This is a genomic window from Aestuariibaculum marinum (assembly GCF_014596975.1).
Taxonomy (GTDB): Bacteria; Bacteroidota; Bacteroidia; order Flavobacteriales; family Flavobacteriaceae; genus Aestuariibaculum; species Aestuariibaculum marinum.
This window is the reverse complement of sequence record NZ_JACVXD010000011.1, coordinates 1-57,671: the sequence shown is the minus strand read 5'-3', so window position 1 is coordinate 57,671 and position 57,671 is coordinate 1. Positions and strand designations below refer to the sequence as shown.

The window sequence follows — 57,671 nt, the reverse complement described above, 5'->3', positions numbered from 1 at the left end:
GCTGCTTCCCCCCAGGTAATATACCCTAGTTTATCAGCATAGTAATAAAAACGCTCTTCAAATACTTTTTGATGTAAACGAGCCCCATTAAATCCTGCCGCCATTGAAAGCTCAATGTCTTTTTTCAGATCAGCATCTGTTGGAGCAGTCCAAATTCCATCAGGGTAGAAACCCTGATCTAATACTAATCTTTGATAAAAAGGTTTATTATTTAAGTAAATCTTATTCCCCTCAGTATGTACTTTACGCATACCAAGGTATGAATTTACTTTATCAACAACTTTTCCCTCTTTGTTTATTATTTCATAAACAACATCGTACAAGAAAGGGTTAGCAGGACTCCATAATTTCGCCTTCTTAATAGGGATGATTACAATGGAATTATTTGTTGCTTTTACGTTTGATTTCCCAACAACTTTACCATTATCCAGAATACTTACTTTTAAAGTATTACCAGATTCACGATAAAACGCAGGGTGAATAACCACCTGTGACTGGTCTATATCTGTAATTACCTGAGTAGATTTAAGTCCAGTTACAGCAACAGGCTCCATCCATACTGTTTGCCAAATACCTGTTGTTCGTGTGTAATTACATCCATAGGAATTAACACGAAGACTTTGCTTTCCTGCTGCTTGTGTTGCACTTCTTAAATCACTTTTAGCATAAACAACCAAGTTATGAGTTTGACCGCTTTTAACAAATTTTGTAATATCTGCTGAGAAAGATGTAGATCCTCCAAAGTGACGTAACACAAATTTCCCATCAATATATACTTCTGCAGTATAGTATACAGCACCAAAGTTTAAACGGATGTTTTTTCCATCCCATGTTTGAGGAATCTCTATTTTACGATGATACCAAATATTATTAATAAAATCTTTATATCCAACACCAGATAATTTACTTTCCGGACAAAAGGGAACAATGATGTTATCATCAAAACCTTCTGATTTAAACAGTGATCTTTCAAGCCCTGATTGACTAAAGTCAAAAGTATACGACCATTCTCCATTTAAATTAACCCAATCTGTTCTTTCAAATTGTGGACGAGGGTACTCCGGTCTTGGAGTTTCTGCTGCTTTAGCAAAAAAAAAGATATTGCAAAAGAGCAACATCGTTATCAATTTGATACTAGTTTTCATTTTAATATAGTTTAAGTATTTCAATAAAGTCTATTTGGTTTTCAATAAGGTAAAATTTTCAAAACTCGATCAGGGCCATTTGTAACGACATAGATGAATTTATCTTTTCCTAATTTTATATCTCTTATTCTTCCTTTCCCTTTCCATATAATTTCCTGTTTTAATATTTCATCATCTTTAATTACTAATCGTCTCAGTTCCTGAAAAGCCAATGCTCCAACCAGAAGATTATTGTCCCATTTAGTATAGTTATCACTTGAAACAAATAATATGGGACATACAGCTATGGATGGCGTCCATTGAGTCACCGGTTGTACCATTCCTTCCATATGGGTTTTATCACTTATCACACTTCCGTTATAATTTAAACCATATGTTACTAAAGGCCAACCATAATTGTCTCCCTTGTTTATAATATTCAATTCATCACCTCCCCTTGGTCCATGCTCAGATGCCCATATATCCCCTGTTTGAGGATTTCGATCAATTCCTTGAACGTTTCTGTTTCCAATAGAATATATTGCCTTTAGCACTCCTGATCTATCAGCAAAAGGGTTATCTTCAGGAATGCTTCCATCGGCATGTATTCTAAAAATTTTGCCTGTTGCTTTTGATAAATCTTGTGAATCCATTGCTCTACCCATATCACCAATTGAAAAAAACAAATATCCTTCTGGGTCAAAATATAGTCTACACCCCCAGCGATTACCATTTCTAACCATAAGCGAATCTGGAACCTCAAATAATGTTTGTTCACTCGTCCATTGATTATCTATAATTTTTGCCCTTACAATTTTGGTTAGTGCTAAGGCATTTTTGTCATCATAATTCCCATTGGTAAAACTATAGGCTAAGTAAATAAATTTATTTTTTTCATAATCAGGATCTAACGCAATATCCATATATCCTCCTGTACTAGATTTTAAATATGTTTTTGGAAGTCCCTCTATAGAATCAGACTGAATTACATTATTTATCATCCATTTTAAACTCCCTCTTTTCTCAGAAATCAGTGCTGAATCTCTGCTTATAAATTCGATAGCCCATGGTGTTTTCAGCTTTTCTCCAACAATTGACTGAATAACCAACTTATATTGCTCTGAGTTTACTGTATCGGTTTTAATTTTTTTATCACTTTCTAAATCATTATCCTGAAAAGATAAAATGTACTCCGCTACAGACGAAAGCTCATCAGCACTTAAAATATTCTTCCAAGAAACCATTGTTGTATTAGGAATCCCTTGTGAAATTTGCCTTTCAATATATTTCTTCGTAAATCGGTTTTTAAAAAGATCGGTTTTCGAGTCTACACCACGAAGGTTAGGTGCATGACATCCAACACAGTATTTTGAATAGATTTTCAATCCTTCTTGAGAGAAAACATAATTTACAGAAAACAACAATATTATTATCAATCTAAAAATCATAATTTATATGCATTATGTTAAACGTTTTTTAACAATATTGAATTTTTGAAGGACTTGAAATGGTATGATTTATAAAAAACTCTATGCAATTTAAAAATCCGAAAAATACAATTGGATCATTTTCTGTTCATAATTTTTACAAATTGATTCAAATCAACGTGTTTGAATGCTATATAGCTTTATTTAACACGAATAATTTAAGTTTGAACCATTTTGGCTTACTACATTTAAAAACGACAATTAAAATTTCCCATAAAAAAACAATAACTTTATTTCATCCTTTTTTGTAATTAAGAATGTTCAAAATTATCTTTCTATATTTAATCACAACAAATCAAGTAAGGTACAATCGGAGTATTACTTAATAATTTTTAATGGTCTCGGCATTTGGTTTTGGCCCTGTTATTGGATAAACCTTTTTGTAAATCTTCTTTTCATCTCCCTGTTCTTCCATCCAATTAAGTAATTGCTTACATAGCTTATCAATCCTTTTCTTATAAATTGGGTTTTCAATCAAATTTTCTTGTTCATTTGGATCATTGACTATATCATAAAACTCCATTTCAGGTCTTACAAAATAATGCTGTATAATGTTTGCTGCTTTAACATCGTTTTCAGCTTCATCATACCAAGAATCCCAGTATGCTCCTGCCCCATCTTTTCTAAAAATATCGGAATGATTGGTATGATAGGCATTTGGCTCCAAATTAATAATTAGTTTATATCTGTCTGTCCTTATACTTCTCATTGGATAAACATTAAACTTATCATCTCCTGTATGAGTAGAATAAATTACTTTTCTGAACTGATTCTTTTTTCCACTTAAAATTGAAGCGAAAGATTTACCATCTAAATGATTTGAAACTTTAATTCCCGAAATATCTAATAATGTAGGAAGAATATCTATCCAACTTACCATTGCATCAGTTTGACTACCAGCTTGTATTTTTCCTGGCCACTTAACAATTAAAGGGGTTCTAATCCCAGCTTCATAAAGATTCCATTTCCCAAAAGGCCATTGTGCACCATGATCACTTGTAAACAAAGTCATTGTATTTTCACCAAGTTTCCCATTGAGATATTCAAACACTTGCCCCATTTCATTGTCCATCCCTGTTACATCGGTATAATAACGAGATCTATGTTCCCTGGTTTCTTTTGTGTCAATAAAATAAGGGGGTAAATCAACTTTTTCCGGATCATAATCCATTTTTTTTGTCCACGACACATGTGGCCTTCTATCTCCTACAAAAATACATACAGGTGTATTAACATTGTTCGAATCAAAATACTTACTAATATTTTTATAAAGATTGACTTGTTCATCATTATGAAAATCAAAACCACATTTTTCATTACCTCTATAGTGTGCAACTTTCCCAAAAGCAAATACTTTATAGCCTTCTGACTTCAAATTTTCAATCAAATATGGAATACCTTCACTTGGGAAAGCATGATTTACTTCTGCTCCATTACGAGCAGGCATTAAACCTGTTAGTAATGCCGCCCTACTAGGAGCACAAGAAGGCGAGGCTACAAATGCATTGTTAAAAGTCATCCCTTCTTCACTAAGTTTTTGTAAAACTGGAGTCTTGACCACCTTAGCTCCATACACTGATACATCCTTGTAACCTAAATCGTCTGATAAATAAACAATAAAATTAGGCTTTTCTTGAGCGCTTATGGTAGAGGCCAAATGTAGAACCAATAAAAAAATCATCTTATTAAAAAGCTTTCCAATCATGAAATCAATTATTTTTAAATAAAACATAATAATTTTAAACTCATTAAGCTAAAAACTAAGGCTTAGTAAGCTCTTTATTATTTTTTGCCCAATTTTTCCAAATAACAATTATTATTTGTTTCTGTCCTATCTTCATTGTTACGAAAAAGTGGACTTCCTATATTAGAAACAAAAAAAGGTTATGTTTTCCAAAACATTCCATCCGATAAATCATCTATTACAGTTGAATATTTAACTATAAAAATTAGTAAATTCCCTTTTCCATTTTACAATTTCATTATTATACATGGCATCCAAACCCATTTGTACAGCTATCGCTGCTTTGGCTCCTGTTACAAAATCTGATTTTGGTCGCGTATTATTTAATACACTTTCTGAAAAATCCATTAAAGCCTGTTTAGAAGAATGCGTGTGCCCTATCTGTATTGGTATACCTTTTCCCTTTTCCCATTGCACGGTTGCTCCTGAAACGCCGTCTAATTCTCCCAATTCGCGACTATCAAAATTACCTTCAGGATAAAACCAAGCATTTTCATAATCTAAAATAATAGTTCCTTTATCCCCCAAAACCTTAATCTGGTAATCATTTAGTGCATTAGAAGTTAAACAGGTAAACTTCGCTTTTACCCCGTTTGGATAATTGTAGATTAAATGAATATTATCATAAGTTTCACGACCGTCTTTCCAGTAATCAATTCCTCCAGATCCCATAACCTGGTCAGGAACAGCATCAAGTACCCAATTAACAAAATCGATTTGATGAGAACAAAGCTCTGCTACCAAACCACCAGAGTACTCTCTGTACATACGCCAGTTAATAAGTCGTTCTAAATCGGGATTAGGCACTGGGCGACGCCAGTTTCCATGACGATTCCATTGACATTCAAAAGCTGTAATATTACCAACCTTACCCTCTTTAATCAAATCAACTACATGAGTGTATAAGCGAGAACTGTGATATTGGTGACCTGTTTGGAAAATTGTTGAACTTTCCTTTATCTTTTCATTCAAATTCTTAACACCTTTATAACCCTTTGCCGTTGTCTTTTCTCCATAGATATGCTTTCCGGCATCTAACGCATCAATTCCTATGACCGAATGTGTACTAAACGGGGTCGCGATCAAAACAGCATCAATATCTTTATTCTCAAGCATTTTTCGATAATCTGAATATCCTTTTACTTTTCCCGATGCCCGAGACATTCCTTTTTCTAATCGAAAAGGTAAAATATCACAACAGGCCATCAAATTTAAATTAGGTATCTCATCTATTACGGGAATTAATCCGCCTCCACGGTCGCCAGTTCCTATAATCCCGATATTGATGCGGTCATTCTTAGAAGAGGTCAAGGCATTTAAAGTAGGAATAGCTGTCATTGTAGCCATAGCCCCTAAAGCTCCTAAACTGCTATTCTTCACGAAGGTTCTTCTTTTCATTATATTATTCTTTTACTGCTTATTTCTTTTATATTTTTAATTCCCAACCTGGTTCATAAGTTCTGTTCCAAAGTTTCATTGCTTCACGGTCATATATCCTTCCTGATTGCTCATCAATAGCAAAACCCTTATTGATACGATAGGCGATATTAGCGTAATGTACCATAGCCATACTTATACTTGCATCGTCTATAGGAGCATTCAATGTTGCCTTTCCTCGTATACTATTAAAAAAATTAAGCATATGAGCTGTTGTAGTATCACCTCCTCCTCCCAAGGCGGTTCCTGCTTCCTGAGAAGCAGATTCATTTGATTTTATGAGTTTTCCGTTGCGGTCATAAATTTCATATTTATTTCGATCTACAAATACGGTACCTTCACTACCGTAAATAATCGTACCACGCCCTCCTTTATATAAATCATAGCCACTGCGGCTTCTGCCATCCCATTCAATAATCTTATCATCAGAAAAACTAAAACGTGCCTTCATGGTATCGTACATCTCCCAGCCATCATTTTCAAAATGTCTTTTATAAGCTTCTACATGGGCCTCTCTCGGAAAATCAACACCTAACGCCCATCTAGCCACATCCAGTTCGTGGGTTCCATTATTTCCTGCTTCGGCTGTACCATAATCCCAACCATACCAGTGCCAGTTATAGTCCCATGTATTATCTGTATATGCTCTTCGCGGAGCCGGCCCTTGCCATAATTCCCAATCTAATCCTTTTGGAACTTCTGCTGGTTTTTGGTTTGGAACTTCTCCTCTGGAATTTGTATAAAACGCAGTTGCTTTAAAAGCCTTACCTATTTCTCCCTCGTGGATTGCTTTAATGACCTCTACAGTATGCGCAGAAGAGCGCTGCTGATTCCCCATTTGAACGACCTTATCATACTTTGCCGCAGCTGCCACCAGTTTTTCATTCTCGTCCATGGTATGACTACAGGGTTTTTCTACATATACATGCTTGCCTGCCTTCATAGCCATAATGGAGCCTGGGGCATGCCAATGATCTGGTGTAGCATTAATAAGGACATCTATTTTTTTATCATCAATCACCCTACGAATGTCGTTCTCTCCTTTAAGTGTATAACCTAACCTCTTTGAGAATTTCCTTATCGCATTATCTCGTTGATGCTGCATCACATCACAAAGATAGACCAGTTCTACATTAGATTCTTTCAAAGCAATGGGATCTAGGTAGGCACCAACGCGTCTACCTAATCCTGCTATTCCTACATGTAACTTATCATTAGCTCCTATGATTTTTCGATAACTACTGGCAGGCATCGCCGTAGCAGAACTAAATGCTACATTAGATGTCGCTACTGCAGCACTACCTAATATTGATTTAGTGATAAAATCTCTTCTTGTTGTCATTCTTTTATTTTTTTATTTTAATATTCTTAAAGGATACACGGTTACCATGATCCTGTAATAAAATACGGCCTTCTTTTAATTCCCCAAAACGATTCCATTTAGCATATTTACTCTCAGAAACCAATTCTCTGAAAGCTTCACTACCACGTTCATATTCTAGAACTTTAGTGCCATTTAACCAATGTTCTACATGATTATTTTTAGAAACAATTCTAGCGGTGTTCCACTGTCCTACAGGATGTATAGGTTTGTTAAGATCAGCCTTGATAAGATCGTAAAGCGACGCAACAGTACGGCTTCCCTCATGATTGCCTAATTTGGCATCTGGGTGCTTATCATCATCTAAAATTTGATACTCTAGACCAATAGAAGATCCTGCTCCCTTATTAATATCGGTATCTACATAATATTTAATACCACTATTTGCCCCTTCAGTGATTTTAAAATCAACTTTCAGTTCAAAATCTCCATAAACTTTTTCTGTCACAATATCTCCTCCAGCAGCGGATTCGGCACCGTCACTAGCTAATACCGTTAAGATACCATCTTTTATTTCCCAACCTTGAGTCGGGAATTCATCCAAACGGGCACCTCGCCAACCTTTGGTAGTTTTACCATCCCATAATAGTTCCCAACCTTCTTCCTTTTCTGATTTGGTTAAGGCATTTTTAGTACTTACAGGAGTTATATTCATCTTTTTAGAATAAAGTTCTAAACTATCGTTTTGAATACGGATATTTTTCCACATAATTATTTTCCCAGGAGTATCCCCATTACCTATACTATGTACTTGCAGAGCTATAAAACCACGAGGCGTTTTATCGTCTATTAAGAAAGCAGCCGGCACATCATTAATCCAAGTTTTAATGCTATCTCCAATGGCTTCAATACGATAATGATTCCAATCGTTTTGCTTAAAAGCAGCCTGGGCCTTTGGATTACTTTTCAAATCTACCAACCAGCCTCGACGAGCTTCATCATAAATCCCTGCGCTCCAACCACGATCTGATGGATCAATCTCAATCTGATAGCCATGTACTCGACCGTTCATATAATGTGGTAAGCTATTACTACGAACTTGGATTCCCGAATTCATACTAGAATCTACTTTATAATCTAACTCTAAAATAAAATTATCAAAAGTCTTATCTGTTGTTAAAAAAGAATTAGGAGTACCGCTAACGGTCTTTCCCATAATCATACCATCTTCAACAATATACTGTGCTTTTCCGCCTTTTTGTGTCCAACCAGAAAGGTCCTTGCCATTAAACAAGGCTACTCCAAATTTATCCTGAGCGCTTGGACTATGACATGAAATGACCAGCACAAGTGATAATAATTCCAAAATTTTAATTCTGTTTTTTTTCATTGTAATTCAATTTTAATGAATAATTATGTCGTTACGTTTATATTCTATCTTTTTATAATATTCTAATTTGTATTCAGGCACCTCAAACTTCTCAGGAATCGGCATCCCCGAAAATTGCTGAAAATATAAAACACAAGAATCCCGCCAACGCTTAGCATCCCTCAATTGAATCTCTAATAATGCACTGACATGATTAAATCTATTAATATCTATTTCTTTTTTAAGCGAACTGAATTCCCGTTGCATCTTTTTTACGATTTCTACACCCTCATAATATTTAGTCACTAATTCTTCCCATAAATTGTTTCCTGACTTCATTTTGTAATTCCAGGGCAGATGATGAAACCATAGGAGATATTTTTCCGGAGTAGTTTTTGTTTTTTCAAATTTTGAACTTAATGGGAAATTATACTGTTCCACTGCATTCGACCCCGAACTTGTTCGATCAAACCCCAAACCATCCTTACTAGCACAGTGAAAACTTCTTGATCGTTTTGACCATGGTGCTGGTCCATAATGTGAACCTGTACCGATATGAGTTAAACCAAGTGGCTCACGATAATCAACTGCTGCTTTTACCGATTGATTCATGATTTCTTTAAGCGTATTAACCACTTTCTTATTATTAGAAAATGTCATTTTTATCCATTCCTGAGCAATGTCATCTGAAGCCAGATCGTAATCCCAAGCCAAACGACCAAAAGCATACCAACTGGATTGCACAAAAGGATGTCCTGTCCAATTTCTTGTTGTACCAGGATTAATTACAGCTGTCATTCCAGAATGTTTATATTCAAAAACTATCTTCTCTAAAATCTGCGCTACGGTTGAAGCTTTTCTCTTCGCAAACGTATCGGCATCAAGTGTTTCTTTAAACATAGGCGCCTTATAGAGCAAATGATTAGCATTGCCTAAATACTCCTGCGTTACCTGAAACTCAATCATAAGATTTGTTTTTGGCATAGCACCGAAAAGAGGAGAAAACGGTTCTCGAGGCATAAAATCTAAAGGACCATTTTTTATTTGAAGGATTACATTATCCATAAATTTTCCATCTAGCGAAACAAACTCATCATAGGCTTCACGTACCCTGTCATTCTGAGTATGACTATACACAAAAGCTCGCCATAAAACCAAGCCACCATATGGCATTAAAGCTTCAGCCAGCATATTAGCACCCTCTGCATGGTTACGATTATATGCTTTAGGTCCTGGTTGACCTTCTGAATCAGCCTTAACAAGAAACCCTCCGAAGTCTGGAATTTTTCTATAAATAATATCGACTTTGTCTATCCACCATTTTTTAACTGTTGGATTCATCGGATCTGCCGTTTTAAAATTATCTAAAATTACAGGTGAAGCATAATTGACCGATAAGAAAATTTTTATTCCATAATTTCTGAAAATTTCAGCCAAAACAGAAATTTTTTCTAAAAATTCAACCGTTATAAAATTTGCATCAGCATTAACATTATTGATTGCAATCGCATTAATTCCAATTGAAGCACTTGCTCTTGCATAGTCAACATAACGCTTATCTATATGTTGTGGTAATTTACTCCAGTCCCAAAGAGAAAGACCAGCATAACCACGCTCTACAGATCTATCTATATTATCCCAGTGGTTTACCATACGAAGTTCCATTTTAGGAGAACTAATGACATTTAGATTAGAAATAGGCTGTTGAGTCTGTAACTTTCTTAGGAGTGCGAATACTCCATAAAGCACACCTAAATCAGTGTTTGCAGCAATAAAAGTCACTTTATTTCCTTTTATCTTTTGAGTTTTCAAGAAATAACCGTCTCCTGAAATTTTTGAAAGCTCAGTGAATTTTTGTGATGCAACAAGAAAAGAATTTTTAGGTGTTCCTAAAACAACAGCTCCTTCTTTTAATTTATCTCCAAAAATGATTGTTTTAGATAGCAGCCCGTTTAAGCCCATTTCAAGTTCCTTCTTCACAGAGTTCATAATTGGTGAATCATCGCTTAAAATCACATTTGAAAGTTGATCCCTGTATTCTTCTAGTAATTTTTGATTTGAAACCTTTACATATCTAAGCCACATATCATAGCCATCTTCCAAATTCTTATTGGAAATGAAATTATCTCCCAACATAAAAATCGGAAACAAAAAGGCAATAAACAAAAAAAACAACTTACTCATATTAAGACTTTTACTAAAAAACACATTTGTATTTTACTTAACGACCATAATCATTTTTTTTATCAGCTTTACTTGGTCTAGGAAATTTTCTAATGTTCATATAACGTTTATAACTGTCAAAAATCTCCTTATCAGAGCCTACGACACGTGGATCATTTGTTCTTTTAAGCTCATTTTTGAGTGCCGTTTTTAGTTTTTTTTCAGTCTTACCATATTCTGGTAATCCTGCAAGATTATGCAAACAGAATGGGTCTTCATTTATTTCAAAAAGCTCAAATTCTGGTCGTTTACCAACAGCTAGATCATAAAATGGTTTCATATCTTCATCCTCAGAATTCAGCATAAGAAACTCTTTTGAAGGACTTTCATCGATATCTGTATAGGCTATTCCTTCTTTATAAGCCCCCTCATATACACCATTAAATGGTAACACATGGGTAGTATCCTTGTCTGAAAATTTTTGAGGAGCTCCAGCAGGCCATCTTTCTGGTTTCATATTCCAAATTAACAAATAATCTTTACTACGAACCGCGCGTTGCGGATACCCCAAATTTTTATACCGCGATGAGGAATGACGTTCTCTTCCTGAAAAAACATAAGACTCTTTCTTATTCACATTTCCATTTTTATTAGACTTCAATAGTCTTAAAAAACTTTTTCCTGACATTGGCATCATTATATCCTTTGGATTTTGTTTTGTAATTTCTAAAAGTGTTGGAGCTATATCTACAAAGGATATAAGATCCTTAATCACCCTATTTCCAGGGAATTCTTTTGGATACCGAATAGCCATTGGCACATGAATACCATATTCATATGTATTTGCTTTGGCTCGTGGAAAAGGTTTTCCATTATCAGAGGTTACTATGATAATGGTATTCTCCAATGCTCCTATTTTCTCTAAATACTGTAACATGTCTTCCAACTGTTGGTCAAACCATTCAATCTCTACAGCATAATCTAACAAATCACCTCTAACCACATCAACATCTGGAAGAAAACCAGGTACTTTAACACCTTTCATATCTTTTCCTAACCTCTTATAAGAGCTCCTTTCATAAGGTCGATGAGGTTCTTGAGCACCAAACCAAAAAAAGAAAGGTCTATTTGCGGCTTTATTATTCACGAAAAATTTGAAGTTTTTAACATAATCGGTAACCTTAATGCCTTTAGCATAGGTTTTAATTCCGTTTAAACTATCTATATCAAATTTAAAATCTGAATGAAGCTTTCCTGCGGCATTAGTTTCTCTCCATAACGAATCATTATTATTTCTTGCATATTGAAAAGGATCTACTCCTTTTCCTGTTCGTCCTATACAATACCCTGCTTTTTCCAATACATCTATAAACGGAACATATTTTTTTAACCATGCAGATGCATGTTGGCCAGATTGCTCATTTTGCCAAGGATATCTTCCTGTTACCAGAGCACTTCGTGATGGAGCACATCCTGGTGATGCTGCTATACAATTTTCAAAATATATTCCTTCTTTAGCGATTCTATCGAAAGCTGGAGTATTAATAAATGTTGATCCTGCAAAACTTGTATGAGCAAACGATTGATCATCGCTTACTACAAAAAGAATATTTGGCAGATTCTCTTGCTTTTGAGCATTACATACAAAACTTAATATAATTAATAATAAAATGTGTGTTTCTTTTCTATTTATAAAAAAAATTACTAGTCTCAATGAGTTTTGTTTTTATATGATTTTAACGCTAATCAAATTAATTTTAAATGATTTTCATCACATTAATTTTTACCAGGTCCTACAGCTGTTTTTATATTATTAGGGAGCCATTTCTGAAAATCTCTTATAACATCTTTAAACCTTGATTTATTAGCTAGGTTGTGCCATTCATTAGGGTCTTTTTTGTGATTATACAACTCTTCAGATCCATCAAAATACCTTATATAACGCCAATTATCGGTTCTCACACCTATACTTGCTTTTTGGTAATAAGTAATGGATGGTGTTTTCCTCTTATACTGCCTATCTTCAATAATATGTCTGAGTGAAACTCCGTTTAAATCCTGATCTACTTTAGGTAAATTACAATAATCGATTAAAGTTGGATAAATGTCTAATAAGTTTACAGGTTGATCTCGCTTTTCTCCTTTAGGACCATCAGGGATTTTAACCATAAAAAGGGTATGTGTTGTTTTTTCCCATAAAGCAAATTTTGCAAAATGTTTTTTCTCTCCCATATGAAATCCATGGTCAGCCCATAACACGACTATTGTATTATCTTTGTACTTACTATTTTCCAAAGCTTCAAGCACCCTTCCAAGATTATAATCCATAAAAGAAATAGAGGCTAAATAAGAACGCACAATCGGTTTCCATTGTTTAATACTTTTTAAATCATCTAATTTAACAGGATTTTCTGCCCAAGCTTTACCTACAGGCGGAACATCATCTAAATCGTTTTCAAGCACAGTAGGCATTTTTAAATCTTCTAATGGGTACATATCAAAAAACCGTTTTGGTGCTGTCCATGGGTTATGAGGTCTATACAATCCTAATGTCATAAAAAAAGGAGCCTCATATTCGTCCTGAAGCCTTTGAATTGTTAAATCTGTATTTTTTACATCTGAAAAATCACTATCCGGACCATTCCATGATTCGTAATCAAACATCCTTGGACTTTTGATTTTGTTAATAACATTAGGTTGTTTTGGCATCGGTCCATAACCTCCATCATGTCCATCCATGTCGTCCCACATTTTTTGTATTCGTTCTCGATTAGGTCTTGAATGAAATAATTTTCCTGACCACATGGTTATATAACCATTATTTTTAAAATGTTCAGGAATTAAGGTAGCAGCCATAGCCTCTTCGGAATTTTGAAAATTATCTGAATTATCATAAATTCCTGTAACCACAGGACTGAGTCCTGTTAACACTGCCGATCGTGAAGGATTGCAAGCTGGTGCCGCAGTATAAGCTTTTGAAAAGGTTATTGACTCTTTTGAAAATTTATCTAAATTAGGCGTTTTTAAACCTGGATAATCTTCTAACAAAGAAACATAATCATTTAAGTCATCTATAGCTATAAATAATACATTATATTTTTTTTGAGCATATAAAGAAGAACCAAACATTAGCAATAATGTAAATACAATTCCTTTTTGCCTCTTATTGTAGTTGTTCAATATTTTTCTCATAACACAATTCTAAATAGCCATTAATTTTCTGTTTCAATAATTAATTCTCCTCCTTCTTCAAAAATTGAATACGGCGCAAAAAAGTTCTTTAATCTTTCTCCATTAATTTCTACTGATCTTAATTTACGTGATTGTCCTTTTTTTGAAATGGTTAATGTTTTACCATTATTTAATTCCCATATAATATCATCAAAAATTGGAACAGTTGTTATGAATTCATTATCAGCGACAGATAAAGGATATAAACCCAAAGCCGTAAACACATACCATGACGACATTTCTCCTGCATCATCCATGCCTGACAATGCTAATCCATATTCTCCAATACCATAATAATCTTTTAGAAGTATATCTAAAATTGCCTGTGATTTTTCTGGTTTTTCTACAAAATAATAAGCAAATGGCGCCTCATGATTTGGTTGATTTCCGTGACAATATTGTCCTAAAAACCCAGACACGTTTCGCGCTATATAATTAGAATTCCACGGTACTGAAAATAATGAATCTAATTTTTCTTCAAACCGTTGAGTTCCTCCGTATAAATTCACCAAACCATATATATCATGAGGGACATAAAACGATAGCTGCCAAGCATTTGCTTCTCGATACATATATTGATAATATGGATATTGCGGATTAAAAGGTGTTACCCAATGGCCATCATCAAGTCGTCCTCTCATAAAATTAGTTTCCTTATCGAATACATTCTTATAATTTTCAGACCGTTTCATCAAATCTTCTGCATGTTCAGAATCTCCTAATTTCTCGGCTAAAAGGCTTAAGGCGTAATCGTCATGGGCATACTCTAAAGTTTTAGAAACTCCTGCCCGGCCTTTTGTTTCTACGTTGGGATTTTTAACCACTGGAGTAGATATATATCCCTTTTCTATATATTCGGTAATATAAGGCCTTGTCCCTCCTTCTTTATAAGCATTATTTAGTAAAAGTTGATATGCTTTTTGGACATCAAAATTTGTTATCCCCTTGAAATAAGAACTTGCTATAAAAGGTGCTGCATGATCTCCATGGAAGAACGTAGGCATAAATCCTCTAATCTCACCTCTATTAACCATACTTTGAATTACATCTCCAGTAAGTTCTGGTCTCAGCATACCTAATAGAACTAATTTATTTCGATAAGTATCCCATAAAGAAGGTAAGGTATAATAGTTAAACCCTTCTTTCCTTATTATCCCTGACTCATCTATAAATTCTCCGTTTGAATCACTTCTTAAAGCTGGCCATAAGAATGACCTGTATAAAGAGCTATAAAAAATCTCTTTTTCTCTTTTTGAACCGCCTTTAACTTTTATTCGAGACAGTAAAGTATTCCACTCTTTTACACCCTCTGTATGAACCTCATCAAAAGACTTCGTACCTATTTCTGCATTCAAATTTTCTTTTGCGTTTTCAACACTTACAAAGGACAATCCTATTTTTAAAATTAAAGGGCTTGAACCTCCATCTTTAAGATGAACCAACGCAAATTTATCTCCAGCTTTATTCTCTTCTATTTTTAATTGTTCAATTTCTTGACTTAAAGTCACATAAAAATATATCTTATCCCGACCTATATCTTGCACGCCTTCCAACGCATTACTTCCTATTTTCTTAATTTCCCATTTAACAACTTTATTATTTGCCTTACTTAAATCGAAAAGGATCTGTCTATTTTCATTATTTTCAAAAGTATATTCATGAATACCACATCGTAAGGTTGAACTAAGTCTTACATTAACTCTAAAATCTTCTAAATAAACCTGATAATAAGCAGGAGAGGCTGTTTCTTTTGTATGAGAAAACTTAGACTTATAAGGATATGTATTAAATCCTGATACGGGTAAAATGGGTATATTACACAAATTCCAATGCCCTTTATTTGTATGTGTAAACCCTAAAATCTCTTTGTCCTCATATTCATAACCTGCTCCACTTCCATACTCGGTAATGGGACTTAACTGCACCATGGCATTTGGCCAGGATGAGCCTGGAAAGGTTAAACCAGCCCAAACTCGCCAATCCTTAGGAGGTGTATATCCTATAATTGTAGTGTCTAAAAGGGGTGCTGTTCCTAAAAAGGGATTTACAAATACTACTGGTTTTTCAACAAATTTCCCACTATCATTCTTTTGCTCTTCCTGTCCATTATGGTTTTGACAACTTGAAAAACTATAACAAATTGACAATAAAAAAATGAAAATGGTTAACTTCTTATTCATTGTTAAATATATGTAAGACAAAAATTCGGGCAACTCCTTATAGAGTAAAATTTATTCTATTTTCCATTCCTTAGGCGCCTTAAACCCTTTTCTTCCCTCTCCATAAGGACGAACTTCCGTTTTATAATGAATATTCTCAAACTTTTCTATAGCCGTCATCATCTTCTTGTAAACAAGAGGATATTGCTGCCTGACATCAAGCTTTTCTGAAGGATCTGAAATAAGATGAAATAATACATCATTTTCTAGGCGCATACCTCGACTTCCATCGGATTTTATTAATTTCCACTCCGTATTTACAAGAGCTTTACTACCAAGGTAAAATTCTCTATGAATAACAGGTTTTTGCCCCTTTAAAACTGGTAATATACTAATACCATCCAATGGTAATTTTGATTCTTCTTTTACTCCTACAATATCCAGAAGTGTTGGCATAACATCTATATAACCTGTTACCTGATTAGAAATTTCTCCTCCTTTAATTTTGCTTGGCCATTTAATTATCGCCGGCACTCTTACTCCTCCTTCCCATTCCTCAAATTTCGTTCCTCTTAAACCTCCACTACTGCCACCCGATCCAGGATCTGGTCCATTATCACTAAAAAATAATACAATTGTATTTTTTTCAATATTATTTTCCTCAAGAGCAGCAAGAATTTCTCCTATGCCTTTGTCTAATGAACTTACCATAGCATTATAAGTTTGCTTAACAGTATTTCCTCTGCCTTGATAACCATAACCTTTTTCATCACTAAACTTTGGTTTGCTAGCATCATATCCTTGAGCAATCAAGTCTTCTTCTTTTGCTTGCAGTGGGACATGAGGCGCATTATATGCCACGTACATAAAGAACGGATCGCCTTCCGCACTGTATTCCTTTATATTCTGAATAGCCTCCTGAGTAAGCAAATCTGTTGAATAGCCCTCATCATATGAAGAATTAAAATCATCATGCCAATCCAATTCACCCTCACGAAAATGTGTAAAAAAATCTATAGCTCCATTATAGTGCCCGTAGAAATGGGTGAAGCCTCTATGGAGAGGATGATATTGCATACGCGAATGTCCTAAATGCCATTTACCAAGCACAGCCCGATTGGTATATCCTACCTTACTCAACTTTTCAGGAAGAAAAACCTCACTAGTATCCACTCCAAAATCACGCCAAGGAGGAATTACTGTTGAACGAAGACCGTACCGCTCTGGATAGCGTCCTGTAAGCAACCCTGCCCTAGTAGGAGAACATATAGGAGTTACATAAAAACGCTCCATTCGAAGGCCCTCTTTGGCCAACTGATTAATATGAGGTGTGTGAATTTCACTGCCATGATACCCCACATCACCCCATCCTAAATCATCAGCCAATATTACAATGATATTAGGTTTTTCATCATGCTGACTCCATACTACAAAAGGCATGAAAATGAGATATAAAAAAAGTTTTTGCCTTAATTTCATTTTTTAATTAAAGTTTTATAATTATTTATTGAGCTACAAATACTGGATGACATAAATTTAAATTTCCGTTTTCGTATGGTCTTGATAGAAACCCTAACATACTTAAGAAGCTAGATCCTTCACTAAAAACTCTCATAAGTCTTCTATCTAAATACTAATAGAAATGAATTTTTATCGTTTCTCTCTCATCTTTTTTAGTATAACATCCCATGACTCTACATAGTTTACTTCGGCCCAACGCTCCCACAAACCGGATAATTCTTTTACCTTTTCAGGGTACTGGTCGGCTATATTATTAGTTTCGCTTCGATCCTGTTGCATATCGTAAAGTTCCCATTCCTTCTGCTGTTTAGCCCCCCAATCCATCACTAATTTATAATTTCCTAACCGTACAGCTTTATTCCCTTCATGCTCCCAAAAAATTGGTTCTGTATGAATGGGTTTATTTTTTCCTTCTATTAGAGGCATCAAACTTTTTCCTACTATAGAATGAATATTATTACCCTGATATGTTTTTGGATATTTGGCATTAGCCAACTCGACAAAGGTTGCCATAATATCAGGTAGAAAACCATAATGGTTAATAATTTTACCTCGTTGCTTACTTTTTATTCCTTCAGGCCAATGGACAATTAAAGGTGTTGAAATCCCTCCTTCATGTAACCAATGTTTATATTTTCGAAATGGTGTATTTGAGGAGTTAGCCCATGCTTGCCCATAAGTAAGAAAGTACCCTTCTTTACTTTCTAGATTTTCGGCTGGTCCTCCTCCTAACATTCCTCCTTCAGCACATGCTCCATTGTCATTAAGGAATAATATAATAGTATTATCAAATTCGCCAATGTCTTTAAGATAACTTACAAGTTCACCAATGTTCTGATCCATTTTATCAATCTGAGCGGCATAAATAGCACGTCTCAATGCCATTTCTTCTTGCTTTTTCTCTGATAGACCATCCCAGTCTATGGCATCGTCTTGAGAAAGTTCCCATTCATCTTCGATAAGTCCCAAATCAATCATTCTTTGATAACGCTCATCTCTCAATTGAGTCCAACCTTGATGGTAACGATTTCTATATTTATCGATTTCGGCTTTAGGAGCCTGTAAAGGCCAATGCGGAGCTGTATATGCTAAATAAAGAAAAAAGGGCTTATCCTTCTCTTTGGAAGTAGTCTCACCAATGAATTTTTTTGCATAATCAGTAAATGCATCTGTAGTATAAAATTCGTCATCTTGAATTTCAATTTCTTCATTATTCAAGCTTATATGCCTTGGATATTTAGGTTTAAAGAAGTTAGAAGCCCCTGCCAAAATACCATAGAATCTATCGAAACCACGTTGTAATGGCCATTGATTCTTTTGACTCATCCCAAGGTGCCATTTCCCAGTCATCAATGTAGTGTAACCAGCACTTTTAAGTAATTCGGCTAAAGTTATATTAGACCTGTTCAAAAAACCTCTATAACCAGGTAACCCAACATCATGATCTGTTTTATTTTCAGGAGGATTAGTCATATGGCCAATTCCTGTTTGATGAGGATAAAGTCCAGTCATTAATGAAGCTCTGGTTGGACAACATCTTGCCGTATTATAAAACTGTGTAAATCGTACACCGTTAAGAGCAAGCTCATCCAATGCAGGTGTATCTATTTCCCCTCCAAAAGCGCCTATATCAGAATATCCCATATCATCTGACATGATCAAAACAATATTAGGGCGTTTTATTTTGTTATTTGGATGATCAAGCTTCGCCGCTTGATCATCCAAATCATTAACCGCAGTGAATGAAACATTACAATTTTCATTGGAAAATAATGTTACAAGAGATATTAAAAATAAAATAACTATGAGTATTATCTTATTTTGTTTTCTTGTATAAAAGCGTGATATTTTTTTCATTATTATTTAATTTAAAGACAACTTCGGTAGGTCTTATAGTTTTTTATATCTATATCATTCTAAATAAATCTATTTTTATTCCATATCACTTATTTTTGGCATTTTAGAATACCATGCTGTTACCTTCATAACCATTTCTTCTACTATTTTAGGATGTTGCGAAGCTAAATTGATAGTTTCCGCTGCATCCTCCTTAAGATTATAAAGTTCAGGACGACCTCCATCAAAATCACAAAGCAATTTTAAATCTCCTTCTCGCATAGCAAGATCTGGTAATGACTTACCTCCATGTTTTTTTCTGTCTGGTGGACGTCCCCAAAAAATTGGTTCTTGTCTAGAGGTTTGCGTTTTCCCCAATAAGGTTCCTAAAAGATTCTCGCCATCAGTTAAAGTTCCTTCTGCTTTTTCTATACCACTTAACTTAAGTAATGAGGGTTTTAAATCGATAGCTGAAAGATAATTATCACTATTACGAGTACCTCGTGCTTTTTTTGATATAAAATTAGGTCCCCAAACTATTAATGAAGAACGAATCCCTCCTTCATATAAATGTCCTTTAAAACCACGAAGATCTCCAGATGTTCCAGCTCCTTCTTCGGGGCCATTATCTGAACAAAAGACAATTAATGTATTATCTCGCAACGCTTTATCACTTTTTACATAATTGAATAATTTTCCAAATTGTTTATCCATAGCTTCTAGAACTGCTAAATACAAGGCTCGTTTACCATCTGCTTTTGTTAAATCGTAATCCTCGAAAGGAGGCCAAAACGGACTATGTACATCGTCTGGCCAAATATTTACATAAAATGGCTGATTAGCGTTTCGCTTTTCATCTATAAAATTCATAGCAGCATCAATAAAACCAGTTGTAATTTCTGATCGTTGCATCCAAGTATATGAATCGCCAAGTCGCTCAGCTCCCTCCCATATCCTTCCTACATTTCCTTTAGCATCTTTAGTAAGAGGTAATAATTTAGGCCCCATACCTTCAAAATTGGTTAAAGATTTATCAAAACCATATTGGGTGATTGCTGGTGCTTCATCAACATCACGTTGACCTCCCATATGCCATTTTCCAAAGTGTCCTGTAGCATAACCTGCCGCTTGTAAATCTCTGGCTAGTGTTGGAGCCGCTGGATCTAACCAATTTTTTATTCCGCGTTTGGCATTGTGCTTACGATCTGACAAATACGAAGTAATATTCCAACGTTGAGGATACGTTCCCGTAGTAATTGCTATACGTGAAGGTGAGCATATAGGAGCATTTACATAAAACTGATCAAAACTCATACCTTCTGATGCTAATTGATCAATATTAGGTGTCTTAGCCTCTGTATTTCCAAAACTGGAAAGATCAGCCCAACCCATATCGTCAATAAATATCATTATGATATTAGGCTTTTTGGTTGAATTCACTAACCTACCTTCTGCATTAATTACTTCAGCTTTTTGCTTACAGCCAAAAAAAACTGACGCCATAATTAGTATTCCTAGAAATCGTTGTTTCTGAAAAAATTTAAATAATTGCATTATTGAAAAAATTGTTTTTTTATATATTATATTACTTTTTTGCTTCTGGATACTGCTCTAAAATCTTTACCATATGAGTAACAACTTCTGGACGCTCTTTAGCAATATTTTTAGTTTCCTTATAATCATTCTTGTAGTCGTATAATTCGTAAAGTACCTCTTTATTTTTATTGTTTCTTGGTGTCCAACGAATCATTCTATACTGCTCTGTACGTATGGCCTCTCCTAAATAGCCTCCCATTGGAAACGCATGATAGGCATGGTCTTTAATTATCTTAGAAGCATTTTTTAAAACAGGGCTTAAGTTAGTTCCATCTAAAGGTTGAGGCCCTTTTGGTTTTTTTAGCCCAGCCAAACTAGCAAGTGTAGGATAAACATCTACAGTCTCTGCAAATTGATTGGTAACACTTCCTGGCTTTATTAGCCCAGGAGCTTTAAAAATTAAAGGAATATGATTTGCCTGCTCAAAATTAGTATGCTTAGTCCAAATGGCATGGTCGCCTAAATGCCAACCGTGATCACCCCAAAGTACAATAATGGTGTTTTCATCCATATTCAACCGTTTTAACTCATCCATTACTCTACCTAATTGGGCATCCATATACGAGATACTCGCATAATAACCATGTATCAGCTTTCGTTTTAAATCATTATCGTATACGTCTTGATGTTGTGGTATTGGAAAAAACTGAGCCATTTCATGTCCTCTCTTTTTTGTAAAATCAGGAGAACCTTCGGGCGCTTTTTCATATTCTGGCATAGGCATATCTTTAGCATCATATAAGTCCCAATATTTCTTAGGTACACTAAATGGTAAATGTGGTCGGGCAAACCCTACCGCTATAAAAAATGGTTTATCAGGATTCTCTTTTAGTTTGCGTAAACGTTCTATGGCGTGATTGGCTACACGAGCATCTGCATAAGCATCATCAAGAACATCGGGAGATTCCCAAGCTGCTCCTCGAGGTAATTCGTGATTGGGAGGCATGTTTTTAATATGCATTCTAGTGTTCTCGAAATAAGCTTCCTCTCGAGTAAGTTTTCTTCCTGTACTGTTAGGATCTACATATTCAATAACTTTTTCCTTGAAATGTGGAATACTCCAAGAAGCTTCATCATTTGTGTTGCCATGGCCGATATGAAAAACCTTACCCATAGATTCGGTATGATAACCTGCATTCATAAAATACTGAGGCATAGTAACCGCATTAGGATAAACATCTCTGAATTGTCTTCCAAAATTATAGAATCCTGTACTAGTCGATCGTGATCCTAAAAGTAGATTATAACGAGAAGGGCCACAAACAGCTTGATTGCTGTAGGCATTATTAAAACGTATCCCCTCGGAAGCTAACTTATCGATATTTGGACTTACTACCAAAGTATCTCCATACGCTCCTAAATTAGGTTTTAAATCATCAACAAGTATTAATAGAATATTTGGTGGTTGCGTATTTTTTTGTTGTGCAAATACTTTAAAAATAGAAAAAATGCTTAACACAAAGAATACACTTACTTTATAATTCATAGTTAGATTGTCTTTTATTGATATTTATTTTAAAAGTTCTGGGCTCTCTTGATAGACCTTCCATAATAACTCTCCAAAAAGCGTATTTGCCCAAGCAAACCACGGTCTTGAAAAGTTTTTAGGATCATCTTTATGAAAAGACTCATGCATAAATCCTTTTCCGCCATGAGTTGCTTTTAATAGTTCTATGCACTCTTTTATTTCTGACTTTTTGGTGCTTGTTAATCCTTTCATTGTTATTGCCATTGGCCATATCATATCCATTCCTACATGTGGTCCTCCAATACCTTCTGCGGCTTTTCCTTTAAAGAAAAATGGGTTATCTAAAGACCAAACAAAGTTTCTTGTATTTTGATAAATTGGGTCATTAACATCGATAGCATCTAAGTAAGGTAATGATAATAAACTTGGTACATTTGCATCATCCATAAGCAGATGATTTCCAAAACCATCAATTTCAAAAGCAAAAATATCACCATACTTTGGATGATTTACAATAGCATACTTTTTCAATGCATTATCAACCTCTTCACTTAATAATAATAGCTCTTTAGCTAAAATGGCGTCACCCTTGATCTCTTCTACCATAATTGCTGCCTGCTTTAAACTAACCACAGCAAAAAAGTTGGAGGGAATTAAAAATGAAAACACGGTAGCATCATCACTTGGCCTAAAAGCTGAACATATTAAACCAATTGGATTTACAGGATACCCATAACCATGTAGAGAACGTGTGTCTGACGCTTTATTCGTTGTTCTTTGAAAAGTATATGGATTTGTTCCGTCTTTTTGTTGCTGGTCTTTAAAAACCTTTAAAGTACTTTTAATTGAATTTAACCAGTCTGTATCAAAAGGTGTTGTATCTCCAGTTACTTTCCAATAGTTGTAGGCTAACCTTATTGGGTAACAAAGTGAATCTATCTCATATTTTCTTTCATGCACGCCTGGTAACATTTTGGTATGGTCTGTTGTCCATTCTCCTTTATGATTCGGATCGTTATAAAAAGCATTAGCATATGGATCTTTTAATATATAAGCTACCTGCCTGTTTATTACACCTGCAATTAGATTCTTCAAAGCTTTATCTTTATTAGCAAATTGCATATATGGCCATACTTGTGCAGAGCTATCTCTAAGCCACATAGCATCAATATCTCCCGTTATTACATAAGTATCTGGTTTACCATTAATCTCTGAATATGTAACCGTAGTATCTAAGGTATTTGGAAAACAATTATTAAATAACCAAGCTAATTCTTCATCTTTGACATTTTTACTGAATTCATTTATGGCTTTTTCAATAAACTTACTCTCAAAATTTCTTTTTCCTTTTGGAACTCTAACCTCTGGAAAATTATTTAAAAGTATTCTTTCAGTAGCAAAAACTTCAAATGGATTTAATACAGTAAACCCTCCCACTATTGCTGTATTTTGGATAAATTTTCTTCTATTCATTTTATAATTCTATTTTGTCTTAATTCAAAAACTTTAAATCGAAATACTTTCAAGTTATTTTCTTTCTTCACCTTGAAATGAGTCTAACTTGACAGGAATAATGTATCCTTTCTCATCAAATTTCATTTCATCTATACAAACTACTCTTGAGTTTCGATCTGTTTCGGTTAATGGTCGTCTGTGATACACAATATAATACTCATCCTTCTTAGGATTTTTTATTACCGAATGATGTCCTGCACCTGTGGCCACATTTAAATCTTGTTGAAGAATTTTACCTATTCTTTTAAAAGGTCCTAACGGTGAATCTGAAATTGAATAAGCTACACTGTAATTAGGACCTCCCCAACCTCCTTCAGACCACATAAAATAATACTTTCCTTTTCGTTTAAACATAAAAGGACCTTCTACATAATTTTCTGGAGTAACCTCTTTAAATGTTGTCCCATCTTCAAATGGGATAAAACCTGTAAAATCTTTATTCAACTGTACTACATTACAATGTCCCCAACCTCCATAAAACATATAGTATTTATCACCTTCATTAAATACAAATTGATCTATGGGCTGTGCACCATTATAAAATTTATCAACAAGTGGTTTACCTAGTAAGTCCTTAAAAGGTCCTGAAGGTTTATCTGATTCCGCAACACCAATTCCTCCTAATTCATTATTATTTTGAATATCATTTGCTGCAAAAAACAAATAATATTTTTTATCTTTTGAAATAACCGCTGGAGCCCACATGGCTCGTTTTGCCCATTTTACCTCAACAGTATCAATAATTCTATGATGAAATTTCCAATGTTTTAAATCTTTTGAAGAAAAAGCATCTAAAAACACTTGCTTTTCGTAGGGCGCGGAATACGTAGGGTATATCCAGTATTGTTTTTCAAACACAGCACCTTCAGGATCGGCATACCAACCAGGAAAAACAGGATTGTTTTGGGCTGATAAACCAAAAGATATTATTAAAAAAAACAGGAAGCTAATAATATTTCTTTTCATCTTTTCTAAGTTAATTTTATGGTATTTGGAACAGATTTATTTCTATAGGCATAATAAAATATAAAGCCGTAACTAATTATTACTAATAAAAAGGCTAATCTAAATCCAAATGAATCAGTTATGAAGCCAAAAGCTGGTGGTATAATTGCCCCTCCAACAATCATAGTACATAATACCCCTGATCCTTGAGGCTTATCATTTCCAAGTCCATCAAGAGCTAAACTAAATATGGTTGGAAACATTATCGAATTGAATAAACCAACAGCTACAAGCGTCCACATAGCTATAAGTCCGCTTGAAAACGCAGAAATAATTATCATTGATATGGCCCCTATAGCGAAAAATATAAGTACTCTTGCCGGATTAATCAGTTTTGTTAGATAAGATCCAATAAATCTTCCAACCATAGCTCCCGACCAATAGAAAGTAACAAATACACCAACCACGGCCATATCACTAGAATTGGCAACTCCTGAGGTTAACACCCATTCGGCTATGGTTCTCATAAAATTCGTGTTACGTACTGTCTCTGCAAGATTTAAACTTAAAAAATAATTAACCATATAACTTCCAAGAGCTACTTCTGCTCCTACATAGAAAAATAACCCCAAAGCACCTAAAACAAGATTTTTATTTTTTAAAACGCCTTTATAATCATTAGATACCGATGTATCTCCAACTTTTGGAAGCTTAACAAAAACAAATATTACAGCAATAATCGTGATGAATGCCGCAATACTTAAAAAAGGTAATTGAACAGCAGCTGCTTCATTTAAATAATAGCTATCCCGAGCTGCATTGTCCAAAGCTTCGATTTCTTCAGTTTTCATGACTTTATCACTAAGTATAAAAAGGGCGCCAATTGCCGGAGCTATAGCAGTTCCTAGAGAATTAAAAGCCTGAGATAAATTCAGCCTACTAGATGCTGTTTCTTCTGGACCTAGTACTGTCACATAAGGATTGGCTGCGACTTGCAATACTGTCATTCCTGCAGCAAGCATAAAATAAGCTAGCATGAAAATTCCAAAAACTCTCATAGAAGCTGCCGGATAAAAAAGTAAACACCCCGTAGACATAATTGTAAGCCCTAGAATTATACCCCTTTTATACCCTATTTTAGATAATATGTAACCCGCCGGTATGGAAATTAAAAAATAAGCTCCAAAAAATGCAAACTGCACCATGCCTGCTTGAAAATAGCTTAAAGTAAACACTTCCCTTAATCGAGGTATTAATGAGTCTACAAGAACAGTTATAAATCCCCAAAGGAAAAATAATACTGTTAAAAATATAAAAGCCGTTCGATAGTTTTTTTTCTGGTTCATTCTTAAAATTATTCGTTACTTAATGAATAAGGAAGGTCGGCTTTTTTTGTTCCTCTTTTTTTGTTTGGTTTTGAATTCATTTCAAAATTCAAGGTTGCCCCCTTTAAAAGTTCCGAATGACTTAACCAGTTTTTCGTGTGTTTTTTACCATTCATTTCCATAGATTGAATGTATCGGTTTTCATCACTATTTTCTTCTGCATTTATGGTAATCGTATTTCCATTTTCTAAATGCACTGTAGCTTTTCTAAATAACGGTGCCCCCATAGCATATTGGTCACTTGCCGGAGTAACAGGATAAAAACCTAATGCGGAGAACACATACCACGCAGACGTCTGACCATTATCTTCATCGCCACAATACCCATCGGGAGTAAATGAATACATACGATTCATAGTTTCTCTAACCCAATACTGTGTTTTCCATGGCTGACCTCCATGATTATACAAATAAATCATATGTTGAATTGGCTGATTTCCATGTGCATATTGTCCCATATTTACAATTTGCATTTCGCGTATTTCATGGATAACTCCCCCGTAATACGAATCATCAAAAACAGGAGGTAAAGAAAACACTTTATCTAATTGAGCGGTAAATTCATCACTTCCACCCATTAAATCTACCAAACCTTGTACATCATGAAATACAGACCAACTGTAATGCCAACTATTACCTTCTGTAAATGCATCACCCCATTTAAACGGATTGAAAGGTTTCATGAATTCGCCATTCTTATTTTTACCTCTCATTAATTTAGTCTCAGGATCATACAATTTTTTATAGTTCATGGCTCGGTTTCTGTACTCTTCAATCTCAGCTTTCGGTTTACCCAATTTTTTTGCTAATTGATAAATAGCAAAATCATCGTAAGCATACTCTAAGGTTCGAGCCGCATTTTCATTGATTCCAACATCATATGGTACATATCCTAATTCTTTATAGTATTCAGCCCCCGCTCTTCCTACAGCTCTTAAAGGACCTGCGTTATTTGCTCCATGAATTAATGCTTCGTAAAGATTTTCAATATCATATTTATAGGCATCACCACTTTTTAAATAAGCTTCTGAAACAACAGAAGCTGAATTATTCCCAACCATAATATCTCGTAATCCCGGACTTGCCCACTCTGGTAACCAGCCACTTTCATCGTAAGCGTTAGATAAACCTTCCTGCATTTGAGCCGTTAATTCCGGATACATTAAATTCAAGAATGGAAACAGCGCTCTAAACGTATCCCAAAAACCTGTATCGGTAAACATATACCCATCGCGAACTTCCCCATTATATGGACTGTAGTGAATTACCTTTCCATTTTCATCATATTCATAAAATTTACGAGGAAATAGCAAAGAGCGGTATAAGCAAGAATAGAATGTCCCTATTTGATTGTATGTACCGCCTTCGACCTCTATTCGACCTAACTCTTTGTTCCAAATATTTTTTCCTTTTTCTTTTAGAGCATCAAAGTCATTATTTCCTATCTCGTTTAAGTTTCTTTCGGCCTGCTCAAAACTGATAAATGATGAGGCTACTTTAGCATTTACTTGCTCACCTCTTTTAGTTTTAAATCCTATAACAGCTCCTGCATGATTAGAAGTGATCTCCAAATCTTCTTTTAACTCTCCTTCACTAAAAGCTTTATTAAACGTAAAATCTTTATCAAAAACTACAACAAAATAATTCTTAAAATTGTCAGGAACACCACCACTATTTCTTGTAGTGTAACCAATTATTTTTCTTTCGTTTGGAATTACTTTAATGTAAGAACCTTTATCGAAAGCATCAACAACAACATAAGCTTCTTCTGTTTGAGGGAAAGTAAAACGAAAACGCGCTGCTCTTTCGGTTGGGGTAATTTCGGTTGTAACATCATAATCTGCCAAGTATACTTTATAATAATGTGGCTTTACAGTTTCTGTTTTGTGTGAAAACCAACTTTGGCGATCCTTTTCTTTAAAAACTAATTTACCTGTTACTGGCATAATTGAAAACTGACCATAATCATTCATCCATGGAGATGGCTGATGTGTCTGTTTAAAGCCTCTTATTTTTGTATCATCATAATTATAAGCCCAGCCTTTACCCATTTCACCTGTTTGAGGTGTCCAAAAATTCATACCCCATGGCATGGCAATTGCCGGATAAACATTACCATTAGATAGACTATGATTGGAATCGGTACCCATGAGCGGATTTACCCAATTTAAAGGCTCATTTACCTTTTGTATTAAATTTTCCTGAGCCTGAACAAATTTTATGCTCAACGCTAAAAGAATTATTATTTTTAATGTTCTCATTTTAAATCTGGTTTCTATTTGGGGGATTTCCTATTTTAATTACTTTAAATTTATAAGGTTTAATTAATCATTTGAATAAATAAAAAAAATCCTATTTAGACAGTGAAAAAGGTTTGTCTTCTTCTTTAACCCCTCTACTTTTATTAGGTTGATTAGACATTTTAAAACTTAATTTACCGCCTTGCATTATTTCTCCATACCTGATATAATTTCTAGTAAAATCAATTCCGTTATACTTAGCGCTTTGAATATATACATTATCCATATTATTATTTTCTCCTTCAACCACAAACTTATTACCATTCTCAAGCGTAATGGTTGCTTTTTTAAATATAGGACTACCAATAACATACTGATCCGTACCAGGACATACGCTATACATTCCCAAAGCACTTAACACATACCACGACGATGTTTGCCCTTGATCTTCATCTCCAGGATAACCGTCTTCTGTATAACTATAAAGTTTAGACATGACTTCCCTTAGCCTACTTTGGGCTTTCCAGGGTTGCCCAGAATAATTATATAGATAAATAGCATGTTGTATGGGTTGGTTACCATGTGCATATTGCCCCATATTAGCCATTTCCATTTCGGTCATTTCATGAATTCGCCCACCATAAGTACCAACTACAACTTTATTTGGAACAGAGAATACTGAATCTAATTTTTTATTGAAATTATCTTCTCCTCCCAAAAGGTCTATCAACCCTTTTGGATCTTGAAAAACAGACCATAGATAATGCCATGCGTTACCTTCGGTAAAAGGACCTCCCCATTCAAAAGGGTCAAAATTATCTTTCCATTTTCCTTGTTTATTTCTCCCGTTCATAAAACCAGACGAATGATCAAAGACATTACGATAGTTATACATATGTCTTGAAAAAATATCCTTATAAAACTTATTGTTTGTCATGTCTGCAAGAGCATAGCCGCAAAAATCATCATAAGCATACTCCAATGTCTTTGCAGTAGCCTCTCTTACTTCTGGATAGGGCACATAACCTAACTGAAAGTATTCCTTCCAGCCTTCTCGGCCATTTGCAGGACCCCAAGGCCCCTTATTGGTTGCTTCGTGAAAATATGCTTCCAATGCTTCTTGAGGATCAAAAGTTCTAATACCTTTTGCCCATGCGTCTGTCAGCAAAGAAATAGCATGATTTCCTACCATACTACCGGCTTCGCTAGGGAAAGACCATGAAGGCAACCAACCGCACTGTTCTTTAGCATCTAAAAGAGCCGACACATAACGCCCGTGCATTTCTGGATACAACATAGCATTTAATGGAAATTGCGCTCTAAATGTATCCCAAAATCCAGTATCTGTATACATGTATCCTTTATGAATTTTACCGTCGTACGGACTGTAATAAAATGGTTCTCCATTATCATCTATCTCATAAAACTTTCTTGAAAACAAACTTGCTCTAAAAAAACAAGAATAAAATGTCTTGAACTGATCTTCTGTACCACCTTCAACCAATATTTTTGAAAGGTGATTATTCCATATGTTTTTTGCGTTTGATTTAGTAACTTCAAATGTTTTATGATTCCCAAGCTCATTTTGAAGATTTTTCTCTGCCTGTTCTAGACTAATATAAGAGGATGCTATTTTAGCGTGTATTTTTTGCCCTGATTTGAACTCGATATAAGCTCCAACACCTTTACCTTCTTTTGAAAGTTTATCATCCAAAATCCTGTTATTTTGGTTTTCCCATAAACCTGAAGTTTTAAAAGGCTTATCAAATTCTATAACAAAATAATTTCTGAAATTTTCAAATCTTTTTAAACCATCTCCATTTCTAACATATCCTGTTATTCTATTCCTTTCTATATCAATATTAATTTCACTAGTTCCAATGTATCCGTCTAAAACAATCCAAGCTCTTTTCCCCTTAGGAAATGAAAAACGAATATGCGCTCCTCTTTCGGTTGGAGAGATCTCAGTATTTATTCCATTTTCTAGTTTAACTTGATAATAATATGGTTTAGCTGTTTCATTATCATGTGTAAAACGGGCTCCTCTTTCCTTATTACTCAATATTAACTCTCCTATTTCTGGCATCAGCGAAAACACAGCATAATCTCTAGTCCAGGAACTACATTGATGCGCCTGTTGAAAACCTCTAATCTCATCCTTAAAGTATTGATACTTCCACCCATTACCATTTTCACCTGTTTGTGGAGTCCATGTGTGCATTGCAAAGGGCAATGCTGTTGTTGGATAGGTATTGCCTCGTGTAATTTTAAACTCGGAATTTGTACCTTGTAATGTGTTTACATAATCTGCCAAATCCATAGTTGGTTTTTGTGCAAAAAAATGACTCACACTCAAAATAAATATCAACGTTATAATTTTTATTTTCATTTTTATTTTTTAAAACTCACAAACTAAATAATACTTCCTTTCCTAAACTTTATTTATTCTTACTTAACACAATACATAATTGAGCTCTTTAAGTTTTTATTAAAGCCCTATTGACTTAAATTATAATTAGAACAATTAAAACGAATAGATTCTTTATTAGAAACAGCTATACTTTATAATCATAAGTATATGCTATATCATTATTAAAATCAAAATAGGGCTTATATATAGCGCATGACCCTTTATATAAGACATCACCACTGAAAGTTACTTGTTGGAGACTTTATTCTTAAATTTATAATAATTAAAAACTATTTATCTTTTACCATTTTCCCACTCTTTAGCAAGCAGTTTAATAAAGTACCCACCAACTACACTCCTTGCCTTAAAACCAGTCATTCTTCCTGTGCTGGTAAAATGCCAATCACTCATTGGTACGCGACTTGGTGTTTCAATAGCGAATTTATAAACTGGATTAGCGATCTTTTTAAAAAGTGAATTGTCATCTGCTAAGGTTGCTGTCCACAATATCCAATCAGACTTTGTATAATCTGATCTATTATCTAAAGGTAGACCATACGCATTTTGCTTTGTTTGGTAGTAGTTTAACTCTTTATCAATAACCTCTTCTGGAAACGTATGTAACCCCATAATTTTATCCCAAACCAAATTATATTTTTGACTCCAGGTATTTTTATCATTAAAGGTTAAAGCATAATGATCTCCTGCATCTGCAAGTTGCATCCATTCTCTAGCCATACTTTTAGATAGTTTTGAATATTTTTCTGCAACATCCTTTTTACCCAATTGCTCTGCTAAATATCCATATCCGGCAATCGCGACAATGGCCTTTACCGAAAGATTAGCATTTCTAGCTAAATGCCCCGCAAAATCATCTGTACACAACTGATTTTCAGGATCTAATCCCGACTTCTCCAAATACTTCACCCAAGAGGTTAATGTTTCCCAATGCATTTCAGCATAGTCTGCATTACCTTCAGCCATTGCAATAGCTGCAGTTAAGATTAGCATATTCCCTGCCTCTTCTACAGGCATATCTCCTCCGTAAGTTTGTCCAGTTGCAATAGGATATGTTCCTAAATCATGTGCAGGAAAAGGTTTTTTCCACTTGCCACTTTCTGTGTAGTAAAAAATCCCATTTAGCATACCTTTTAACAAGTCTGGATTGTACACTAAGTACTGTGGAGCCGAAGGATAAGTTACATCTACTGTATTAATAGATCCATTGCTGTTATTTTCTTTTGAAAGGAATAGAATTTCCCCTTGAGGACTTTCAACCAATTTATGTGCCGCTATACCTTGCCTATATCCTATTTCTAATATATTTGCATATTCTTTTCCGCCCGCTTTTAAAGCATCTTGATAAAGTTCTTCGTCAAATGCAATACACTTCTTAATTATTTTTGTATAATTTTTGTATGCTGCTGCCAGTTCCTTTTCAATAGAACTAGAGTTATCTTTATTCCACCATGGACGAAGGTTCGTTCCAAAATAATTAATGGAATATATGTCATCGTATCCCAACATGATGGTTTCTTTTACAGACGAATTAGATACTTTACCTGTATTAATAACCGTATTTAAAAGTAGTTTTTTATTGTTAAGCTCAACTTTTCTATCTGTAGAAAAGGGGTTTAATAAAATTTCATTTGAAACAAACTGCTCTACTGATTTTTTATTTGGAACTGCAACATATAAATATCCCCAATCGATTCTTAAATCATCACCTTTCTTCTTTAGAATAGGCTGCTCTACTGTTCCTGATTTCAAAATACTTAACTTACCTGAATTGTACTTTTCAGAAATAACTTTTTGATCTTGAGTATTAACTGCAATATCTGATGAAGCTCCAAAATACAATTGGGTTTCATGTGCTTTCCCATCATTTGATCTAATCTCTGTATCAATATAAGATACTGGTCTAGACATCAGATCCAAATCATCCATCAATAACGGTGAAGTAAATGTAAGTTTAACATCTACACCTCCGCATTCAAAATCATAAATGGTTTGTGTTGCATTAAACTCTACACTTTTCTGCTTTGCTTTTATGATTTCAATACTCTCCACAGATGGAGCTTCAGTAACCAAGCCAGCATCTAACCATTGTCCTCCAGCTGTGTTTTTAATATGAATGGCTAGTACATTATTTTTTTGTTTTAATTTATTAACAATGTCCTGGCTTATTTGAATGTATTTATAATGATGTTGCCAACCTTCAGTTTCATAAATTTTATCTCCGTTTAAATAAACCACAACATTATCATCATGTCTAAGTTTTAAATACAGGTTCTTTAAATTAGTTTTATTTAAATCGAAAGAGCGTCTGTACCAAAGATTATCACTGGTCCAAATAGTTTTAGCATTCCTTTTATCATTACTAAAAGGAGCAGGTCCCTTCTTCCAAGAGCTACTATTGTAATTCGTTTTTTCCCAACCGAAATTTGGTTTTGTTTCTACATAATCTGCTTGATAAGCCATTTCATCTGAGGCAGCTAAAACAGTTTCATAGTTTTTTGTCTCTGCTCCAAGAAAACGATAATAAGAATCATCCACTTTTATCATTCCCAACAAAGAATGATCTTTGCCTGTCCAATGCTTGGTAGGCTCGTCGTTCAGTGCATCCGTCATAGACCAGATACTAAAATTCGGATCATGAGTTATTAAAGGGTAAGCTGGTGCTTGACGTTTTTGCGCATTCATGAAGAATGCAGCAAATACTAATAATGTAGGTAAAAGTTTTTTTAACATGTAGTTTATATTTTATTGAAAAATTATATTTTGAATTTATAAGGCAGATTCTTGATTTTTAATTTATAGTGTTTTATTATTTCTAATACTAGCACACCATCAAACTGTGAAGGTTATTAATAAAAATGCTGTAATTACCCCTTAATTTTATTGTACTTTTTAAATACAATAAAACACACATAATTAGACCTGGCCATAAGCGAATATTTTAGTAATAGGCTCAGGTCTAATCATTAAAACAAAAATTATCTTTAAAGACTGTTTCTAATCTTTTTTTAATAACCTCAGAATCATTCTTCTTTTTCCTCTAGAGCGATTTTACGAATACGGTGATTCATTTGATCTCCAATGTAAAAAGCGCCTTCCTCCTCATTATAGGCTAGACCAGAAGGTCTGTCAAATCTGGCTTCTTCTCTCAAATCCCCGTTTACATATCCATATGGATCAGGATTGATACTGGAACTTCCTCTTCCTGCAAAGGTTGTTACACTTCCTTCCGGAGTCAATTTTCGAATATCGTGATTAAATTGTTCCGTAAAATAAAAATCATATTCATCAGGTTTACCCGCCTCAACATAATCATTGTTTTTCACAAATACTCCTTGATAAGGATTCCGTAGACGAACTGCAGCACCTACACCATCCTGATAGCCCGCACTTCCCAATTGACCACATACCAAGTAAGGCTGATTAAATCGTTTCTTATCCCAATTATAATCACAACGCAAAATATAATGCTTGTTAATCACAACGATATAAGCATAATTACCTGTAGGATGTATAAAAATTTTAAACTCCCATCCCGGATCTTGAACCACAAACAACTGTTCAAAATCTTTATCACCTAATCCTACTTCAAAATATTTATTCAAATCATATCTGAAGAACTGTCCTTTTTCAAAACTATTAAAATAGTACTCGCCATTTGGATGAACCGAAGCTCCTGCACACCCCTTATACCTTGTTAAAACTTCTCTGTCTTGAAAACCCGCCGCTCGAGTCAATAAAGACGTATTTCTGTCATTTTCACCCGGAAAAGATTCCGCTAGAATAATATCTTGTCCATTGGCAGTGAAATCAATACTCCTAGGACGGCTTAAATCTGAACGCACTTTTGTAACCGTGCTGTCGGCAAAATTAAATAGATAAAGCCCATTATTACCATCAAAAACGGTCCATAAATGCTTTGGATTAAGCGGGTCAAACTTCATAAATGATGGTCTCCAGAATCCACTGGCCATTTCATTCGGGTCATCAGATTTGAATACACCATCTTTCCATGGCTCATCACCTCGATCATTTTTGTACCCAATAACTGTAGATACAACCATCTTGCGTTGATAATTAAAATTTTCTTCTGAATAAGCAACAACCTGACTACCTTCTTCACCTATTTGCACTTCAATATCCCCATCAAATGCCTGAGATGGAACCAAACAGTAAAGTGCTTCTCCATTTACATTAATAACCGTTGCTTCTTTTCCTCCAATAAAAACCTTTACAATATCAGGATTCGTTCCAAAATTTGTTCCATAAATTACAAGTCGTTGTCCTGCACCACCTTCACTAGGAATAAATCCAGAAACCTCAACAGGTTTAGAAGGGTCAAAAGGCTGACTTGTACCATCCGCTCCGTCACTGTCACAGCTATAAAAGCTAATGCCTATAAAAGCTAGTATTAAACAAAGAGCATAAAATCTCTTATTGAATGTTATATTTAAACACATAGTTTTAGTTTTTTAAATTCATAATTTTAGCATTATATTAACCTTCCATATTTACCACTCAATAGCCTGGTCTTCATCTGGAATTTGAGTGTTCAATCGACGCTCTAAAATTAGCGAACCTGAAACTTTATAGTTAATATTCACATCAGGAACCATTGTATAATCTGAAAACTGATAATCAATATTATTAATGGTTAAATATCTTCTTAAGAGATATGGACGAACTTCATCCATCTGCTCATTAATAGTATAACTTGCATCTTTATTTAACTGAAAATTCATGTCTGGATTATCTGCAGATAAGGTTACTGAACCATTCTCTTCAAAATTTGCATAAATTTTATAATTTTTTCTGTCTTGGCGATCTTCATCTATATTACCTGCGTAAAAAAACACGGTATTTTCATCTACCACATAGGCACGAATTTCTGCTTTTACAATAGGGCTTTCATTTTCATATCCTTCCATCACCGTCTTAAGAGCAGTACCACTATACGTACCAGAATAGTCATTAAACGGATTTATACGTAAAAGGGCTTTCTTATAATGCTTTCTAGGGTTCGCTGTATACTTATTAGAAGGATCCTCTTCTATAGTTAAAGGAAGTAACCACTTATCTACCATGTCAATATCTTTTAATGTAAAATCAATAGGCATTAACGAGGTATTATCACCGGCCTTGATTTCTACGGTAGAAGGAATAGAATAATATTTACTATCTAACTCCTTATAATAAAAATCCTCTCGACTTTGAAATTGTTCATAATTAAGTATATCCAATGTATCTGGATCTACAGCTACATGTACTGTATAATTTTTATCATTTGTAGTAGAACCACTTACAATTAAAGGCTGTTGAAATGTTGTTTTCTCATCTCCTTTGTAGCGAATGTAAATATTACTAACTCCTTCTTCTGTTACAGGAGCCTTGAATGATATATAATTTTCAAATTGTTCTTCGGTCCACTCATCATTGCATGAACTACTAATAAAAAGTAGCGTGAGCGAAAGAAACAGTATAAATGATTTATTCATGATGCTATATGTTTTATTAATCGTTATATTTCCAACCTGGATTTTGTGTCAAACGGCTATTTCGTTTAAGTTCGGAAAAGCTAATTGGCCAAAACCACATTTTATCTGCAAAGGTTGTTTCAAGTGCCCATACAGCTATAGGTCGATGAAAAAGATCGCGTTCCCCTTCACTCATAAGAATATTACAACCATATATAGGTAAAGCTTCTTCTTCATCAGCATCCATCCATCGACGTAAGTCATAATAACGTTGTCCTTCTGCTAAAAGTTCTATAAAACGTTCACGTTTTATTCTTTTTCTTAGTTCATTCTTATCACTGTATGCACTAACAGGATAGTCAGGCACACCAGCACGGATGCGTACAGGGTGTATTCCTTTTTGTATCTCGACAATGTCACGTGCTATGTTGTAATTTCCACCATTCCAAGAAGGAATAGTATATGCCCCATCTAATTCATTCAACGCCTCTGCATACATAAGTAATATATCGGCATAGCGAATAGCTGGCTCAGATTTAAATACAATATTACCTATATCTCCTCCCTCAAACGTATCACTAGGATGAACGTATTTTTTCACTCCAAATCCAGTTCGTAACCAATATGCATTAGATGAATTGAATCCATTTCCTGTTGGATCATTACGGTAGTAAAATACTTGTTGATTACGGTTACGTTCCTGCGACTCATTAAGTAAAGACCAGAAACTACCATTAAAAGCTACAGAAGCATAAAATCGAGGTTCTCGATTGGCATATTGCAAGGAAACACCTGGCATCAAAGGCCTGTACAACCCAGCATCATAATCCTCTTGTGTTACGTAACCTCCTACACGAGACGAACCATCACCACGACCAATCTCCATATCTTTACCAGGTATATCCGTACCGTCATTCATAGCATAAGCATCAACCAACTTTTGTGTTAAGCCATGTGTATTCCAACCTGTAGCAGAACGAGGCAGTTGGTGGGCTACCATAGATCTTATACTTTCTCCATCTTGGTTATTTCCTCTGGTAAAAATCAATTCAGGATTTCCTGAAGGAAGCAATGTTCCATCAAAAACCTGAGCATATGATTTGGCAGGATCAATATCGGCCCAACCATCCGGCCAGGCTTTTCCTGAAAAATTATTATCATCCGGAGGTATAATTGTGGCGTCATCTCCAGTTAACTGAACAGGTACTGTATATAAATGATATATACCAAGTTCAATAACGTCTTTTGCCGCCGCCGCCGCTTTTGCCCATTTTTCTTCTTGATAATCTTGAGAAAGCAACATATTTCCTTGATCATCGACTAATTGCGTTGCAAAAGTTGAATTATTACCATTTGCCAAGGGGCTAGCCGCATAAATCAACACTTTTGCACGGGTAGCCAAGGCTGCACCTACACTAGGTCTTGCAGAACCATCCTGACCTCGCACCATGCCTAAAGCCTCCATTTCATGCGCTGCAAGTAACATTTCATTACTAATAAATTCAGCACAATCTTCGTAAGTACTCCGTGGAATTGCCAGATCATTATAACTGTCGGTGTAATCTAATCCTTCATCGGGCAATAATGGAATAGGACCATATTTACGTAACAATAACCAATATAAATAAGCTCTTGCAAATCGGGCCTGCCCTCTGTAATCTTCAATTTCATTTTCAGACATCTCTGTATTCATATAAATGTTATGAATGAAGGTAGAGGCATTGCGAATACCTCGATAACATCTCGTCCAAGTGCCTTGCTTTGCATTTTCAGTATATAACCCCATTTTGAACTTATTATAGGAAAGCTCATCTTTTGATGGGTCATAATCACTATCTCTATCGCCATAATACATGTCGTCTGCAAAGTTATGAGGTGTAACCCCTTTACTGGCAACATCTGCATTGATACCCCTTAGTTCTTCAAATACATTAGCAAGCCATTCTTCTGAATATACTTTGCTTTGAAAAACCTTTTCTTCAGTGAGACGATCTTTAAAATATGAACTAGAATCAAGGTAATCACTACACGACGTGAATGTCCCTAAACTAATCACAAGTAAGACTACTATATATAATATTTTTTTATTCATCATTTTTCAATTTACAGATTAAGACTAATTCCTAAGGTTATAGATTTGGCTGGAGGATAACCTTCCCCTCGAGGTGTTGCCAACTCCGGGTCCCAAAGTTTAAACTTCGACCATGTAATTAAATTAGTTCCAACCACATACAATCTAACAGTGTTAATACCTATTCGGTTAGTCAAACTATTGGGTAATTTATAACCAAAATCTAACGTCTTTAGGCGAAGATACCTACCATCTCTTAACCAGAATGTTGATTCTCTAAAGTTATTACGATTATCCCCAAAACTCAGTCTAGGATAAGAAGCATTAGGGTCTTCTGTAGACGGGTCTCCTGAAATATCAGCAGAAATCCAGCGATTATCGCCCATAACTCCTTTCATAACCTGCCCCCACTCTCCTTCACGAAATGCTTGGACTGTTTTTCCATAAATAGGGAAAGTAGACTTACCTGCTCCTTGAAAATGAACTCCAAGACTAAATCCTTTCCAGGTAGCAGAAGCTCCCATTCCATATATCAGATTAGGACGTCTTGTTGCACCAATGGCCACCCGATCACCATCATTAATAACACCATCTCCATTTACGTCTTTATATTTAATATCTCCTGGTTGGTATTCTCCAAAATTTTGTGTAGGACTGTTTCGAATATCATCGTAATCTTTAAAAAGACCTAAAGCTATTAAGCCTCTGGATTGATTTACACGATAACCTTCTTCATTTTGATAAGCATATACATTATTTTCTTCATCGCGTTCTACAATTTCATTCTTACTATAAGTAATATTACTTCTTGCCGTTACGATAAACTCTCCTAACTGTTTCTGATATAATAGACGACCATCAAGACCACGTGATTTCACAATTCCTACATTAGCTCTGGGCGTACTTTCTAACCCGACCATATCAGGTAAAAAATTCCTTTGCATGTAAATACCTGTACGCTCTTCATTAAACAAATCTAAATTAGCTGTAATACCTTTAAATCTTATGTCAAAACCGAGGTTTTGTTTAGTAGCAACCTCCCAAGTAACGTTAGAAGAGGCTACTTGAGAATATATCATACCATTGTATGATCTATCAGAACCAAAATCAGCCCACTGATAACCACCGCCATTAAGCTCTGAAATCGTGTATAAATATGGGAAACGCTCTCCCCCAGCTAACTGATCGTTTCCTGCTTTACCATATGAATATCTAATTTTAAACAACTTAAGCCAACTCACATTTTCCTTAACGAATTGCTCTGCTGCAATATTCCAAGCACCTGAGATAGCGGGAAAAAAACCGTACTGCTCTCCTGGAGCAAAGTTTTCTGAACCAGTATATCCAAAATTAAAGTTTACAAAATATTTATTTTTCCAGTCATAAAGTATACGTCCAGCTAATGCCTGATTTCGTCTGGAAATACCATTTTTTATATCACTACCCAGAGCAACTGTTTGTACAAATGCATCACGGGTAAAACGCATAGCTCCACCAACATGGTGTTTACCAAAACTGCGGTTATAATTAACCATTAGATCATAAAACTCAAGTCTGTTCCCCGAAGAATTACTAGACTGAGTCAATTCACTTGGGTTAGAAATATGCGTAAACACCAAATCGCCATTGGCATCACGAGCTCGAGCAGCTCGCCATTGTTCTGGCCATTTTCGACGTTGTATATTATTTCTATTTTGAATATCGTAGCCCACTATTCCTCTCATACGAAGTCCTTTGGTTATAAAGTCAAAATTTTGCTCTACGGTAATATTTGTTTGTACTTTATTTACCCAGTTCTCATTAAACCCTGTTTGAGTAGCCATGACCCAAGGATTTGTCTGATTTCCTGTTCCTACTGCAGGCACATAGCCATTAGAATAAAGAACAGGTGTTCGAATAGGAGAATAACCAAATAGCGCGCCCCAAAAATCGGCATCACCAAGTCCTGGACTATTTCTCTTACTAAGAGAACCTGCTACTCCTACTTTAGCCACAGTTGTTGGAGTTATATCAAAATCGGCATTAAGTCGATAATTCCAGCGTTTGTAATTTGCATTGGTATTATAATCATCTTTTAATGATTTATCAACTTCATACATACCACCTTCGTTCACATAACTACCCGAAACAAAATATCTAGAAGTTGGTCCCCCTCCACTCATATTCAAATTAGCGCGATATGTCATGGCCCCATCTCTAAGTAGTAAATCCTTCCAATCTACATTTGGATACAAATCAGGATCCAGACCTAAACGCAAAATCTCCAATTCTTCAGGCTGATAAATTGGAGCTTCATTACGTGTGATACGTGCTTCGTTTAATAAATTAGCATACGTTAAACCATCTACAAAGTCAGGAGTAATGGTTCGCGTATTGTAGATGAATTCATCTTTAAAATTAATTTTTATTTTGCCTGCACTACCTCTTTTAGTGGTAATTAATATAACCCCATTTGCTCCTCTAGAACCATACATAGCGGTTTCTGCCGCATCCTTTAACACTGTAAACGTTTTAATATCCTCTATGTTCAATTCATTTATATCTCGTTCAATATTATCTACAAGTACCAAAGGATTGCTACCTCCCCCAAAAGTAGATATTCCACGAATCCAGAATTCAGAAATGTTCTTTCCAGGCTGACCTGATTGGATCATACCCATAATTCCAGGGACATTTCCAATAAGGGCATTTGATACACTTGAAGTAGGATTTACTTTTATATCTTCCAAATCTACAGTACTAACTGCTCCAGTTAACGATATTTTCTTCTGCTCTCCAAATCCTACCACAACAACTTCATCTAAACTATCTGCCGCCTCAGATAAAACGATTTCTAATTTTGACTTTCCTTTTATAGGAACCTCTTGTGCTGTATACCCCATATAGGAAACAACTAAAACGGCATTTTCATTCGTAACTTTTATAGTGAAATTTCCATCAAAATCAGTTACCGCACCATTTTTAGTACCTTTTTCAAGAATACTTGCTCCGGGTAAAGGAGCATTGTCTAAAGCAGCCAAAACTTGACCTTTAATTTCAATCTGCTGCAGGGGTGTTGTTAGCGTTTCTTCATCACCTAAAATTTCACTCACTGTTAGCTCGCTTTTGAAAGAATTTGAGTTTGTGTATGCCTGAGTGCTAAATAGTGACAATAAAAATAAAAATGGTAAAAGTCTTCTTTTTAGATTTATTCTAAAAAGATATAGATCAAGAGAAGAATCCATGGTTATTGGAATTAAACTCTCCCTGACAATATTTTTTTTCATAATTTAGTTTGTTTAGTTTAGTTAATTTCTAGTTCAATCAGAAAATTAAAAATGGTAAATCTATTTAATTTTTGTGATTTTGGTTTCATCTTATTTCATACACGTTATATTTATAGTTATTGATTCTCTTTATAAACTATTTTAATTAATACTACTCCTTTGGTTTAATACAAATTAATTTGTAATTAACCAGCTAAAATGAAGTACATACTATTTTTGAATTGAAAATTCATAAACAGACACAGTCTGATATTTTTCTTCTGGATTTAAAATTATTGAAGGAAAATTTGGGTGATTAGGAGCATCTGGAAAGTGTTGTGTTTCTAAACAAAAAGCTGTCCTAAAATCATCTTTAACTCCAGATTTGAGAACATTTTTAGATTCCATAAAATTACCACTGTAAAATTGTATCCCTGGCTCTAGAGTATAAACATCCATTTTAATTCCAGATTTATCACCAATAACAGTAGCTGCATGATTCATACCTTTCTTTTGGGTGCCATTAAGTACGTAATTGTGGTCATATCCCACGCCATACTCCAGCTGCTTGTTCTTGTCATCAATACGCTCACCTATAGTATGAGGATTCATGAAATCAAAAGAACTACCCATAACCTCCTTTAATTCTCCTGTTGGAATAAGCCCAGAATCTACTGGAGTAAATGTATTTGAATAAATTTGTAAAGAATGATTTAAAATTGTTCCACTACCTTCTCCATTTAAATTAAAAAAAGCATGGTTTGTTAAATTAACGACTGTTGGTTTATCTGTTGTAGCTTGATATTCCATCTTTACAGCGTTAGAATCTGTTAAAGAATAAGTCACTTTCACTTTCAAATTACCTGGAAAACCTTCCTCCATATCAATAGAGGTGTAATTAAGTTCGAGAGTATAAGCATTTAACTGTTTAGCCTCCCATACCTCATCTTGAAACCCATTATAACCACCATGTAAGGCATTCATTCCATTATTTGTTGGTATAGAATACTCTTTACCTTCCAAACTAAACTTCCCTTTTGCTATTCGATTTCCTACCCTACCAATCGTTGCTCCAAAATAAGGTTCTGTACTTTCTATATAGTCTTTTACACTTTTTAGTCCAATATTTACATCAACCAATTCTCCATTTTTATCAGGAACCCAAAGCCCAACAAATCGCCCTCCATAATTTGTAATAGCTAACTTGACATCATTTTTCTCAAGCCAGTATAACTTTACTTTTTTTCCTTTAACAATTGTATCAAAACCTTTTGAATCTAATAAGTTGATTTTTTTTGTGTCTTCTACTTTTATATTGGCATCAACATTTTTTTTAGTTTCTTCCTTACAGGACGAAAAAACTAAAATTGTTAACAAAATCAACAATACATTAACTTTAATTTTTGTTTTTTTCATTAGTCTAATTTCTTAATTTGGTTTGGTTAGTTGGCAGCTAATATCCATTGCAACATTTCATTTCACAATACAGCGCAATTGATAGCCTTTCAAATAAAATGTTTTTTAATACAATTTTAACCATTCATTTGTTGCATAAATTCTTTAGTTCTGTTCTTAATCTGCATTCTGAATCAATAATTAACACTTTTGAACAATAATGTTGAAGAAAAAAATTATTTGTTGAATCCTAAATTCTTATATTTCGAAAAAATTTAAAAGTTTGAAAAAAGGAATAATTACTTTATATATTACTCTGTTAAGCGCTTTCGGAATAGAATGTCAGGAATATTATTTTAAACATTACAAAGTTGAAGATGGCTTATCTCATAATACGATCTTAAGTTCTATACAAGATAAAAATGGTTTTATGTGGTTTGGAACAAAAAATGGACTTAATAGATTCGATGGATACTCTTTTAAACTTTTTCAAAATAACCCTGAAGATTCTAAAAGCATACAAGGAAACAGTATTGGAGCTTTACACGAATTTAATAATACATTATGGGTTGGTACTAATAATGGCTTATTCTGTTATAATGAACGACAAGAAAATTTTGACTTTATAGAAGAAACAAATGGTAAATCAATAGAAAGAATAGAAAATGATATGTCCGGTAATTTATGGTTTATAGCTTCTTCGGAAGTCCATAAATATAATCCTAACACCAAAGAAACACATATATTTTCTTCTCATGATAATTTTCATGCGACTTCAATTGCTAAATCTAAAACTAATGAAATATGGGTGACTTCCTCAACTAAATTACATAAATATGTTAAAGCAAACAATTCGTTTAAAACATATCTACTGAATGTAAAAGAAGATTCAAAGACTCCTTTTAGAATAACCAAAATTTTTAGTCTAAATGAAAATACGCTACTAGTAGGAACAACTAACCATGGCGTTTTAGTTTTTGATACAAACAAAAAAAAACTAGTAAAAAATAGATTACCTAATTTAAAAAACTCCCTATATGTAAGAGATTTTGTCTTAAATGGAAATGAAGAGCTATGGATTGCTACAGAAACTGGAATTTACATTTATAATTTAATTACCCACCATTGTATAAACTTAGTTAAAGATTACAATACCCCATATAGTTTATCTGATAATGCCATTTATTGCTTAACGATTGATGATCAAGGAGGTGTTTGGGCAGGCTCCTATTTTGGTGGTTTAAATTATTATACGCCACAGTATAGCATCTTTAAAAAGTATTTCCCAAATCCTTCTCAAAACTCAATTAGCGGTAATGCAATTAGAGAAATTCATTCGGATAAATATGGAAATTTATGGATAGGAACTGAAGATGCTGGTTTAAACAAATTTAACCCTAAAACAGGAGTGTTTACAAATTATACAGCTAAAAGCAAAGGAGGGATCCTATCTCACTATAATATTCATGGTCTTTTACCTATTGATGATGAAGTGTGGATAGGTTCCTTTGATCATGGGTTAGATGTTTTAGATATTAATACTGATAAAATAAAAACAAACTTTAACACTGGAGGCCCAAACAATTTACTTGATAATTTTATTTATTCAATCTACAAAACAAAAACCAATAAAATTATTCTAATTACAGGGTCTGCAATACAATATTTTGACAAAAAATCAGGTGATTTTATTCCAATTGAAGGAATTCCTAAAAACAATTTTTACACTACTTTCCTGGAAGATAACAAAGGTATTCTATGGGCGGGAACAAATACCAGTGGCTTATTTTACTATAATCCACACACAAAACAAGGCGGACGTTATCATCAAGAAAACGACACACAATTTAGCCTTAGTAATAATTGTATTAACGGACTATTTCAGGATAGTAAAAACAATATTTGGATTACAACTGAGAATGGCTTAAATGTATTAGATAGTGCTAAAACAAAAATTAATAAATTCACAATAAAGGATGGCTTTCCTAGTAATACATTTTATTCAGTTTTAGAAGAGCATCCTAACAAACTATGGATTACAACCGCTAATGGTTTAGTTGCTTTTAACCCTCTTAATGGTTCTAAAAAAATCCACAAAAAGATAAATGGATTATTAAGTGATCAATTTAACTACAACTCCTCATATAAAGCTCCGGATGGAACAATGTATTTTGGCAGTGTAAATGGATTGATAAGTTTTAATCCAAAAAACTTCCAGACACATACAAATAGTTATAAAACCTTAATTACTGGTTTACAGATAAACAATCAAAAAGCTATCGTTAATGCTCCCAACTCCCCATTAAAATCATCAATAACTTTTCTTGATAAAATACAACTTAAACCTAATGAATCATCATTCAGTTTAGAATTTGCTGCATTAAGTTTCTCTGGTCCTGAAACTACTGAATATTGGTATAAAATGGAAGGTATTAACGATTCATGGATTTCTTTAAAAAACAATCATAAAGTTTTTTTCACAGAACTACCTGCGGGCAGTTACAAGTTCAAAGTTAAGTCTTTAAATTATAATAGTGATCAAACTATTGAATCACCTCCTTTAGAAATTAAAATTCTGCCTGTTTTCTGGAAAAGCAATTTAGCTTATTTTATTTATACAATACTTTTTATTCTTTCTATTTATCTAACCATAAGATATTACCATAAAAGAAATAAGTCTATAAATGATCAGAAAATTAAAGAACTTAACAATATTAAAGAAAAAGAAATCTATCAAGCTAAAATTGAGTTTTTCACCAACATATCTCATGAAATACGCACACCTTTAACTCTTATTAAAGTACCATTGGATAAGCTACTAAAACAAACCTATTCCATTAATTCTGAGATAAAGGACAGCCTCTCCGTAATGGAAAAAAACACTACTAGACTTTTAGATTTAGTGAATCAACTATTGGATTTTAGAAAAACGGAAGCTGAAAATTTAAAACTCACCTTTATCGAAACTAATTTTACTAGCTTAATAAATAACACGTATCAACGTTTTTCTGAAATTATAAAAGACAAAAATATAGATTGTGAACTAAACCTAGGATCAACGGATGTTTACGCATATCTTGATGCAGAAGCCATCAAAAAAGTACTGAGTAACCTCATAGAAAATGCCATTAAGTATTCTCAAGATAAAATTAAGATTACATTAAGTGTTTCTGAAGAATCAGTCGTATTAAAAATTCAAAATAATGGAGAATTAATTCCTTCTCACTTATTTGAAAAAATTTTTAGTCCTTTCTTCAGGGTTTCTGAAAGCAAAACCCAAATTGGAACCGGTATTGGTTTAGCGTTAGCTCACTCCCTCACCAAACTTCACAATGGAAGTTTAACATTCGAAGTTAAAGAAAAACAATGGAATACGTTTATATTAAATCTTCCAATCCATCAAGAAAAGGAATTTAAAATTCATAGCAATTCAAAAGACATTAATATTATAGATGTGTCCGATAACCTCGTTACAGATTTAGATAACAACGATAATAAAACTAAAATATTATTAATAGAAGACGATATTGATCTTTTGAATTATGTGGCCAAAGATTTGAGTAATGATTATAAAATTTTCAAAGCTACGAATGGCATTGATGCCTTAAAAATTGTAGAAGACAAAAATATCCAGTTAATAGTAACGGACATTAAAATACCTGAAATGAATGGATTTGAAGTTTGTAAAACCATCAAATCATCTATAGAAACCAGTCATATTCCTGTAATTATGCTAACATCTAAAGATGCTTTAAATTCGAAAATTGAGGGCCTTGAATCTGGAGCAGATGCTTATATCCCTAAACCTTTCTCATTACCTCATTTAAGAACCCAGATAAATAATTTAATAGAAAACAGAAATAATATATTAGCCTACTATGCTAGTTCTCCCTTAGCACATTTTAGAAGTATTGCACATTCAAAAGCCGATGAAACCTTTATAGATAAATTAGATGAAATAATTTCTCAACATATTTCGAATCCTGATTTTAATGTAGACACTTTATGCGATATAATGAATATGAGTCGATCTACACTTTACAGAAAAATTAAAGAAATGTCTAACTTAAGTCCAAATGAACTTATAAATATTTCTAGATTGAAAAAAGGTGCTGAATTACTAAAAAAAGGGAATTACAAAATTTATGAAGTTTCAGAAATGGTAGGGTATAATTCTCAAACTAGTTTTGGTAGAAACTTTCAAAAACAATTCAATATGACACCTTCTGAATATATAAATTCTCAACTCTAACAGAAATATAATCTCTTAAAAGCATAAAAAAAACGCCCTTCCAAATGAAAGGGCTTTTTTTATTTTCTCAAAAGTAACTGTTTTTACTTTTGTAGTGTTTTAATAACTTGCTTATTAATAGCATTAACTCTTTCAAAATCCAATTTATCAACTTTTCTATCATAAGTCATAAATCCATTGACCTCCCCTTCTACATCTGTTGTTTGGGTGTAAACAGCAGCTGAAAAACCAAGTTTTATTAATTTCATTAAGTGTTGTGCGTATTTTACATATTCATCTGTAGTTTCTTTTGAATTTTTAAACTTTACATAACCCCAATTATTATTGGTTTTCCAAAGGTGATTTTCTAAAGGTAGTCCTATTCCTCCGTATTCGCCTAAAACCGTAACACGCTCTGCATCATACAAGAATAAATTTGGCCCTGGATAATGATGAAGATCCAATATATCTCCTGTTCTGTAATGATTTCCTCCACTAGCTGGATTTACTAATCTACTTGAATCATATGCTTTAGTCCAATCTGCTATTTCCTCTGTCTTAAATTGCCCCCATGCTTCATTGAATGGAACCCAAACTACAATACTAGGGTAAGAATACAAGTAATCCATAATCTCTTTCCATTCTTTTCTGTAAATCTGTTCTGATTCAGCAGTTCTTTTCAATTCTTTCCCATCAAAATACTTTCTACTTTGCCATTGTGGAGAAACTCCTCCATTAGGCATATCTTGCCATACCAAAATTCCTAATTCATCACAATGTGTATACCAACGAGCTGGTTCAACTTTTACGTGTTTACGAATCATATTAAAACCTAACTCCTTTGTTTTTATAATGTCGTATTTCAAGGCTTCATCTGAAGGCGCTGTATACAATCCATCAGGCCACCAACCTTGATCTAAAGGACCAAATTGAAAATAATCCTTGTTATTTAATTGCATTCTTACAATACCATTTTCATCCTTTTTGGAAGATATTTTTCGCATGGCAAAATAGCTCTTAACTTCATCAACCACTTTTCCTCTACTAATCAATTTAATCCTCGTACGATATAAAAAAGGTGATTCTGGCGACCATAATTTAGCATTTGGGATAGAAATATTAATATCTTGAGATGCTTCTGATTTTACATTCGAAATTACATTTTCTCCATCAAAAACTGTCACCTCTATGACATCCCCATATGAAGCTGCTTTTACATCCGCATTTATTTTGACTGTATTATTATCTATATTAGCCAATGCTTTAATATTTTCTATACTTTTAGTATTCGTTGGTTCCAACCAAACGGTTTGCCAAATACCTGTAACTGGTGTATACCAAATACCGTCTGGATTTTTCACCTGTTTACCTCTAGGTTGTTGTCCATCATTTGTAGGATCCCATACTTTTACCGTTAAGTTTTGAGAACCATTACCTAAAAACGGTGTTATATCAAATGAGAAAGGCGTATAACCTCCTGTATGCGATCCTACCTTAACATCATTAATCCAAACATCCGCTTTCCAATCGACAGCACCAAAATGCAACAGTATTTGTTTACCATTCCACTTTTTTGGTACAGTAAAATTGGTTTCGTACCAAACTTCCTTCGATGAACCCACAGTTTTCATAACCCCTGATAAACTAGATTCTATTGGAAACGGCACTAAAATATCGCCTTCAAAAATTTTAGGCTTATCATTACCATATTTTGTTATGCTATATTTCCATAACCCATTTAAATTTTTCCAATCACTTCTTTGCATTATAGGTCTTGGGTATTCACTTAAGACATTATCGGTATCTATAACTTCTGCCCATTTTGTTTTAATTTTATCTCCAGCTGGCTTCCACTGAGCAGTAAGAATAGTGGTAAACATTACAAATAAAATAAAGAGTTTCTGTTTTTTCATTTTCGTATTATTTATGTTAGTTGATTTAGATGTTATTCATAAATATTTATTCCAATTCACGCTTTGTAATTTCGATAATATTCATTCTTGAATTTCATCAAATAATTTTTTTTTATAAAGAAGCGTATATTTCTTTATTTTTTAATTTTTGCTTGTGTCATTGTTTCATAAAAACTAACCAAACAAGGCTTATAAGGGTGTATTCGTTTTAACATTGACACATAATATTGAATAGTGAGACTATTTGATAAAAGATTATACTTCCCTGCCTCTTATATTTGAACACCCTAGTAAACCGTGTAAAAATAAGTTTTTAATCTCCTTTATGATTGTTAACACATACATGCTTTACTTAAAATTAATAACAAAAGAAATTTTAAACTAAATGAGATTAACAAAACACATCAAAATTTTCAGTCTTCTTTTATTAATTATTGAAGCAACAACCTTGTGCGCTCAAGAAAAACTTAGAGCTCCAGCCTATCCATTAATCACCCACAATCCAAACTTTAGCATTTGGTCAAAAGATTCAGAACTTAATGGTTCAGCTACACAACACTGGACTAATCAAGATCACTCTTTACTGGGCATTTTAAAAGTAGATGATTCTTATTATCGTTTTCTTGGTGCTGAAACAAAAATCTATGAATCTGTTCTAGCCGCTTCGGATGAAATTAATTATGAAGCAGATTACTCTGAATCAAAACCAAAGTCTGGATGGGAAAAAGCCGACTATGATAGTAGCTCTTGGAAAAAAGGGGGAGCCCCTTTTAGTGATAACCCAAGGGATGCTAAAACAGTATGGAAAAGTAATGATCTTTGGTACAGACGCTCTTTCGATTTGAATAACACTAATTTAAAAAACCTGTATTTAAAACTTAGACATGATGATAATGTTGTAGTTTATTTAAACGGAGACAAAATTTATGAAACAGAAGGTTGGCAACATAGTTACAAATACATTCCTATTGATAAAAAATATATTAAATCTTTAAAATCAAAAAATAACGTATTAGCCATTCATATAAAAAATACAGCAGGAGGACAATGTTTAGATGCTGGTTTAGTTACCGAAGCTCCATCTATGCAAAACTTAACAATAAAAAAAGCCAAGCAAACAGACGTTGTTATAAATGCTAACCAAACCATTTATACATTTGATTGTGATAACATGGTACTTACAGCTACCTTTACTTCGCCGTTATTACTAGATGATTTAAATCTGATGAGTAGACCAATATCTTATTTATCAGTGAATGTAAAATCAAAAGATAATAGAAAGCATCAAGCTAAACTATATATTGGTGCTTCAAGTAATATTGCAGTATATTCACCTCAACAAGAGGTTGTTGTATCTAAATACACACAAAACAACCTCAATATTCTTAAAGCAGGGACTGTAGAGCAACCTGTTTTACAGAAAAAGAGTGATGATATGCGTGTAGATTGGGGATACTTTTATTTATCTGCCCACTCAGGTAAAACACAACACTATATCAGTGAAATAAACACGTCTTTGCTTCCTTTCGTATCTAATGAAAAAATAAATACAAAAACAGAAGTTACCGGTAAAAATTTAGTATTAAATACTATTAGTGATTTAGGTACTATTGGATCTGAAGAAGTAAGTTCTCTTTTTATGTTTGGATATGATGAGATATATAGCATTAACTATTTTGATACCAAATTAAAGCCTTGGTTTAAAAAAGATGGAAGTTCTATGGATAATGCTTTAGCAACAGCTTCAAATGAATATAACGATGTAATAGAACGAGTAAAAGCATTTGATGAAAAATTATATAATGATTGTTTAAATGCTGGTGGTAAAAAATATGCCGATTTATGTCTTTTAACATACAGACAAGCCATAGCTGCTCATTCCTTAGTAGAAAGTCCTGAAGGAGAAATTCTTTTTCTTTCAAAAGAAAACAATAGTGGTGGATTTATTAATACTGTAGATGTTACCTACCCATCTGCTCCGCTGTTTTTGATTTACAATCCTGATTTGTTAAAAGGCATGCTAAACGGTATTTTTTATTACAGTGAAAAAAGCGGTAAATGGTCTAAACCTTACCCAACGCATGACTTAGGTGTTTATCCTGTTGCTACTGGCCATATTTACGGTGAAGATATGCCTGTAGAAGAAGCTGGTAACATGATTATATTAACAGCTGCAATTGCTCAAAGAGAAGGTCATGCTAATTATGCAGAAAAACATTGGGAAACCCTTACTACATGGGCCGACTATTTAGTTGATAATGGTTTTGATCCAGGAAACCAATTATGTACTGATGATTTTGCTGGTCACTTAGCTCGAAACGCAAATTTATCTGTAAAAGCAATTATGGGTATTGCATCTTATGGTAAACTTGCTGGTATGTTAGGAAAGAAAGATGTCGAAAAAAAATACATAAGAGTAGCAAAAAAATTAGCTAAAGATTGGGAAAAAATTGATAACGACGGAGACCACTATAGTTTAGCTTTTGAGGCTAAAAACACTTGGAGTCAAAAATACAATCTTGTTTGGGATGAAATATTAGATTTAAATATTTTCTCAAAATCTATTCCTAGAAAGGAAATCAAATATTACTTAACAAAACAAAACAAATATGGATTACCTCTGGATAGTAGAAGAACCTACACAAAATCTGATTGGATTATGTGGACAGCAACCCTAGCCGAAAACAAAAGCGATTTTGATGCTTTAATTAATCCTGTATGGACCTATGCTAATGAAACTCCGAGTAGAGAGCCAATAAGCGACTTTCATGAAACTACGAACGCAAAACGTATAAACTTTAAAGCTCGCTCTGTTGTGGGTGGATATTTTATTAAACTTTTAAAAGTTTTAGAAAAGTAGATTACCTTTAACAATTAGTGAATCGTGATATAAAAAGGCCCCTCATTGAGGGGTCTTTTTATATCTCATAAATACAAACTTCAACAATAAATAAACACTTACAACAACCGTTTATAGTTTGTAGCTTCCATTATCCTACCTTTCCATCTGCCTAGGGATAACACTTATTAAACAGATGTTTTTTTGTGAGAAAAGTCGGGATGACAGGATTCGAACCTGCGACCACACGGCCCCCAGCCGTGTACGCTAACCGGACTGCGCCACATCCCGATATTGAAACTTATAATCAAAGAAAATACTTTTTAATAAATTTCAAAAACTTTTAAATAAAAACAAAAAGCCGAAGTAAATACTTCGGCTTTTTGTTTTTATTTAAATTTATACTTTATACCGCAGCAGAAGCCTCTACTGTAGCTTCTTTAGCAGCTAAATAACGCTCAGCATCTAAGGCTGCCATACAACCGGTTCCGGCTGCTGTAATTGCCTGGCGGTATACATGATCGGCGGCATCACCACTTACAAACACTCCCGGAACATTGGTTTTTGCCGTTCCTGGTTTATTGATAATGTAACCTGTTTCATCTAAGTCTAAATAATCTTTAAAGATATCGGTGTTTGGTTTATGCCCGATAGCCACAAAGAATCCTGTTGCTGGAATCTCATGTTTCTCGTTAGTCTTATTGTTATAAACTCGAACTGCAGTTACCACTTGTCCGTCACCAATAACTTCATCGGTTTCTGTATTGAATAAAATCTCGATATTCTCGGTGTTAGCCACACGTTCTGCCATGATTTTAGACGCTCTAAATTCATCGCGTCTTACCAACATGGTTACTTTTTTACAAAGCTTGGATAAGTAGTGTGCTTCTTCACAAGCTGAATCTCCGGCACCTACAATCACCACTTCCTGGTTTCTGTAGAAGAAGCCATCACATACCGCACATGCCGATACACCACCACCTAACTTCAAATATTTTTGTTCAGATTCTAATCCTAAATATTTTGCTGAAGCTCCAGTTGAAATGATTACCGTATCGCAATGAATCTCCTTTTCATCATTTACCCATACTTTATGAACATCACCTGAAAAATCAACCTTAGTAATCCATCCGTCTCGAATATCGGCTTCAAAACGTTGTGCCTGAGCCTGTAATTCCATCATCATTTCTGGTCCTGTAATCCCTTGTGGATAGCCTGGAAAGTTCTCAACTTCATTCGTGGTTGTTAACTGTCCGCCTGGTTGCGTTCCCTGGTATAATACCGGACTCATATTAGCACGTGCTGCATAAATCGCTGCTGTATACCCTGCTGGGCCCGACCCGATAATTAAGCACTTTACTCTTTCTATTGTATCTGACATAATTGCTACTAATTTTAATTAAAACAAAATTAGAATTTTTAATAGAAAACTAATACGAAAGTTATCAAAAGATATTATCAGACCATAATTAGTTATTATCTTCATTCGCTTTCATCACATTTTTTTCGTAAATTGTAGTAATCTGACTAATAACCAAATAAGACAATTATGAAATCAATACTCTTACTTCTCTGTACTACAATTTTACTATCCTGTAACCAAAAACCCAAGGCTGAACTCAAAAAAGCTGCTCCAACCAATGAACTTGATTTAAAAGGCGCATGGAAAATGACTAGTTATTTAAATTATAGCGGTGATGGATCTGTGGATACCATTAAAACTTCTGAGAAATTTATACAAATGAAAATGTTTTCTGAGAAAAAATTTATGTGGAATAGGTTTACCTCGTACGATTCCTCAGAATGGTTTGGTAGCGGAAACTATACCTTTAAAAATGATACCTTAGCTGAGCACACTGAATATGGTTCTGAAGCCTTGCTTACTGTTTTAGAAAAAGATAGTATACACAGATTAGATATTGTCTTTATAAACGAAGACTCCTATATGCAAACAGAAAAAGACAGCTTAGGAAACCCTATTTATGGTGAAATCTATCACAGAATAAAATAAAAAAGGTTGAACTCATGTTCAACCTTTTCTTTTTAGAAAATTTTACAATTATTTTCTAACAGATTTAATTATCTCTAAAGCAGCTTTTACATCCTGCTCTAATTTTACATAATCTTTATTCGCCAAAATCTCTTTTGAAATTAATTGAGATCCCATACCAACGCAAGTTACTCCGGCATCAAACCAACCTTTAAGGTTTTCTTCGGTTGGAGATACACCACCTGTTGGCATAATGCTTGTCCATGGTTGAGGCCCTTTAATACCTTTTACGAATTTAGGTCCGTATAAATCACCAGGGAACAATTTAACGATTTCACAACCAAGCTCTTCAGCTCTTGCTATTTCAGTTAAACTTCCACATCCAGGCGACCATAATACCTTTTTACGGTTACAAGCGATAGCGATATCTTCTCGTAAAACTGGAGTTACAATAAAGTTTGCCCCTAAAGCCATATATAATGAAGCAGCAGCAGCATCAGTTACTGATCCCACTCCCATAATCATTCCAGGAAGTTCTTTAATAGCATACTTAGTTAATTCTCCAAAAACTTCGTGAGCGAAATCGCCACGTGCAGTAAACTCTAATAATCTAGCGCCACCATCGTAACACGCTTTTAATACTTTTTTACTTAACTCGATATCACTATTGAAGAATAAAGGAATCATTCCTGTTTCTTTCATAGCCTGAGCTACTTCTAATCTTGTATATTGTGCCATTTTTAAATATTTTATCGAGCTACACGACCTGAAGCGTCACCACCCATTAATTTTTCAACTTCTGAAACAGTAACTAAGTTCGCATCCCCTTTAATCGTATGTTTTAAACAAGATGCGGCAACAGCGAAATCTAAAGCGTTTTGATCATCTTCCGGGTATTTTAATAATCCGTAGATTAAACCTCCCATAAATGAATCTCCACCACCTACGCGATCAACGATATCTGTGATTTGGTACTGACGCGTTTCGAACATTTTGTTTCCATCATATAATACACCAGCCCAAGTATTGTGTGATGCAGAAATAGAACCTCTTAACGTAGTAATTACTTTTTTAGCTCTTGGGAATTTCTCCATCATTTGCTTACAAACTGATAAAAACGCCTCTGCTTTAACATCGTGTCCTTGCGTTTGAACTGTAATTCCTTCTGGTTTGATACCGAAGTGCATTTCAGCATCTTCTTCGTTTCCTAAAACAATATCACAATAAGATGTTAACTCAGTCATTACAGCTTCTCTATGTGCGTCATCACAGTATTTCCATAATTTAGCACGGTAGTTTAAGTCTGTTGAAATAGTAATACCTTTTGCGCTAGCAGCTTTAACAGCCTCTAAACAAGCATCGGCAGCACCTTGAGAAATTGCAGGTGTAATACCTGTCCAGTGGAACCACTCTACACCTTCAAAAACAGCATCCCAATCCACCATTCCAGCTTCAATTTCAGCCATAGCCGAGTGCGCACGATCGTAAACCACTTTACTACCTCTTGATACGGCACCAGTTTCTAAGAAATAAATTCCTAAACGGTCACCACCCCAGATAATCTTATCTACGTTAACACCACGTTTACGCATTTCCATCATTGCACATTCTCCAATATCATTTTTTGGTAAACGCGTTACAAAATCTACAGATACACCATAATTAGCTAATGAAACGGCAACGTTAGACTCTCCACCACCATACACAACATCAAAATTATCTGCTTGCGAAAATCTTTTAAATCCTTGAGGAGCCAAACGAAGCATGATCTCACCAAAAGTTACTACTTTACTCATTTTTTTAATAGTTATTAATTATTTATTCAAAATTTAGTTAAACGTTTAAGCAGTGTTTAGAAAAAAAAATTACCATTATCAAAATACTTAATTTTGATTATAAAAAGTATTACAGTAATTTTGCTTAAACGATTAAGCAAATATATAAAAAAATTGACCAACAAAAAAAAATCAACTATAAAAGACATTGCTAATGTTTTAAACATTTCGCCGGCCGCAGTTTCTAAAGCTTTACACGACGATTCCCGCATTAGTGACAAAACCAAAGAAGCTGTTAAAGAGGTGGCTAAAAAACTAAACTACCAACCCAACCACCTGGCCAGTGCCCTTCGTCGTGGTAAAAGTAATCTGGTTGGTTTAATTGTTCCACGAACCAACAGCAACTTTTTTTCGTCAGTCATTCAAAATATTGAGGAGGTTTTAAACAAGAAAGGCTACAACATCATCATTACACAATCTAACGAATCTTTCAAAAAAGAATGTAGTAATATCGACACTTTGTTATTTTCTCAGGTAGATGGTATTATCGCTTCTATGGCTAATGAAACTGTAGATTTAGATTATTACGAAAAAATAAAGTCGAAAGGTATTCCGTTAATTTTATTCGACCGTGGTGAAAACGATTTAAATGTCGATTACATTGGAATTAATGACTACGATAGTAGCCATATGATTGTAGAGCATTTAGTTGAACAAGGCTGCAAACGCATAGCACATATTGGTGGCTACCGACATACCCGAATTTTCAATAACCGAGTTAAGGGCTACGTTGATGCGATTAATAAGTACAACTTACCTCTTGAAAACGAATTACTAATTGAAAGTAGTTTAACCATTGAAGATGGGAAAAAGCAAATGCAACAATTATTAGCCTTAGAAAACAGACCGGATGCTGTTTATGTGGCAGCCGATTACGCCGCTCTGGGCGCGCTACAAGCACTTGAAGAAGCGCATGTTAGAGTTCCTGAAGACATTGCTTTGGTAGGCTTTGGAAATGAACCTTTTACTGCCTTAGTAGCGCCTTCAATCACAACAGTAAATCAGCATAGTGCCGAAATTGGAAAACAAGCTGCACTAACTTTTTTAGAACGTGTAAAAACACCTAACAAAAAGCAAACCCTGAATAAAGTTATCTTAGGTGCCGAGCTTATTGTTAGAGATTCATCAAATAAAAAGAGGTAATGCGCCTCCAAATAAAAAAGGTTTCAAGAATCTTGAAACCTTTTTTATTAACTATTCTGTTTTTATACTACTGCATAAAATCCTCACGAATAGGATTAAACACATCAATTAAAACACCAGCCTTTTTACAAACCGTACCATGCATGGTATTTGGAGGAATATAAAGTCCGTCGCCTTCTTTTACTAATTTCACGGCATCTCCAACGGTGAATTCAAATTCTCCACTTGCCACGTAAGTGACCTGCACATGCGGGTGTTTATGCATCGCTCCAACTCCTCCAGCTTCAAAGCTTACATTCACCAGCATGATATTGTCATCGTAACCCATTATTTTGCGCTTAATACCGCCGCCTAAGTCTTCCCACTCGATATCATCCCCTAATAAAAACACCTTACTCGCACCAAAATTTGCCATAATTTAAATAGTTTTCTCAAATGTAAGATTTTAAAATAGAAAGCTTAAATGAATCCGTTTTTAATCTAGGATAAACTAAACCACTATGGACTTGAAGTCCATAGGTTTGTTACACGAGGGACTAAAGTCCCTCTTTCTTACTCTAATATGA

At 34.3% G+C, this 57,671-nt stretch carries 34 protein-coding genes and 1 tRNA gene (1 of these 35 running past the window's edge); 4 read left to right on the top strand and 31 right to left on the bottom strand.

Annotated elements, in window-relative coordinates; translation table 11 throughout:
- The 25 genes from ICJ85_RS14305 to ICJ85_RS14185 form a co-directional block, all read right to left on the bottom strand.
- On the bottom strand, positions 1–1,145 hold the 5' portion of the coding sequence (locus tag ICJ85_RS14305; protein WP_188224484.1) for a glycoside hydrolase family 2 protein. It extends 727 nt beyond the left edge of the window; the window shows 1,145 of its 1,872 coding nt (coding positions 1–1,145); it begins with the start codon at positions 1,143–1,145; its stop codon lies off the left edge, out of view.
- Positions 1,146–1,186: 41 nt separating this feature from the next.
- A complete protein-coding gene (locus ICJ85_RS14300; protein ID WP_206688051.1) occupies positions 1,187–2,560 on the bottom strand; it encodes a PQQ-dependent sugar dehydrogenase in 1,374 nt (457 codons plus the stop codon).
- Between the two features lie 373 nt (positions 2,561–2,933).
- Positions 2,934–4,268, bottom strand: coding sequence for a sulfatase family protein (locus ICJ85_RS14295; RefSeq protein ID WP_206688050.1), 1,335 nt, complete (start codon positions 4,266–4,268; stop codon positions 2,934–2,936).
- Positions 4,269–4,547: 279 nt separating this feature from the next.
- Positions 4,548–5,753 (bottom strand): Gfo/Idh/MocA family protein, encoded by a 1,206-nt coding sequence (locus ICJ85_RS14290; RefSeq protein WP_188224481.1) that lies wholly within the window; start codon positions 5,751–5,753, stop codon positions 4,548–4,550.
- 28 nt (positions 5,754–5,781) lie between these two features.
- Positions 5,782–7,134, bottom strand: a complete 1,353-nt coding sequence (locus ICJ85_RS14285) for a Gfo/Idh/MocA family protein (protein ID WP_188224480.1) — start codon at positions 7,132–7,134, stop codon at positions 5,782–5,784.
- A 4-nt stretch (positions 7,135–7,138) separates the two neighbouring features.
- On the bottom strand, positions 7,139–8,503 hold the full coding sequence (locus tag ICJ85_RS14280; RefSeq protein ID WP_188224479.1) for a 3-keto-disaccharide hydrolase: 1,365 nt from the start codon (positions 8,501–8,503) through the stop codon (positions 7,139–7,141).
- 12 nt (positions 8,504–8,515) lie between these two features.
- The gene (locus ICJ85_RS14275) at positions 8,516–10,666 is read right to left on the bottom strand and encodes an alpha-glucuronidase family glycosyl hydrolase (RefSeq protein ID WP_188224478.1); all 2,151 of its coding nucleotides are present in this window, start codon (positions 10,664–10,666) and stop codon (positions 8,516–8,518) included.
- A gap of 37 nt (positions 10,667–10,703) precedes the next feature.
- On the bottom strand, positions 10,704–12,359 hold the full coding sequence (locus tag ICJ85_RS14270) for a sulfatase family protein (RefSeq protein WP_188224477.1): 1,656 nt from the start codon (positions 12,357–12,359) through the stop codon (positions 10,704–10,706).
- 62 nt (positions 12,360–12,421) lie between these two features.
- Complete coding sequence (locus ICJ85_RS14265) at positions 12,422–13,837, bottom strand: sulfatase (protein ID WP_188224476.1); 1,416 nt, start codon at positions 13,835–13,837, stop codon at positions 12,422–12,424.
- 20 nt (positions 13,838–13,857) lie between these two features.
- On the bottom strand, positions 13,858–16,056 hold the full coding sequence (locus ICJ85_RS14260; protein ID WP_188224475.1) for a GH92 family glycosyl hydrolase: 2,199 nt from the start codon (positions 16,054–16,056) through the stop codon (positions 13,858–13,860).
- Positions 16,057–16,107: 51 nt separating this feature from the next.
- Positions 16,108–17,475, bottom strand: a complete 1,368-nt coding sequence (locus tag ICJ85_RS14255; protein WP_206688049.1) for a sulfatase-like hydrolase/transferase — start codon at positions 17,473–17,475, stop codon at positions 16,108–16,110.
- A 210-nt stretch (positions 17,476–17,685) separates the two neighbouring features.
- Entirely contained in the window at positions 17,686–19,413 is a 1,728-nt protein-coding gene (locus ICJ85_RS14250) for an arylsulfatase (protein ID WP_188224473.1), read from the bottom strand.
- Positions 19,414–19,488: 75 nt separating this feature from the next.
- Positions 19,489–20,895, bottom strand: coding sequence for a sulfatase-like hydrolase/transferase (locus tag ICJ85_RS14245; RefSeq protein ID WP_188224472.1), 1,407 nt, complete (start codon positions 20,893–20,895; stop codon positions 19,489–19,491).
- Positions 20,896–20,977: 82 nt separating this feature from the next.
- Entirely contained in the window at positions 20,978–22,474 is a 1,497-nt protein-coding gene (locus tag ICJ85_RS14240; protein WP_188224471.1) for a sulfatase, read from the bottom strand.
- A gap of 24 nt (positions 22,475–22,498) precedes the next feature.
- Complete coding sequence (locus ICJ85_RS14235) at positions 22,499–23,929, bottom strand: glycoside hydrolase family 125 protein (RefSeq protein ID WP_188224470.1); 1,431 nt, start codon at positions 23,927–23,929, stop codon at positions 22,499–22,501.
- Between the two features lie 54 nt (positions 23,930–23,983).
- Positions 23,984–24,937 (bottom strand): glycoside hydrolase family 43 protein, encoded by a 954-nt coding sequence (locus ICJ85_RS14230; RefSeq protein WP_188224469.1) that lies wholly within the window; start codon positions 24,935–24,937, stop codon positions 23,984–23,986.
- A 5-nt stretch (positions 24,938–24,942) separates the two neighbouring features.
- Positions 24,943–26,262, bottom strand: a complete 1,320-nt coding sequence (locus ICJ85_RS14225; RefSeq protein WP_188224468.1) for a sugar MFS transporter — start codon at positions 26,260–26,262, stop codon at positions 24,943–24,945.
- Between the two features lie 8 nt (positions 26,263–26,270).
- Positions 26,271–28,562, bottom strand: coding sequence for a GH92 family glycosyl hydrolase (locus tag ICJ85_RS14220; protein WP_188224467.1), 2,292 nt, complete (start codon positions 28,560–28,562; stop codon positions 26,271–26,273).
- A 91-nt stretch (positions 28,563–28,653) separates the two neighbouring features.
- Positions 28,654–30,930: a GH92 family glycosyl hydrolase gene (locus ICJ85_RS14215; RefSeq protein ID WP_188224466.1), complete on the bottom strand. Its 2,277-nt coding sequence runs from the start codon at positions 30,928–30,930 to the stop codon at positions 28,654–28,656.
- A gap of 315 nt (positions 30,931–31,245) precedes the next feature.
- Positions 31,246–33,702, bottom strand: coding sequence for a glutaminase family protein (locus ICJ85_RS14210; RefSeq protein ID WP_188224465.1), 2,457 nt, complete (start codon positions 33,700–33,702; stop codon positions 31,246–31,248).
- Positions 33,703–33,992: 290 nt separating this feature from the next.
- Positions 33,993–35,429 carry an IPT/TIG domain-containing protein gene (locus tag ICJ85_RS14205; protein ID WP_188224464.1) on the bottom strand — a complete coding sequence of 479 codons (1,437 nt, stop codon included), beginning with the start codon at positions 35,427–35,429 and terminating at the stop codon, positions 33,993–33,995.
- Between the two features lie 51 nt (positions 35,430–35,480).
- Positions 35,481–36,464, bottom strand: a complete 984-nt coding sequence (locus ICJ85_RS14200; RefSeq protein ID WP_188224463.1) for a DUF4973 domain-containing protein — start codon at positions 36,462–36,464, stop codon at positions 35,481–35,483.
- Positions 36,465–36,480: 16 nt separating this feature from the next.
- The gene (locus ICJ85_RS14195) at positions 36,481–38,538 is read right to left on the bottom strand and encodes a RagB/SusD family nutrient uptake outer membrane protein (RefSeq protein WP_241739555.1); all 2,058 of its coding nucleotides are present in this window, start codon (positions 38,536–38,538) and stop codon (positions 36,481–36,483) included.
- Positions 38,539–38,546: 8 nt separating this feature from the next.
- The gene (locus ICJ85_RS14190; RefSeq protein WP_317173091.1) at positions 38,547–41,606 is read right to left on the bottom strand and encodes a SusC/RagA family TonB-linked outer membrane protein; all 3,060 of its coding nucleotides are present in this window, start codon (positions 41,604–41,606) and stop codon (positions 38,547–38,549) included.
- 384 nt (positions 41,607–41,990) lie between these two features.
- The gene (locus tag ICJ85_RS14185; protein ID WP_188224462.1) at positions 41,991–43,175 is read right to left on the bottom strand and encodes an aldose epimerase family protein; all 1,185 of its coding nucleotides are present in this window, start codon (positions 43,173–43,175) and stop codon (positions 41,991–41,993) included.
- Positions 43,176–43,437: 262 nt separating this feature from the next.
- On the opposite strand from ICJ85_RS14185, the gene ICJ85_RS14180 reads away from it, so the two are divergent.
- On the top strand, positions 43,438–47,406 hold the full coding sequence (locus ICJ85_RS14180; RefSeq protein ID WP_188224461.1) for a hybrid sensor histidine kinase/response regulator transcription factor: 3,969 nt from the start codon (positions 43,438–43,440) through the stop codon (positions 47,404–47,406).
- A gap of 83 nt (positions 47,407–47,489) precedes the next feature.
- Here ICJ85_RS14180 and ICJ85_RS14175 read toward each other — a convergent pair whose 3' ends face one another.
- Complete coding sequence (locus ICJ85_RS14175; RefSeq protein WP_188224460.1) at positions 47,490–49,298, bottom strand: glycoside hydrolase family 2 protein; 1,809 nt, start codon at positions 49,296–49,298, stop codon at positions 47,490–47,492.
- A 385-nt stretch (positions 49,299–49,683) separates the two neighbouring features.
- Here ICJ85_RS14175 and ICJ85_RS14170 point away from each other — a divergent pair, with 385 nt between their 5' ends.
- A complete protein-coding gene (locus tag ICJ85_RS14170; RefSeq protein ID WP_188224459.1) occupies positions 49,684–52,158 on the top strand; it encodes a glutaminase family protein in 2,475 nt (824 codons plus the stop codon).
- A gap of 195 nt (positions 52,159–52,353) precedes the next feature.
- Here the strand turns inward: ICJ85_RS14170 and ICJ85_RS14165 are convergent.
- A tRNA-Pro gene (locus ICJ85_RS14165) sits at positions 52,354–52,428 on the bottom strand.
- A 115-nt stretch (positions 52,429–52,543) separates the two neighbouring features.
- Positions 52,544–53,518 carry a thioredoxin-disulfide reductase gene (trxB, locus tag ICJ85_RS14160; protein WP_188224458.1) on the bottom strand — a complete coding sequence of 325 codons (975 nt, stop codon included), beginning with the start codon at positions 53,516–53,518 and terminating at the stop codon, positions 52,544–52,546.
- 168 nt (positions 53,519–53,686) lie between these two features.
- On the opposite strand from trxB, the gene ICJ85_RS14155 reads away from it, so the two are divergent.
- The gene (locus ICJ85_RS14155) at positions 53,687–54,148 is read left to right on the top strand and encodes a hypothetical protein (RefSeq protein ID WP_188224457.1); all 462 of its coding nucleotides are present in this window, start codon (positions 53,687–53,689) and stop codon (positions 54,146–54,148) included.
- Positions 54,149–54,196: 48 nt separating this feature from the next.
- Here the strand turns inward: ICJ85_RS14155 and ICJ85_RS14150 are convergent, their stop codons facing one another.
- Together ICJ85_RS14150 and ICJ85_RS14145 are read right to left on the bottom strand one after the other, a co-directional pair.
- Complete coding sequence (locus ICJ85_RS14150) at positions 54,197–54,865, bottom strand: bifunctional 4-hydroxy-2-oxoglutarate aldolase/2-dehydro-3-deoxy-phosphogluconate aldolase (protein WP_188224456.1); 669 nt, start codon at positions 54,863–54,865, stop codon at positions 54,197–54,199.
- A gap of 11 nt (positions 54,866–54,876) precedes the next feature.
- Positions 54,877–55,923 carry a sugar kinase gene (locus ICJ85_RS14145; RefSeq protein ID WP_188224455.1) on the bottom strand — a complete coding sequence of 349 codons (1,047 nt, stop codon included), beginning with the start codon at positions 55,921–55,923 and terminating at the stop codon, positions 54,877–54,879.
- Positions 55,924–56,076: 153 nt separating this feature from the next.
- On the opposite strand from ICJ85_RS14145, the gene ICJ85_RS14140 reads away from it, so the two are divergent.
- The gene (locus tag ICJ85_RS14140) at positions 56,077–57,105 is read left to right on the top strand and encodes a LacI family DNA-binding transcriptional regulator (protein ID WP_188224454.1); all 1,029 of its coding nucleotides are present in this window, start codon (positions 56,077–56,079) and stop codon (positions 57,103–57,105) included.
- Positions 57,106–57,172: 67 nt separating this feature from the next.
- On the opposite strand, the gene ICJ85_RS14135 is transcribed toward ICJ85_RS14140, so the two are convergent.
- Complete coding sequence (locus tag ICJ85_RS14135; protein ID WP_188224453.1) at positions 57,173–57,520, bottom strand: cupin domain-containing protein; 348 nt, start codon at positions 57,518–57,520, stop codon at positions 57,173–57,175.
- Positions 57,521–57,671: the final 151 nt, after the last annotated feature.

Bases quoted from the DNA above. Each gene is read 5' to 3' on its own strand.
- ICJ85_RS14210 (WP_188224465.1), bottom strand. From the start codon at position 33,702: ATGTTAAAAAAACTTTTACCTACATTATTAGTATTTGCTGCATTCTTC.
- ICJ85_RS14175 (WP_188224460.1), bottom strand. From the start codon at position 49,298: ATGAAAAAACAGAAACTCTTTATTTTATTTGTAATGTTTACCACTATT.
- ICJ85_RS14275 (WP_188224478.1), bottom strand. From the start codon at position 10,666: ATGAGTAAGTTGTTTTTTTTGTTTATTGCCTTTTTGTTTCCGATTTTT.
- ICJ85_RS14250 (WP_188224473.1), bottom strand. From the start codon at position 19,413: ATGAAAAAAATATCACGCTTTTATACAAGAAAACAAAATAAGATAATA.
- ICJ85_RS14235 (WP_188224470.1), bottom strand. From the start codon at position 23,929: ATGAATAGAAGAAAATTTATCCAAAATACAGCAATAGTGGGAGGGTTT.
- trxB (WP_188224458.1), bottom strand. From the start codon at position 53,518: ATGTCAGATACAATAGAAAGAGTAAAGTGCTTAATTATCGGGTCGGGC.
- ICJ85_RS14200 (WP_188224463.1), bottom strand. From the start codon at position 36,464: ATGAATAAATCATTTATACTGTTTCTTTCGCTCACGCTACTTTTTATT.
- ICJ85_RS14155 (WP_188224457.1), top strand. From the start codon at position 53,687: ATGAAATCAATACTCTTACTTCTCTGTACTACAATTTTACTATCCTGT.
- ICJ85_RS14255 (WP_206688049.1), bottom strand. From the start codon at position 17,475: ATGCCTTTTGTAGTATGGAGTCAGCATGATGAAAAACCTAATATCATT.
- ICJ85_RS14215 (WP_188224466.1), bottom strand. From the start codon at position 30,930: ATGAAAATAAAAATTATAACGTTGATATTTATTTTGAGTGTGAGTCAT.
- ICJ85_RS14225 (WP_188224468.1), bottom strand. From the start codon at position 26,262: ATGAACCAGAAAAAAAACTATCGAACGGCTTTTATATTTTTAACAGTA.
- ICJ85_RS14260 (WP_188224475.1), bottom strand. From the start codon at position 16,056: ATGAATAAGAAGTTAACCATTTTCATTTTTTTATTGTCAATTTGTTAT.
- ICJ85_RS14285 (WP_188224480.1), bottom strand. From the start codon at position 7,134: ATGACAACAAGAAGAGATTTTATCACTAAATCAATATTAGGTAGTGCT.
- ICJ85_RS14240 (WP_188224471.1), bottom strand. From the start codon at position 22,474: ATGAATTATAAAGTAAGTGTATTCTTTGTGTTAAGCATTTTTTCTATT.
- ICJ85_RS14145 (WP_188224455.1), bottom strand. From the start codon at position 55,923: ATGAGTAAAGTAGTAACTTTTGGTGAGATCATGCTTCGTTTGGCTCCT.
- ICJ85_RS14245 (WP_188224472.1), bottom strand. From the start codon at position 20,895: ATGGCGTCAGTTTTTTTTGGCTGTAAGCAAAAAGCTGAAGTAATTAAT.
- ICJ85_RS14265 (WP_188224476.1), bottom strand. From the start codon at position 13,837: ATGAGAAAAATATTGAACAACTACAATAAGAGGCAAAAAGGAATTGTA.
- ICJ85_RS14230 (WP_188224469.1), bottom strand. From the start codon at position 24,937: ATGAAAAGAAATATTATTAGCTTCCTGTTTTTTTTAATAATATCTTTT.
- ICJ85_RS14185 (WP_188224462.1), bottom strand. From the start codon at position 43,175: ATGAAAAAAACAAAAATTAAAGTTAATGTATTGTTGATTTTGTTAACA.
- ICJ85_RS14150 (WP_188224456.1), bottom strand. From the start codon at position 54,865: ATGGCACAATATACAAGATTAGAAGTAGCTCAGGCTATGAAAGAAACA.
- ICJ85_RS14195 (WP_241739555.1), bottom strand. From the start codon at position 38,538: ATGATGAATAAAAAAATATTATATATAGTAGTCTTACTTGTGATTAGT.
- ICJ85_RS14170 (WP_188224459.1), top strand. From the start codon at position 49,684: ATGAGATTAACAAAACACATCAAAATTTTCAGTCTTCTTTTATTAATT.
- ICJ85_RS14280 (WP_188224479.1), bottom strand. From the start codon at position 8,503: ATGAAAAAAAACAGAATTAAAATTTTGGAATTATTATCACTTGTGCTG.
- ICJ85_RS14135 (WP_188224453.1), bottom strand. From the start codon at position 57,520: ATGGCAAATTTTGGTGCGAGTAAGGTGTTTTTATTAGGGGATGATATC.
- ICJ85_RS14205 (WP_188224464.1), bottom strand. From the start codon at position 35,429: ATGTGTTTAAATATAACATTCAATAAGAGATTTTATGCTCTTTGTTTA.
- ICJ85_RS14220 (WP_188224467.1), bottom strand. From the start codon at position 28,562: ATGAGAACATTAAAAATAATAATTCTTTTAGCGTTGAGCATAAAATTT.
- ICJ85_RS14290 (WP_188224481.1), bottom strand. From the start codon at position 5,753: ATGAAAAGAAGAACCTTCGTGAAGAATAGCAGTTTAGGAGCTTTAGGG.